The organism is Paenibacillus sp. NRS-1781 (assembly GCF_050467745.1).
Classification (GTDB): domain Bacteria; phylum Bacillota; class Bacilli; order Paenibacillales; family Paenibacillaceae; genus Paenibacillus; species Paenibacillus terrae_A.
Genome location: NZ_JBITPI010000034.1, coordinates 1 through 57,671, shown reverse-complemented (window position 1 = coordinate 57,671; position 57,671 = coordinate 1). Strand labels below are relative to the sequence as shown.

The 57,671-nt window shown below is 46.1% G+C and carries 49 protein-coding genes (1 of these 49 running past the window's edge); 9 read left to right on the top strand and 40 right to left on the bottom strand.

Annotation, left to right across the window (positions count from 1 at the left end; translation table 11 throughout):
• Together uvrA and uvrB are read right to left on the bottom strand one after the other, a co-directional pair.
• Nucleotides 1–2,022 carry the 5' portion of an excinuclease ABC subunit UvrA gene (gene uvrA, locus ACIFO6_RS13150; RefSeq protein WP_430041084.1) on the bottom strand. The gene continues 840 nt to the left of window position 1, outside the view, so 2,022 of the gene's 2,862 nt are visible here — the first part of the coding sequence; the start codon lies at nt 2,020–2,022; its stop codon lies beyond the left edge, outside the window.
• A gap of 169 nt (nt 2,023–2,191) precedes the next feature.
• On the bottom strand, nt 2,192–4,183 hold the full coding sequence (gene uvrB / locus ACIFO6_RS13145; RefSeq protein WP_430041083.1) for an excinuclease ABC subunit UvrB: 1,992 nt from the start codon (nt 4,181–4,183) through the stop codon (nt 2,192–2,194).
• 208 nt (nt 4,184–4,391) lie between these two features.
• Between uvrB and ACIFO6_RS13140 the strand changes: the two genes are divergently transcribed.
• Both ACIFO6_RS13140 and ACIFO6_RS13135 read left to right on the top strand, forming a co-directional pair.
• The gene (locus tag ACIFO6_RS13140; protein ID WP_430041082.1) at nt 4,392–5,219 is read left to right on the top strand and encodes a flagellar motor protein; all 828 of its coding nucleotides are present in this window, start codon (nt 4,392–4,394) and stop codon (nt 5,217–5,219) included.
• Entirely contained in the window at nt 5,203–6,015 is an 813-nt protein-coding gene (locus ACIFO6_RS13135; protein WP_430041081.1) for a flagellar motor protein MotB, read from the top strand. The genes ACIFO6_RS13140 and ACIFO6_RS13135 overlap by 17 nt, the downstream gene beginning before the upstream one ends.
• 232 nt (nt 6,016–6,247) lie before the next feature.
• On the opposite strand, the gene ACIFO6_RS13130 is transcribed toward ACIFO6_RS13135, so the two are convergent.
• Entirely contained in the window at nt 6,248–6,472 is a 225-nt protein-coding gene (locus ACIFO6_RS13130; RefSeq protein ID WP_044646902.1) for an aspartyl-phosphate phosphatase Spo0E family protein, read from the bottom strand.
• Between the two features lie 245 nt (nt 6,473–6,717).
• Nucleotides 6,718–8,136: a DNA-binding protein gene (locus ACIFO6_RS13125; protein ID WP_430041079.1), complete on the bottom strand. Its 1,419-nt coding sequence runs from the start codon at nt 8,134–8,136 to the stop codon at nt 6,718–6,720.
• Nucleotides 8,137–8,393: 257 nt separating this feature from the next.
• On the opposite strand from ACIFO6_RS13125, the gene ACIFO6_RS13120 reads away from it, so the two are divergent.
• Nucleotides 8,394–8,753, top strand: a complete 360-nt coding sequence (locus ACIFO6_RS13120) for a helix-turn-helix domain-containing protein (protein ID WP_430041078.1) — start codon at nt 8,394–8,396, stop codon at nt 8,751–8,753.
• 111 nt (nt 8,754–8,864) lie between these two features.
• Here ACIFO6_RS13120 and ACIFO6_RS13115 read toward each other — a convergent pair whose 3' ends face one another.
• The 5 genes from ACIFO6_RS13115 to ACIFO6_RS13095 form a co-directional block, all read right to left on the bottom strand.
• Nucleotides 8,865–10,262: a helix-turn-helix domain-containing protein gene (locus ACIFO6_RS13115; RefSeq protein ID WP_430041077.1), complete on the bottom strand. Its 1,398-nt coding sequence runs from the start codon at nt 10,260–10,262 to the stop codon at nt 8,865–8,867.
• A gap of 411 nt (nt 10,263–10,673) precedes the next feature.
• Nucleotides 10,674–10,943 (bottom strand): hypothetical protein, encoded by a 270-nt coding sequence (locus ACIFO6_RS13110; protein WP_137060479.1) that lies wholly within the window; start codon nt 10,941–10,943, stop codon nt 10,674–10,676.
• A 67-nt stretch (nt 10,944–11,010) separates the two neighbouring features.
• Complete coding sequence (locus tag ACIFO6_RS13105) at nt 11,011–11,202, bottom strand: hypothetical protein (protein ID WP_430041076.1); 192 nt, start codon at nt 11,200–11,202, stop codon at nt 11,011–11,013.
• A 115-nt stretch (nt 11,203–11,317) separates the two neighbouring features.
• Entirely contained in the window at nt 11,318–11,989 is a 672-nt protein-coding gene (locus ACIFO6_RS13100) for a hypothetical protein (RefSeq protein ID WP_430041075.1), read from the bottom strand.
• Nucleotides 11,990–11,991: 2 nt separating this feature from the next.
• On the bottom strand, nt 11,992–13,200 hold the full coding sequence (locus ACIFO6_RS13095; RefSeq protein WP_430041074.1) for a HEAT repeat domain-containing protein: 1,209 nt from the start codon (nt 13,198–13,200) through the stop codon (nt 11,992–11,994).
• A 122-nt stretch (nt 13,201–13,322) separates the two neighbouring features.
• Between ACIFO6_RS13095 and ACIFO6_RS13090 the strand changes: the two genes are divergently transcribed.
• On the top strand, nt 13,323–13,562 hold the full coding sequence (locus ACIFO6_RS13090) for a hypothetical protein (RefSeq protein WP_430041073.1): 240 nt from the start codon (nt 13,323–13,325) through the stop codon (nt 13,560–13,562).
• A 353-nt stretch (nt 13,563–13,915) separates the two neighbouring features.
• Here ACIFO6_RS13090 and ACIFO6_RS13085 read toward each other — a convergent pair whose 3' ends face one another.
• Nucleotides 13,916–15,214 carry a helix-turn-helix domain-containing protein gene (locus tag ACIFO6_RS13085; RefSeq protein ID WP_430041072.1) on the bottom strand — a complete coding sequence of 433 codons (1,299 nt, stop codon included), beginning with the start codon at nt 15,212–15,214 and terminating at the stop codon, nt 13,916–13,918.
• Between the two features lie 298 nt (nt 15,215–15,512).
• Between ACIFO6_RS13085 and ACIFO6_RS13080 the strand changes: the two genes are divergently transcribed.
• On the top strand, nt 15,513–16,088 hold the full coding sequence (locus ACIFO6_RS13080; protein WP_430041071.1) for an RNA polymerase sigma factor: 576 nt from the start codon (nt 15,513–15,515) through the stop codon (nt 16,086–16,088).
• Entirely contained in the window at nt 16,060–17,205 is a 1,146-nt protein-coding gene (locus tag ACIFO6_RS13075; RefSeq protein ID WP_430041070.1) for a DUF4179 domain-containing protein, read from the top strand. Before ACIFO6_RS13080 ends, ACIFO6_RS13075 begins: the two co-directional genes overlap by 29 nt.
• Before the next feature lie 57 nt (nt 17,206–17,262).
• Here the strand turns inward: ACIFO6_RS13075 and ACIFO6_RS13070 are convergent, their stop codons facing one another.
• The 12 genes from ACIFO6_RS13070 to ftsE form a co-directional block, all read right to left on the bottom strand.
• Nucleotides 17,263–17,625: a hypothetical protein gene (locus ACIFO6_RS13070; protein WP_044646908.1), complete on the bottom strand. Its 363-nt coding sequence runs from the start codon at nt 17,623–17,625 to the stop codon at nt 17,263–17,265.
• Nucleotides 17,626–18,044: 419 nt separating this feature from the next.
• Nucleotides 18,045–22,100, bottom strand: coding sequence for a glycosyl hydrolase (locus ACIFO6_RS13065; RefSeq protein WP_430041069.1), 4,056 nt, complete (start codon nt 22,098–22,100; stop codon nt 18,045–18,047).
• Between the two features lie 229 nt (nt 22,101–22,329).
• Complete coding sequence (locus ACIFO6_RS13060) at nt 22,330–22,443, bottom strand: glycoside hydrolase family 48 protein (RefSeq protein WP_430041099.1); 114 nt, start codon at nt 22,441–22,443, stop codon at nt 22,330–22,332.
• A 228-nt stretch (nt 22,444–22,671) separates the two neighbouring features.
• Nucleotides 22,672–23,055: a hypothetical protein gene (locus ACIFO6_RS13055; RefSeq protein WP_430041068.1), complete on the bottom strand. Its 384-nt coding sequence runs from the start codon at nt 23,053–23,055 to the stop codon at nt 22,672–22,674.
• 212 nt (nt 23,056–23,267) lie between these two features.
• On the bottom strand, nt 23,268–24,479 hold the full coding sequence (locus ACIFO6_RS13050; protein ID WP_430041067.1) for a DUF4179 domain-containing protein: 1,212 nt from the start codon (nt 24,477–24,479) through the stop codon (nt 23,268–23,270).
• Nucleotides 24,466–25,005: an RNA polymerase sigma factor gene (locus ACIFO6_RS13045; protein WP_430041066.1), complete on the bottom strand. Its 540-nt coding sequence runs from the start codon at nt 25,003–25,005 to the stop codon at nt 24,466–24,468. Before ACIFO6_RS13045 ends, ACIFO6_RS13050 begins: the two co-directional genes overlap by 14 nt.
• A 185-nt stretch (nt 25,006–25,190) precedes the next feature.
• A complete protein-coding gene (locus ACIFO6_RS13040) occupies nt 25,191–25,748 on the bottom strand; it encodes a class I SAM-dependent methyltransferase (protein ID WP_430041098.1) in 558 nt (185 codons plus the stop codon).
• A gap of 176 nt (nt 25,749–25,924) precedes the next feature.
• Nucleotides 25,925–27,235 (bottom strand): serine protease, encoded by a 1,311-nt coding sequence (locus ACIFO6_RS13035; RefSeq protein WP_430041065.1) that lies wholly within the window; start codon nt 27,233–27,235, stop codon nt 25,925–25,927.
• Between the two features lie 165 nt (nt 27,236–27,400).
• Nucleotides 27,401–28,867 (bottom strand): S41 family peptidase, encoded by a 1,467-nt coding sequence (locus ACIFO6_RS13030; protein WP_430041064.1) that lies wholly within the window; start codon nt 28,865–28,867, stop codon nt 27,401–27,403.
• Between the two features lie 208 nt (nt 28,868–29,075).
• Complete coding sequence (locus ACIFO6_RS13025) at nt 29,076–30,359, bottom strand: murein hydrolase activator EnvC family protein (RefSeq protein ID WP_430041063.1); 1,284 nt, start codon at nt 30,357–30,359, stop codon at nt 29,076–29,078.
• Nucleotides 30,360–30,442: 83 nt separating this feature from the next.
• Nucleotides 30,443–31,360, bottom strand: a complete 918-nt coding sequence (gene ftsX / locus ACIFO6_RS13020) for a permease-like cell division protein FtsX (RefSeq protein ID WP_430041062.1) — start codon at nt 31,358–31,360, stop codon at nt 30,443–30,445.
• Complete coding sequence (gene ftsE / locus ACIFO6_RS13015; RefSeq protein ID WP_430041061.1) at nt 31,350–32,036, bottom strand: cell division ATP-binding protein FtsE; 687 nt, start codon at nt 32,034–32,036, stop codon at nt 31,350–31,352. The genes ftsX and ftsE overlap by 11 nt, the downstream gene beginning before the upstream one ends.
• Nucleotides 32,037–32,260: 224 nt before the next feature.
• On the opposite strand from ftsE, the gene ACIFO6_RS13010 reads away from it, so the two are divergent.
• Complete coding sequence (locus ACIFO6_RS13010; protein WP_430041060.1) at nt 32,261–33,679, top strand: VanW family protein; 1,419 nt, start codon at nt 32,261–32,263, stop codon at nt 33,677–33,679.
• Nucleotides 33,680–33,774: 95 nt separating this feature from the next.
• Here ACIFO6_RS13010 and ACIFO6_RS13005 read toward each other — a convergent pair whose 3' ends face one another.
• Nucleotides 33,775–34,905 carry an S-layer homology domain-containing protein gene (locus ACIFO6_RS13005; RefSeq protein ID WP_430041059.1) on the bottom strand — a complete coding sequence of 377 codons (1,131 nt, stop codon included), beginning with the start codon at nt 34,903–34,905 and terminating at the stop codon, nt 33,775–33,777.
• A 233-nt stretch (nt 34,906–35,138) separates the two neighbouring features.
• Between ACIFO6_RS13005 and ACIFO6_RS13000 the strand changes: the two genes are divergently transcribed.
• On the top strand, nt 35,139–35,927 hold the full coding sequence (locus ACIFO6_RS13000; RefSeq protein ID WP_430041058.1) for an alpha/beta hydrolase: 789 nt from the start codon (nt 35,139–35,141) through the stop codon (nt 35,925–35,927).
• A 113-nt stretch (nt 35,928–36,040) separates the two neighbouring features.
• Here ACIFO6_RS13000 and ACIFO6_RS12995 read toward each other — a convergent pair whose 3' ends face one another.
• The 14 genes from ACIFO6_RS12995 to prfB form a co-directional block, all read right to left on the bottom strand.
• A complete protein-coding gene (locus ACIFO6_RS12995; RefSeq protein ID WP_430041057.1) occupies nt 36,041–37,672 on the bottom strand; it encodes a hypothetical protein in 1,632 nt (543 codons plus the stop codon).
• Between the two features lie 46 nt (nt 37,673–37,718).
• Nucleotides 37,719–38,138 (bottom strand): GtrA family protein, encoded by a 420-nt coding sequence (locus ACIFO6_RS12990; protein WP_430041056.1) that lies wholly within the window; start codon nt 38,136–38,138, stop codon nt 37,719–37,721.
• Nucleotides 38,101–39,108, bottom strand: coding sequence for a glycosyltransferase family 2 protein (locus tag ACIFO6_RS12985; RefSeq protein ID WP_430041055.1), 1,008 nt, complete (start codon nt 39,106–39,108; stop codon nt 38,101–38,103). The genes ACIFO6_RS12990 and ACIFO6_RS12985 overlap by 38 nt, the downstream gene beginning before the upstream one ends.
• 23 nt (nt 39,109–39,131) lie before the next feature.
• Nucleotides 39,132–41,594 carry a glycosyltransferase family 2 protein gene (locus ACIFO6_RS12980; protein WP_430041054.1) on the bottom strand — a complete coding sequence of 821 codons (2,463 nt, stop codon included), beginning with the start codon at nt 41,592–41,594 and terminating at the stop codon, nt 39,132–39,134.
• On the bottom strand, nt 41,587–41,838 hold the full coding sequence (locus ACIFO6_RS12975; RefSeq protein ID WP_430041053.1) for a hypothetical protein: 252 nt from the start codon (nt 41,836–41,838) through the stop codon (nt 41,587–41,589). The genes ACIFO6_RS12980 and ACIFO6_RS12975 overlap by 8 nt, the downstream gene beginning before the upstream one ends.
• 523 nt (nt 41,839–42,361) lie before the next feature.
• Nucleotides 42,362–43,774: an argininosuccinate lyase gene (argH, locus tag ACIFO6_RS12970; RefSeq protein WP_430041051.1), complete on the bottom strand. Its 1,413-nt coding sequence runs from the start codon at nt 43,772–43,774 to the stop codon at nt 42,362–42,364.
• 89 nt (nt 43,775–43,863) lie between these two features.
• The gene (locus ACIFO6_RS12965; protein ID WP_430041050.1) at nt 43,864–45,099 is read right to left on the bottom strand and encodes an argininosuccinate synthase; all 1,236 of its coding nucleotides are present in this window, start codon (nt 45,097–45,099) and stop codon (nt 43,864–43,866) included.
• Nucleotides 45,100–45,159: 60 nt separating this feature from the next.
• Complete coding sequence (gene argF / locus ACIFO6_RS12960) at nt 45,160–46,116, bottom strand: ornithine carbamoyltransferase (protein WP_430041049.1); 957 nt, start codon at nt 46,114–46,116, stop codon at nt 45,160–45,162.
• Nucleotides 46,117–46,159: 43 nt separating this feature from the next.
• Nucleotides 46,160–47,428 (bottom strand): acetylornithine transaminase, encoded by a 1,269-nt coding sequence (locus ACIFO6_RS12955; protein ID WP_430041048.1) that lies wholly within the window; start codon nt 47,426–47,428, stop codon nt 46,160–46,162.
• Between the two features lie 54 nt (nt 47,429–47,482).
• Complete coding sequence (gene argB, locus ACIFO6_RS12950) at nt 47,483–48,322, bottom strand: acetylglutamate kinase (protein ID WP_430041047.1); 840 nt, start codon at nt 48,320–48,322, stop codon at nt 47,483–47,485.
• 81 nt (nt 48,323–48,403) lie between these two features.
• Entirely contained in the window at nt 48,404–49,630 is a 1,227-nt protein-coding gene (gene argJ, locus ACIFO6_RS12945) for a bifunctional glutamate N-acetyltransferase/amino-acid acetyltransferase ArgJ (protein ID WP_430041046.1), read from the bottom strand.
• Between the two features lie 106 nt (nt 49,631–49,736).
• A complete protein-coding gene (argC, locus tag ACIFO6_RS12940) occupies nt 49,737–50,786 on the bottom strand; it encodes an N-acetyl-gamma-glutamyl-phosphate reductase (RefSeq protein WP_430041045.1) in 1,050 nt (349 codons plus the stop codon).
• A 266-nt stretch (nt 50,787–51,052) separates the two neighbouring features.
• Nucleotides 51,053–51,952, bottom strand: a complete 900-nt coding sequence (locus ACIFO6_RS12935) for a YitT family protein (RefSeq protein ID WP_430041044.1) — start codon at nt 51,950–51,952, stop codon at nt 51,053–51,055.
• Nucleotides 51,953–52,009: 57 nt separating this feature from the next.
• Nucleotides 52,010–53,123 (bottom strand): peptide chain release factor 2 gene (gene prfB / locus ACIFO6_RS12930; protein WP_430041043.1). Its coding sequence is split into 2 segments (ribosomal slippage): nt 52,010–53,050 and nt 53,052–53,123, totalling 1,113 coding nucleotides; the frame shifts between segments, so codons are not numbered across the junction.
• 59 nt (nt 53,124–53,182) lie between these two features.
• On the opposite strand from prfB, the gene ACIFO6_RS12925 reads away from it, so the two are divergent.
• On the top strand, nt 53,183–53,326 hold the full coding sequence (locus tag ACIFO6_RS12925; RefSeq protein WP_430041042.1) for a hypothetical protein: 144 nt from the start codon (nt 53,183–53,185) through the stop codon (nt 53,324–53,326).
• Between the two features lie 118 nt (nt 53,327–53,444).
• Here ACIFO6_RS12925 and secA read toward each other — a convergent pair whose 3' ends face one another.
• The 3 genes from secA to ACIFO6_RS12910 form a co-directional block, all read right to left on the bottom strand.
• Nucleotides 53,445–55,895 (bottom strand): preprotein translocase subunit SecA, encoded by a 2,451-nt coding sequence (secA, locus tag ACIFO6_RS12920; protein ID WP_430041041.1) that lies wholly within the window; start codon nt 55,893–55,895, stop codon nt 53,445–53,447.
• Nucleotides 55,896–56,309: 414 nt separating this feature from the next.
• A complete protein-coding gene (gene hpf / locus ACIFO6_RS12915) occupies nt 56,310–56,864 on the bottom strand; it encodes a ribosome hibernation-promoting factor, HPF/YfiA family (protein WP_137060524.1) in 555 nt (184 codons plus the stop codon).
• A 463-nt stretch (nt 56,865–57,327) separates the two neighbouring features.
• Nucleotides 57,328–57,525: a cold shock domain-containing protein gene (locus tag ACIFO6_RS12910; protein ID WP_013373372.1), complete on the bottom strand. Its 198-nt coding sequence runs from the start codon at nt 57,523–57,525 to the stop codon at nt 57,328–57,330.
• Nucleotides 57,526–57,671: the final 146 nt, after the last annotated feature.

Here is a 57,671-nt window from a genome sequence, read left to right as displayed (position 1 = left end):
AATTTCCTTATGCTGACCCGGACGCACTCTCGCCCGGTTCAGATCACGCGCCAGCGTTTTGTACAGAATTTCGTTGACCAGCGTTGACTTCCCAGAACCGGATACGCCAGTAACAGCCGTGAAAACACCTAACGGGATTTTAACATTCAAATTTTTGAGATTGTTCTCCTTAGCCCCGCGAACCTCCAGCCACTTATCCGTAGGCTTGCGCCGTTCGGTATTGACCGGAATGAACTTGCGTCCACTCAAATATTGCCCGGTCAAGGAATTCGGGTCTTCCATGACTTCCTGCGGAGTCCCCTGTGACATGATCATTCCGCCGTGGATTCCGGCCCCCGGACCGATATCAATAATATAATCGGCCGCCATCATCGTATCTTCGTCATGCTCCACCACAATCAGCGTATTCCCGAGATTCCGCATATGCTCCAATGCACTAATCAGGCGGTCATTATCCCGCTGATGCAACCCAATGCTTGGCTCGTCCAAAATATACAGTACACCCATCAGGCTGGAACCGATCTGTGTCGCCAACCGGATACGTTGTGCCTCACCACCGGATAACGTGCCTGCTGCACGACTTAAGGTGAGGTACTCCAATCCAACATTAACGAGAAATCCCAAACGGCTGTTAATTTCCTTAAAAATAAGATTGGCAATGGACTGTTCCTTCTCACTCAACACCAGCGTTTTGAAAAATTGAGACGCTTCACCAATGGACAAATCAGTTACATAGGCAATGTTACGCTCCTGAATAGTCACCGCCAGAGTTTCTTTCTTCAAACGATGTCCCTTACAGGTGTTACACGGCTTTGCGCTCATAAATCCTTCAATAAATTCACGGATACCGTCAGAAGCTGTGTCACGATAGCGACGCTCCAGATTCGGGATAATTCCCTCGAAGGTCACATAGGCTTCCTTGCGTTGTCCAAAATCATTTTCATAACGGAATCGAATCTTCTGGTCACCCGTTCCATGTAATATGGTGTTCATTTGCTCCGTGGTCAGCTGGCTGACAGGAATGTTCTGTGGAATACTATAATGCTCGCATACAGACTGCAAAAATTGCGGATAATAGGTGGAGGTTCCTCCACTCCACGCCTGAAATGCTCCACCTTCTACACTTTTCTCCGGGTCAGGAATGAGCAGGTCGGGGTCAACCACCATTTTAACGCCCAATCCGTCACAATCCGGGCAAGCACCGAACGGACTGTTAAAAGAAAACATCCGTGGCGACAGCTCGTCTATACTGAAACCACAGATCGGGCAGGCAAAATTAGAACTGAAGCGCAGCTCTTCTTGCCCCATCATGTCCACCAGCAACTGACCTCCTGAAAGATTCAACGCTGTCTCAATAGAGTCGGACAGACGTGCACGCACATCCTCCTTCACTACGATCCGGTCTACAACCACTTCAATGGAATGCTTCTTGTTTTTCTCCAGCTCGATCTTTTCGGACAATTCACGCAGTTCGCCATTGACACGCACCCTTACAAAGCCTTGCTTGGCAATATCCGCGAATAGCGTTTTATGCTCACCTTTGCGTCCCGAAATCAATGGGGCCAAAATTTGCAGCCTTGTCTTTTCAGGGTATTGCAAAATGCGGTCTACCATTTGTTCAACCGTTTGTGATGTAATTTCAATGCCATGCTCAGGACAATGAGGGTGACCAATTCGGGCAAATAGCAACCGCAAATAATCATAAATCTCTGTAACCGTACCGACAGTAGAACGCGGATTACGGCTCGTAGTCTTTTGGTCAATGGAAATTGCAGGAGACAGTCCATCAATGGAATCCACGTCCGGCTTCTCCATTTGGCCCAGGAACTGACGCGCATACGCGGATAAAGACTCCACATAACGCCGCTGTCCTTCTGCATAGATCGTATCGAAAGCCAGTGACGATTTACCTGAGCCACTTAGCCCCGTGAGGACGACAAATTTGTCCCTTGGGATAGTCACGTCAATATTTTTGAGATTATGCGCCCGAGCGCCTTTGATGATGATGCTTTCATTCGCCAAATGTTTCATCTCCTTAGCCATAGTTCACGTCATGCTATACTGCGATGGAATACCCCATACAAGTGATATATCGCAAAGAGAACGACCGCATGGGCCGCCCTCTCTATTTTCAAAAGCAATCATCCATTTCATTTTCAATGTGTTCGCGCTACTAGCTGCCCCTGAAAGCTTAATCAGCCCGCAGCTCCAACAAAGCGTCACGCAACTCGGCAGCCCGCTCGAACTGAAGATTCTTGGCCGCATCCTTCATCTCCGCTTCCAAACGCTGAATCAGCGACTGACGCTCCTTCTTGGAAAGTTTACCCGTCTCGCCAGGAAGGTAATCATTACGTGCCTCGGCCACCTTGGTCGCTTCAATGACATCACGAATCTTTTTACGGATCGTTTGCGGGGTAATGCCATGGTCTTCATTATACTGAATTTGAATCGCACGGCGGCGATCCGTTTCTTTTATCGCTTTATCCATAGAATCCGTAATTTTGTCACCGTACATAATAACACGACCATCACTATTCCGCGCTGCCCGTCCAATGGTTTGGATGAGCGAACGTTCGGAGCGCAGGAAGCCTTCCTTGTCCGCATCCAAAATCGTCACCAGTGATACTTCTGGCAAATCCAGACCTTCCCGCAACAGATTGATCCCAATCAGTACATCAAAGGTACCCAAACGGAGGTCCCGTAAAATCGCCATCCGCTCCAGTGTCTTAATGTCTGAATGCATATACCGGACCTTAATACCCACTTCTTTTAAATAGTCGGTCAGATCCTCAGACATCTTCTTGGTAAGCGTGGTGACCAGTACCCGTTCCTCACGCTCCATACGAAGCCGTATCTCGCTAATGAGATCGTCGATCTGTCCCTTACTTGGACGAACCTCGATGATGGGATCAAGTAGACCTGTAGGTCGGATGATCTGTTGCACAGTCGTTTCGCATTTCTCCAGCTCATAGGGGCCTGGTGTAGCAGATACGTAGACGATCTGACTCACCTTGTCCTCGAACTCTTCAAACTTCAGCGGGCGGTTATCCAGCGCAGATGGCAGACGGAAACCATGGTCCACCAGTACATTCTTACGTGCTTGGTCACCATTATACATCGCCCGAATCTGCGGCAACGTAACATGAGACTCATCAATCACGATCAGCATATCATCCGGAAAATAATCCATCAGCGTATACGGTGTCGCCCCCCGCTCGCGGAATGTCAGTGGACCTGAGTAATTCTCGACGCCGGAACAAAAACCGACCTCTTTCATCATCTCGATATCATAGCGGGTACGTTGCTCCAAACGTTGTGCCTCCAGCAGCTTCCCCTGTTCCTTCAGCTCCACTAACCGCTCTTCAAGCTCACGTTCAATGTTGACCAGTGCTACCTTCATCGTATCCTCATGAGTAACGAAGTGAGATGCAGGGAAAATGGCAATATGATCACGTTCACCGATCAATTCACCCGTAAGCACATTAATCTCGGTGATCCGTTCAATTTCATCCCCGAACAGTTCTACCCGTATAGCGTGTTCCCCATGGGAAGCCGGGAATATTTCAACAACATCCCCCCGTACACGGAAAGTACCCCGCACGAAGTTGATATCGTTCCGCTGATATTGAATATCGACCAGGCGGGACAAAATCTGATTGCGGGGTTTCTCCATGCCGACTCTAAGCGAGAGCAGCAGGCTTGAATATTCTTTCGGGGAACCCAGACCATAAATGCAGGAGACACTCGCTACAATAATAACGTCACGACGCTCAAACAGAGAGCTTGTGGCTGAGTGGCGAAGTTTATCAATCTCCTCGTTGATGCTGGAATCCTTCTCTATATACGTATCGGAAGACGGAATGTATGCTTCCGGTTGGTAGTAATCATAGTAGCTGACAAAATAATCGACTGAGTTATTCGGAAAAAAATCCTTAAACTCACTCGCCAGTTGGGCAGCCAAAGTCTTGTTATGCGCAATAACCAGAGTAGGCCGATTCAATTTGGCAATCGTCTGTGCGATAGTAAACGTCTTACCCGTTCCCGTAGCACCCAACAGTGTTTGATGCTTTTTTCCTTTTGTAATCCCCTCTACCAGTTCAAGAATGGCATGAGGCTGATCGCCTTGAGGCTGGAATTCCGACTGAATTTCAAAAGTCTTATCGCTAACAACGATATCACTCATTGCCCTGCATCACCCTTATCGTCTAAAATGGAAACATCATGTTTCTACAACAGTCGAGCTGAAACGTCTTTACCTGTAAACCTATGTCGATATTTCCCGAGCAATGATACTTGGGAAATATGGTTGGATAGGAATGTTTGTTCCCGTATTATACCTCTTTCTTTCCTTGGATGCAAACGATAAGTCTTGAATAGGAGTGAATTAAATTTTGGATATCACCATCGTATTGGGCATCATCGCCGGAATCATAGCATTAATCGGTGGCTTCTTATGGGAAGGCGGGCAATTTACAGGGCTGCTTCAAGGTACAGCGGCCCTGATTGTGTTTGGCGGGACGCTCGCAGCAGTGGTCATTAGCTACCCCGCCTCTAAACTAAAGACCATACCAGCTGCCCTTCGGATGGCCTTTAGCCGTGAGGACAACCTCTCCGAGCAATATATTGAAGATTTGGTTTCCATGGCAGCCACCTCCCGCCGATCCGGAGTGCTTGCGCTGGAGCGTATTTCCTCAGAACATCCGAATGCATTTCTGCGCGAAGGTCTTCAACTGGTTATTGACGGCACCGAGCAGGAACAAATTAAACAAATTCTGGAACTCGAGTTAGATACCATTGAGCATAAGTACGAAGGATATGCCAAAATATTTGAATCCGCAGGCGGCTATGCCCCTACGATGGGGATTATCGGTACTGTGATGGGCCTGATCCATGTACTCGGCAGCCTGACTGAGCCAACAGCGCTTGGACCGTCTATTGCTGTCGCTTTTATCGCCACACTTTACGGCGTTGCCAGCGCCAATCTGATTTTCCTGCCCATCGCATCCAAAATCAGAGCATGCAGCGAAGGTGAAATGGTCACGATGGATTTACTTCTGCAAGGCATTCTCGCCATTCAAAACGGAGAGAATCCGAAGCTTGTACGCAAAAAACTGGAGTTCTTCATCCGCTCAGAGCAAAATCTGGAGCCTAAGCCGCCTCGTCGCTCACGTTCAGAGGACGCTACTCCAAAGGAGGACTTCCATGAGAGCGCGCGCTAAGCGCCGCCAACGTCAAGGAGGCGGGGACCATCGTGACCGCTGGATGATTACTTACGCCGATCTGATCACACTGCTGCTCATTTTTTTCGTAGTAATGTACGCTATGAGCAGCCTGGATGCGAAAAAATACGATGTCGTTGTTCAATCCCTACAGGATACGTTCCATAAAGGCGATTCTATTTTGGAGCAAGGCTCAGGGATTACGGGGACTGCTGACCGTTACACAAGCAAGAATCCGCCCACAGCCAAGCAACCTTCATCCGATAACAAAGCAGCCGGACCGAGCAAAATGACCGAACGTGAGCAGGCATTTCACAAGCAGGAAAAAGAACTGCAAAATCTGATGGGTGTCATTGAGCAATATATTTCGGATAATAAGTTGCAAGATCAGATTTTCGTATCAGATCAGCCGCGCGGTATTGTCATCACCCTGAACGACCGCTTTTTATTCGATCAGGGCAGGGCTGCACTCAAGCAAGGCTCTGCAAACACGTTATCCAAGCTGGCCAGTCTGTTCCGGGATTTGAAAACGCCGATCAGTATCGAGGGCCATACGGACAATATTCCGTTCACACGCACTTCAAACGCTTCGACCTATAAGGACAACTGGGAGCTTTCCGGGGCGCGGGCGCTTTCCGTGCTTCGATTCTTTCTAGACAGAGAAGGATTATCTCCTACAGGATTTCAATACGCAGGTTATGCCGATACACGACCGGTTGGCGATAATACGACCGAGGCCGGACGACAAAAAAACCGCCGTGTCGAAATTACCGTACTGCGCCAGCTTCAACAGTAAATACCAAAAACCTCCTCAGTCACACTCAACGTGAACCGGGAGGTTTTTGTATACAATGTTATAGTTCTACATGGCTTCCGCTCTGATGACGCAGAACAATAAACCGTACGAACAGCGTTGTATAGAGCGACGTACGAGAGATAAGGGAGGTTATTTTGTTTAAGTCTATATTCCCACTATGTATTAGAAGCCAAGGTGAAGTTAGATAAAGCCTGGTCATGATGCTGGAAAATCAATAAGATAAGGCAAACTCGTGTTGCTTCTCTCGCACTGGTGAAGTTTTGGAGATGCTCTGCTTGTGATAGCTATATTTCCAATCGCTGTACAAATTAAGGAGCCGATCCAACTCCATAGACTTGGTCAACACCTGTCGATCCTTCAATCCCACTTCTTTCGCCAAATCATTTAATTCCTTACGCTTTTCTTCGATGCAATCCTCCAATTCTTTCAATTTCACATCAACAAACCTCCTGTTTGGTATGGTATTTACAGTTAGTTTACAAGCTGATACCTTCCCTACAGGTTAATAATATAATAAAACCCATTTCATCCCTTTAACGGGATAAATCAAAAAGCCAACCCCTTGGGATCGGCCTGGAAAGTACATAGATGTAACAAGCGTCAAACCTTTTAAATAACGCCTAACAACCAACACCATGTGCAAATAAGGTTACCTCGTTCACTAGGTGACTAAGGCTACTACTAAGTCCTATTAACAGCATGAAGAACATTGTTTTTCTGTGCATTGCTTAGTACCTCCTCCATAATATACTGATACTCTGCTTTCTGAATTGGGGTAGCCGCATGTCTGTACTTTTCAAATAAAGCAGTACCTTGCACAAAATTTGGCTTATCATTTATTTTCAAATAAGTCTTCAAGCTCTTCAGTACATAGTTAATTCCTGCTGTATTATTGGAATAGTTAAAATGATATATAGCAATCTGATGAAATAAATTAGCACATATATCTAGACTTGAAGATTGTGGATAGTAACTATCATGTATTGACGAAACATCACCAACACCCTCTATTTCCTGAGAAAACTCAATAAGCGTATTATTTATTGGGAATCCATATTTATTAGCTGATTCTAATATAGTCAACAAACCAGGTATTATTTCTGGGGGATTTTTTTTCAAAAATTCTTCATAAGGATGCAGGCTATCAACATCACCCATAAGAATATGGAGATTAAGTTTGTTAGCCTCAGCCCAAACTTTAAACCTTTGAACCTCTTCTTGACCAACTTCATCCAAGTCTTCAAACCAGCTTAAATTTTCATAGTAACGAATATATTCCATAGCCTCTTCAAAGAATCCTTGCTTTTCCAAAGCAGCACTTTTGATTAGATAGCCCTGACCATAATAAACTACCAAGTGTCGATCTGTGTTAATTGGTTTCTTACCTGATTTATTCTTACCCTTATAAACTTTTAATGAGAGGACAGTAGAAGTAACACTTCTTAATTCATCAGCGTATCTCTCAGCTTCTTTCCATTGATGAAGATAATAATATATATTAGCCATCTTTAATAAACCATCTAATTGAAAGTCTACTGGCAAACGATTCCTAAAAGGTATAAACCTCAAAACTGCCTCTAGGTTCGTTTCTAAATTTTCGCTTACTGAAATTGAAAAAATCTTATAGTGACTGATGGCCAACCTCTCGGAATGTTGGTACTTCTCATTTTCGATTACACATTCATAGAAAGGAACTGCTTCTTGTAGCTTCCCTTCTTCATACAACTCCTCTGCCAAAGCAAAGATCGTTGGAATGTGGTTAAGATCTTCCATTAACCGTGAAAGCACCTTCTCCACGCACCGCAGATTCCCCACCTCAACACAACGAATCAGGAATGGTTTAACCCTTTTCCAATGAGGTCTTCCATCGTAAAAGCATTCATCTACGTATAGGTCATACAACCAGTCCTCTGGATAGTTAAGCGCTTTAGTGATTAAGTCCATTTGTCTTACAGAGATCGGTTTAGGCGGATTTCCATTAAGCATAGCACTAAATATACCACGGTTAAGGCCCGTAGCTTGTCCAAAACTATTAAAAGTGTAACCACCAAGTTTTAATTCTTTCTCAATTTCCGAGCGGATCGTGGTTGCATTTTCCAATAAAAACACCCCCGGTGTATTCAGATGATTTTTTTAAAATCACCATCCTCGACGAACAATTACAATATACTAGAAATTATATGAATAAACTGGATGATGGTCAACCCCTTTTTTTACACCGTTTTAATATATAATGGAATTTAATGTGTGTTTAATAGTCTTTACAAGAACTTAATATTATATTATTTAGGCAATTCAATTACCTCCACGCCTGAAGTCCCTTTGTCTACACTCATATTATAGGAGTGTGGATGTCTATGGAAACAACAAAACTCATAGGAGCGAAAATTCGCCAATTTCGGACGTTGCGTGGTATTACACAAGAACAACTGGCGGAAGCATCCGATTCAACGGGTTCCTATATCGGCAAGTTGGAGCGTGGTGAGGTCAATGTACAGATCAAAACACTAGAGAAAATAGCCGAACCCTTGGGAACAAACGTATTCGCATTTTTTGACTTCAATCCATATGAAGAACTCAAAAGTCAGCCCTGGATATGGGAATGTGTTCATTTACTCTCCCAGCAGAATGAAGCTGATCAAAATAAGGCATATCGGATATTGAAGGAACTGTTCACCTCTTCAGAAAGCGGGCTTACAGCAAGTAACCCCGATTAATCCAGCGAATAACGAAAATAATTAATTTTTTCCCGATTGGTCATGAACATAATATTTCAAAAGGGCTATGTTACTCTACCTTAGTAGTAGGTTACATAGCCCTTTTATGTTCTAAGAAGTCATATGCTTGATGTTATATTCTACTTCTTTAAGCACTTTTTCATATTCTGCCCGTTGCTCCTGTGTCGAATGATCTTTATATTTCTCAAACAACAACGTAATGGACTTGATATAGTAAGCCTTATCGTTTAACTGTGAGGATGCTTTGAGACTATTCAACATACTGTCGATCGCCTCAGAGTAGCTCCCTTTATTAAAATAGTAGCGACTAAGCTCAAGAAAAAAACGGGAATAGGTCACCAGATTGTAATTTGTATGATAATAAGAAATATTTGTACGCAAGTCCCTAAACTCATTAATATTTTCTGCAAAAAGGAGCAGAATATCGTCTATAGAGTGATTGTATTTATTGGCCGATTCCATAATGGTTAGTAGCCCCTGAAGTATCTCTGCAGGATTACTTTTAAGAAGATCGACATAGGCAGGCAAACTAGCCATATTTCCCATTAGAATTTCTAAATTTAAGCGGTTTGCTTCTGCCCACATTTCAAATTTCCTCGCCTCTAAAATTCCCATTTCATCCAGTCCTTCAAAACCAGTCAAATCTGCATAGTAAGGTATGAATTCCATTGCTTCTTCATATAGTCCTTGCTTTTCGCGGGCATTCCCCTGCATTAAATAAGCTTGACCAAAATATACGATTAGATGTCTTTCTGTATTTAGAGGTTTAACTTCACGATTTTTTAATCTAACTTGAATCTGCTGCTGATAAACATTTGTGGCAATTACCTCAAGTTCTTTCGCATATTGCATAGTTGTCTCACAGTCATAAGCTTGAAAGTATACGTTTACCAGCTTTAAAAGAGCGTCCAGTTGATGATTTTCAGGCAAATTTTTACGATAAGGAGCAAATTTTATAGCCAGTTGGCGATTTTTCTCTAAATCTTTGCTTAAAGAGTAAGAAAATAACCTATACTGACTAATTGCTAGCCGCTCTGAATGGTAATATCTTTCGTTCTGTACTACACACTCGTAAAAAGGAACTGATTCCTTTTCCTTTCCTTCTGCGTGTAGTTCCTCTGCAAGCTCAAATATAGTCGGCACATAGGACAAATCCTCTGTCAGCCTCGACAATACCTTTTGAATGAAGTCCTGTCTTCCTAATTCCACACAACGCAACAGAAACGGCTTAATCCGTTTCCAATGCCCTTTTCCTCCATAAAAGCATTCATCTATGTACAACTCATATAGCCAACCGTCAGGATAACCCAATGCCTTGGTAATCAAGTCCATCTGTCGAACGGAGATCGGCTTCGGCGGGTTGCTGTTCAGCATGGCGCTGAATGTGCCACGGTTAATACCGGAGATTTTACTAAAACTGCTAAATGTATAGCCCCTTTGCTTCAATTCTGTCTCTATCTTTGAGCGGATCGTAGGTGTATGTTCCATGCTAATCCTCCTCAATAAGTTTTAGACATATCATCAGTGATACTTTATATGTAAACTCTATCCTAAAGGTAATTCATTTCAATACAGAATCACGTAAATAGTGAAATATATGGTCTATATACTCACTCTAATTTATGATGCCTTAGAAAGAAGTCTTTTTTTAACGATTCCCGTGATAATTGAAAAGTTTAATGAAGTACATAACTTTTAAATCCTTCATCCAATATAAATTGAATCTGTGGATCGGCTATAGTTAGTTGAACAGATAAAAAGAAGTTAAGTAGCATGAAAGCAATAACGAAACGAAGGAGCCAAAAGCTGGAGATAAAAAAAGAATCGGCAGAGGACGCTTCCCTGAAAAAATAAAAACGTTCCTGGGGAAATTGAACTTCCCCAGGAACGCGTATGGAGCTAATTACTTTTTCTTCTGAGATACTTGGATGCTGCTGCTGCAACAATCACAAATACCAATATGGCAAAATAAGGATATGAATCGGAGCTGCCAGCATTGTTAAAAGCTTTGATAAGCGCATACAATGCCACCAATCCAATGAGACCAACAACGAATTGGGCACTTCTTCGTGCTGGCTGCTTTGAACGCTTAAATATGAACAGGACAGCAGCAACGCCCAAAAGAGCATAAACCATAAGAAAAGCAGTGACATAAAAAATTGGGTTCATAATCACCTGCCCCTTCTTTTACAGTATATACAATATTATAGTAAAAGTAAGGTGTTTAGTGCAAATCTTAGTTGGAATTAACCGTGTAATAAGGAGCTGGCAACCAGTGTAGATTGAGCGTAGTACCGCGTGAACCGTTATAGTTGTCCAAGTTTGAAGCAAGCAAGTCTGTTCCTAAAGATACCAACGCAGCTCCGGCACTGGCACTTATGCTGTCATTGGTAAGCAGGCGCAATGTTAGCTCCTTTATGGAATCCATATGAAGAAGCCTTAAATAAAATTGATTGTTTCTATACCGAATGGAGTCAGATAGAATAGTGGAATATCTTCATTGAAATATTATATAGTACTCTATCAGTTTAAATCATGTGATTTTACGAGGTTCTTGGGCGTAATTGAGTCCATCTAGTAGGGTTATTTACGGTTGCCGCTCCACGCTGTTCCCTTGGACTAACTTCAATCCAAGGCTCATCATATCCTAAATTTGCATGGTATTGTACATTTACTTTAGTTGATATATCAAAATCTGTTGGATTCCCTGAGTTTGTTCCAGTACTAGATGGCCCCCAAACATAAACATCATTATATTCATAGGCATACTCGATAACTCCATCGCAACGTATATCTGTGATTTCATCAACATGGACATATGCTGATGAGCGATGATCGTCGTGCATAAGTTGCGCTTGAGCAGTATAAGTAATCTCCGGGTCGGCGCTCATTGCAGCAACCATGCTTATAATATAGCTTCTTTTAGTATCTGTTATAGAAGGATTGGTATAAAATCCGTAAAACGTTTTACCAGATTTAAAGCTATCAAAATCACTCAATACAACTCCACTACCCCAATAACCTTTAATTTCATAAACCACACCACTATTTCCGCGTACGCCACCATGGTCACTTCCAAACGTAAGCCATCCCCCCTCTCTATATCCTGCATCACCTCTATCTGCCGCGTGAGTGTAACTAGTTCCTAGTAAAACTAATAGTGGAAGTAGTATAGCTATCAGTACTTTTTTATTTAGAAGCGAAATATTATGCATTATTATTTCCCCTCCCACTTCTTAGTATTAAACTCATCAACAAGATTCTCCGGTATAATCGCCTCTAAAGCGTGTTCTGCTGCTTTGATAACCTCTGAGTTTTTAGAATTTTTATGGATTTCCTTTATGCGAGGGTATGCTTCTCCATAATTGATAATCTCTGACGCTTTCAAAGCTGTTATGATTTCATCATCAGATTGGCTCTTTAACATGGATGAAATGGTATTCAAATTTCTTAATAAGGAGTATTTACCGACTTCCTCTGCATTTCCCTTAAACTTTCCCTGATGCTGTACAACTAGACTTACTGCTTCCTCACCACCAGAAACACCAAGCGCGTATATTGTACTTCCAAAAACTTGCTCATCCTTAGTTTCATTAAGAATTTTCTTCACAACTTCCGTATAATTTTCTAGCTCTCCGGCTTTTGCAGCGCTTGTAACCAAAGTGCGAAGTAAAGGATCATTCGCGTTCTCACTTTTGCTTAAAGAAGATAAGACCACTTTAAAATCAGGATCGTTTAACCTCCGCATAGCTGTAATTGCCGCGGACCTTACTTGAACAGATTCATTAGAATCATCAAATATTGCTTTCAAATTAATAGACTTTTCTTCAGCACTTAATGCAGCATCTTTTTGTGGCTCCAGTTGCAATAAAGCATATCTTCGAAGATTTTCGTCCTCACTCTTATTTTCTACAACGGTTTTAATCTTTTCGAGACTTCTATTATCCAATTTGTTACCATTAGCCAGTATATCTATAATAAACGCTCTTAATTTTGAATTATACTCTTGGTGAGTTAAGATATCTGAGACTCCAGCAGGCACTTTTCCCTGCCATTGTTTTTTTAAATAGGGTAAAATGGATTCTGCATATTTTTCAAAATTTGGCTCGTCATAAATGGAAAGTTCACCAAGTGTCTCGAATAACTCATTACCATTTAATGTTTTCAAATATTCAGTTTGTTTTCCCCGGCTATCTGAATCACCATACACTGATAAGTTGACTGTTTGAGCGTTATTGAGCGATTTCAATACTTCGACATGATCTAAATCTTTAAGCGACGATATAGTTGGTTTAACAAAGCCTGTTGATTCTTTTGAGGCAGCATTTAACGCTAGAGCAGCAGGAACGACAGAGGAAATTAAGAGAATGGTAGTCCCGATTGTTACAACCGTCTTATTTATTTTCATCACTTGACCTTCTTTCATGTTTAATGAAAATTAACTCATACTATCCAAGAAGTAAGTGTATACTTAGTTGTATTATTTTTTTGCGACTATGACGACTATATGTTATGTTAACTGTAAATATTTGTTTGGAGGTATGGTCAATGAAATCATTTCGCTTTTGGTTGGTTATAATCTCGATTTTAGTAATTATTGTAAACGTTTTGGGCTATGATGACTATAATATACTATTGGCTATCATTAGCCCGTTGGTTTGGATGTATGAATCATTTAGATTTGTGAGAGAAGCAGATATTCCAATAGCCGTTGTTTACCTAACTACACTAGGTTTCTGGTATCTTGTTGGTTTGGTTTTGGATCGTCTAATAAAAAATACAAGATAATTTATTCCAAAATGCGACACTACCTTATGTCCTTTGAGCATGAGGTACACAACAGATCGGCACCTCTATAAAACTATTTCAATACCTACGAACTCCTTTCAAACAAGTGGTTTTAGCTCCTTTGTTAAAATGCAAGTTCCTTTTAGCAAGTTCCTTCTGATAGTCGTCCCTTCATCCACTGAGCCAACTACTTTAAATCATACATGGTTATTCATCTTAAAAGCCTATCCTCCTTCCCACCAGCTCTAAAGAAATTGTAATTCTTGATGTGTTACAAGAATGATAAAAATAAACAAATCATTTCTTTTTTTTACAAAATAATCAATAAAAAAGGCCAATCCTGTAAGATTGGCCTAGTCTAACTGCATATGATTTTGAATACTCTCCATAGAAACTGGTGGCTTAAACCAATTTCTTTGCTTGGATAAAGAAAGATAATCAAGGGTATCCTTTTGCCCTTTTAATATTCTACCACGTCTGTAATGGTAAATGGCAAGCTGATACATGTAACAATAATAATAGGTCATTTGTTTAACATCCTCAGACTCTTGTAACCTCTTTATTCGCTCTGAGTATTTGTCAATGATAGAGTCTACATCAAAATTATACTTATTGGCAGCTTCTAGTATAGTTATGAGTCCGGAACTTACTTCTTCAGGGTGATTTTCGAGGAAAGCAATATACTCAGGAAGGATATCTCTATTACCCAATAGTAAATCTAAAGTATACGAGTTGGCTTTAGCCCACAAACGGAATTGCTCTACATCTGCTTCACCTTCTAAATCAAGCCCTTTAAACCAACTTAAATCTGCATAGCCCTCAAGCTCTGCCTTTGCCTCCTTAATATATCCTTTCTTTTGTAAAGCTGTTGAGACAGAAAGGAATCCATAACCGTAGTAAAATACCAAATGCCTTTCTGCACGTGAGCAATGATCTGCTCTTCTTTTTTCCTTACTTATTTGCCGATCCATATAGATTACGTTAGCCAGCTTCTTTAATTCATGACCATACTTCTCTACCTCATCCCATTTGTGCAAGTAAAAATATATATTTGTGATCTTGTGAATCGCCTCCAACTGATAATGCTCAGGAAGCAGATTACGATATGGTGTAAATTCCATTACAAACTCAAGACTCTTTTCCAAGTCAGACATTGTATAAGCTTTAAACCTTTTATATTGACTTATAGCCAGCCGCTCCGAATGACGATATTTTTCATTTTCGATTACACATTCATAAAAAGGGATCGCTTCCTTTTCTCTGCCTTCGGAATGTAATTTTTCTGCAAACTCAAATATGGTCGGCACATAGGACAAATCCTCTGTCAGCCTCGACAATACCTTTTGGATGAAGTCCTGTCTTCCTAATTCCACACAACGCAATAAAAAGGGCTTAATCCGTTTCCAGTGCCCTTTTCCTTCGTAAAAGCATTCGTCTATGTACAACTCATACAGCCAGTCATCAGGATATCCCAACGCCTTGGTAATCAGATCCATCTGCCGAACGGAGATCGGCTTGGGCGGGTTGCTGTTCAGCATGGTACTGAATGTACCACGGTTAATTCCAGATATTTTACTAAAGCTGCTAAAACTATAGCCTCTTTGCTTCAATTCTGTCTCTATCTTTGAGCGGATCGTAGGTGTATGTTCCATGTCAATCCCCCTCATTGAGTTTCAATCATATGAATAATGTTTCTTTTTATGTAAAATACGTCCTATAAGTAATCTTAAAATAATACAATAGTGTGAAAAAAGAGAAATAAATGGTTTATATACTCACTCTAATTTATGATGCCTTAGAAAGAAGTCTTTTTTTAACGAATCCCGTGATAATTGAAAAATTGAATGAAGTACATGAAGAGAAGCATTAAAAGCAATCTTTAAGTTTTTTTATTTGAATGTCACAAATACATCCCTTTTTCAGTTATATAGGCAGAAAGGAGGGAAGCTAATGGAAAAACTACATGTAAATAAGCAAGATGCAGATATCAACCTTGTAATAGAACAGGTACAAACGGGCGACAAACAAGCATACACACATATCATACGGCGTTATCAACAACAGATCTTTTTATATTGCTACTATTTACTTAAAAATCAGGAAGAAGCGGAAGATGCTGCTCAAGAAATATTCATCAAAGGGCTTGAGTACATCCATCATTTTGTACCTACAGTTTCCTTTTCAGCTTGGCTATACAAAATCGCTCAAAATCACTGTAATGACTTATTAAAAAGAAACACTAGAACGTTTAAATCCTTCATCCAGTATAAATTGAACCTGAAGCAACAACCAATACACGAATATACAGATTTAATTCACGAGTTAATGGATCAGCTAACGTTAGAAGAGCGACAAATCTTATTGTTACGCTCACTGGAGGAATACAGCTATGAAGAGATTGCTACAATTATGGAACTAAAACCATCAACCATCCGAAAAAAATATGAGCGACTCCGTAAAAAACTAATTCACCAAAAGGAAAAGGGAGGAAAAAAGTATGAACATTCCTTTAAAACCGGAAGATAAAGAAATCGAGCATTTACAAAAGCTTATTCGGGATACTCCATTACAAGTGGATTTAATTGATAAAACGATGGAGCGCTATGGGAAAGTAGAAGGAAAACGATATAAGCGTATTACCACTCGACCAAAAAGATTACGCAATGCAATTGTCGGTACTTCTGCTTTGCTTGCGATGTGCTTTACACTTGTCGTTGGTACTGGATTTATTTCTCCAACAATGGCTGCATCCATTAAACAGATTCCAGGAATGGATTCTATATTTCAGTTGGCAGGTGATCTTGGTTTAAAAACGGCAGATGAAAAGGGAATCCTGTCAAAACCAAATCTTAGTGACACCCATGATGGTCTGACTCTCAGCGTACCAGAGGTCATATTCGACGGAACACGAGTATCTATAGCATTAGAGCGAAAAACTTCCGATAAAAGATTTTTAAACACCGAATTACCCTTATTACTTGATGATTTAATACTTTCCATTAATGGCGAAGAAATTAATTCTTCTTATGTACCTACAAACACCAGCAGCTCCATTGACTCATATACGATACCTGGAAAAAATTCGAATTCAACCATTATACAATTTTCAGATTTACGTAATCAAGGAGGAAAACCTTTTCCAGATAAGTTTGATTTAACAATTTCCATGCCTGTCTCCGGCATTAAGCAGCCATTTAAAATAGAAATTCCTGTGGAAAAGAATACTAATAATAACTTAGTTTTTACACCATCCCTTAAGCGAGAGTATAAAAACATTGACTATACTCTAGAAAAAGTTGAGCTCACGCCGATTACAACCAGCATCACAACTCGCATAAAGCTACCTGCTAATTCAAAAATTTCTTCGTCACTTCCTTTGTTCTTGAGTTATGAAATTTACGATGATAAAGGAAAGCAACTAAATTTTATTAGCAACAATGGTTGGAGTGCAACTGATGGCAACGTTCTGATAAATGATTCACGATTTGAACCTTTCCTCTCTCTTCCCAAAGAAATTACTATAAAGGTTTACAAATCTATCTTAAAAAAGGGTGATAGGAGTAAATTCGAACTAGGGAAAGATGGAAATCCAAAAAAGGAGTATTTCCCTGATTTAGAAATTACTTACCCAATTAATCCATAAAAATTAAGTAAGTGAAGGAAGTGAAGCGTACTTCACCTCCTTCACTGCATACAAATACTATCTTTCAACCTTAAAAGTATAAACCCCAAGTTTGTCTCCATTAGATTTATATGCCGCCACTTGAGCTGTTCCGTAACCTATCATTTTAGCCTTATTGCCATGAAGTTCGACAACATCACTTCCGTACAAAATCATCCAATTTGAACCTTCCATTTTATATGTGCTACCTATGCCTAAACGAAGTACGGGACTATCCTGCTTTGTAATGGGTGCTTTTTCTCCTGTTGCAAGTTCAAAAGTTACTGTCACTGTTGCTGGTTTTACATCTGATGCCGTTGAACTTACTGGTGAAGCGGCAGCTACTCCTCCTAATGATAACGCTAGCGCAGAAATTGATAATGCTAAGATGGCTTTTTTCATTTGTCATTTCTCCTCTTTAATAGTCTTCTTTCTAAGCTACTAAATGCCTTGCTTTATGTCTGTGACTACGTTTCTGTTGTTCTCAAGCTATTAGTACTTTACTAATCAAACATTGAACTTCCAAGCTATTATAGACATCAAGATATCAACCTTTTCATTTCCCCACCTCCTTTCTTCTAATTAATTCCATTGTAATTCTTGATGTGTTACAAGAACGATAAAAATAAACAAATCATTTCTTTTTTTACAAAATAATCAATAAAAAAGACCAATCCTGTAAGATTGGCCTAGTCTAATTGCATATGATCTTAAAGACTCTCCATAGAAACTGGTGGCTTAAACCAAGAGAAGAACGTAATGCCCCCTCTCTTGGCAAAAAATCGGTTGATTCACATGTTGCCGTATAACGGACGCTTGTCTTAATTAGCTGTCGGTTCGGTTCCCCAAACAAGTACGCCATTATGATACAACGTAGCTTTTGTATGATCAGCATATGAAGTTTGCGTGCCTTTATACGAGTAATCGTCACTTTCATTATAGTTCGACCAGTCTGTTTTATGAATACGGGTTTGAATTTCGCCCGTGCTTCCTCCAGGTGCTAACACGCCTGCATTCGAGTTGAAGCTGACTTCCAAATAGTAATCAGCACCTGTTACAGATTTATCCATTTTAACCAGCTTGCCATTCAGCTTCGAGCAGCTCAGCGCGGCATAGTCGCAGTTGAATGTCTGCGCGCGGTCGCCGTCGATCGTGTAGTAGTAGCGAATTTTCAACTCGTTGATCGGTACGGAGGTTGTACCTTTGTTTAAAATTTGGAAATGCGGCTTCAATTGATTGTCGTTCACATTGGTATCCGCTGCGCGATACTGGAGCAACAGTCCCTTGGTCGGCTCCTGAGCATCCGCTTTCGGCGCTGCGCTAGCCGTGTTCGAAACCGTTTGTCCTGCATCGTTCTTCGCTACGACTTGGTAGTAGTACGTCGTGTCTGCCGTTACGGCTGTGTCGGTGTAGCTGCTTCCGTATACATCGCTCGCTACTGTGGCGAACGCGCCATTTTCAGCTGTCGAACGCTTCACTTCATAGCTTGCCGTATTCGCCGATGCTGTCCAGCTCAGCTTTACTTTCGCCGTTTCGCCTGCTGCGTTCAGCGTGAAGCTGCCCGGTACTGACGGCTGCTCAGTAATACCATATGTTTTTAAGTTAGTCGGGAGCTTTTCAAGCGTAATGACGTTCGGATGATTATACACTTTTTTCAGATGCTCAAGACTGTTTTGTTTGCCGTCTCTCAAGAAATCCCCATACCATGTAGCGAACCAGCTCCAATGGGCTTGATACGCCTTCATCAGGTCAGGATCCGGGATAGGTCCATTTTCGCTCATGGCAACTAACTTTTTGTCTTTGCCCAATGTAACAAGGTCTTCATATTTTGCAATTTGCGGACTGTAGTCGCCTGCTTGCGGATAAGAATCGAAGCTCAAAATATCCACATAGTCGTCTCCCGGATACCAATCGGGAGCAACAGAGTTCCAGACCCAGATCAGATTGTTCAATTTGTGCACATGAGTCAAACGGTCGTGCATCAAAATATACAATTTCTTAACAGGCTCAGGACCTTTAGCGCCCCACCAGAACCATTTGCCTTCCGCTTCGTGTAAAGGACGGAACAGGACAGGAACTTTCGCATCCTGCAACTTCTTCAATTGCCCTGCAATCACATCGATGTCGCGAATAAGCAATTTATAATCTTCGGACTCTGGATTATTCATCGCATATTCTATATCGAATGTAGTCGAATCGGCATAGAAGCCTCTCCACCATTCTTTTCCCTGCGTATCGATAAGACCTTTCGGCGCGTTCCAGTGCCATGCAAAGGTAACAATGCCCCCTTGCTTATCCCATTCAATCGCCTTTTCCGTCTCTGTGGAACGAAGACCGTGTTCCGCTCTGCTTGGCGAATAGTCAATCAGGTCAAGCGCCGCAATAGCCGGCTTTTTACCTACATTTGCTTGAAGCCAATCAATTTCGGGCATATCCTCTTGACCGGAAAGCATATTCTTCCCGTATTGATCAACCAGGTAGTTCATTAATGCTTTTGCTTCTACCGTCGCATTCGGATTGATGAGCGTTTTGGTTACCGCATGCGGTGGACGGTCAGCAGCTGGCTCCAGCTTGACGTAGTCGATATCGTACCAGCCCCAGCCCGTTTCAAAACCGATCGTATTCGCCCCTGCATTCAACAGAACCTTGCCACCGGAAGCTTCTTTAAAATCAGCCGATTTCCAAAGCACCAGCTCACCAGACGCTTTGCCGTTTAAAGAGAAATTCGTGCGTTTGTCATCATAAGGAGAACGGTAGCCGATTGCAAGATTGTACAAGCCTGCCGCCTCTGCCTGAATCGTCATCGTCAGGGAATCCCCTGCATTGTGGAAATTAGTTACGTAACCAGTACCGGAGAAGCCGGTCCCGCTGGATTCCACAATGGTTCCCTTCAGCGTGCCGTCTTCGGCTTCATAGCGAACCGGGCCGTTTACAGGCGCCTGCGGAACCGCTTTCAAGACATTGGAATTGCTCATTCCTGCATTGGTTTTGGCGGTTACTTTGTAATAGTAAGAAGTGCCGTTCGTTACGTTAGTATCCGTATAAGACGTTTCGATCAAGTTGGAGGCTACAGCAGCAAAAGGACCGTCTGCATACGTTGCACGCTGTACACTGTAACCCACAGCTCCGTTGGAAGCGTCCCAGGACAAATCTACTTTCCCGTCGCCAGCCTCAGCTCTCAGCGCAAAGCTTTCAGGTGGCACAGACGTATCATTGCTGGCAGTCAACACGATGTGATAAGTCGTCAAAGGCGGTACGGTATAGGTAAAGCGGTTGCCTGAAATTTGCGTAATTGGCGCTGCTTCCTTAATTTCCGAGCTATTGTTGTCGAAGCCCCAGACTTTACCGGAACCGTAAGTCGTCTCCCCAGAAAGATCAAATTGGGCGTCGAATGCGCTGTCCATGCTTTTATTCATGACAACGAGGTGCAGTTCTTTGTAGGATGCATCCGTTACGGAAGCATGCACCGAGCTATTGACAATATCTGACGTTTGCGCATTAACGCTGATATCACCGAAAGTAGAGCTTTTTCCGTCATAATTGCGGTAAAGCTTGTAAGCGGCACTAACGTAGCTGTTGGCACCCTCCTTTAACCTCCAGTAGTTTGCCATATAAACATCGTTTTTGCCCAAGATGCCCAGCACATCGGTCATAGCGATCCCACCGGAAATATCATTTTCGCCGCCATAGCTATACTCGGTCAAAGCCAGCTTGGTTCCCGGGTAATACTTATCCACCGACTGCTTCAATCGAGGCAGTAAAGGCAAGAATTCGCTGTTCCCCTGAGCGATCCAGCTATCCTCATTGTAGGTCGGATCCCACAAAGTACGTGGCGCTTGCATTCTCGCTTTCTTCGTTTCGTCGTTGCCCACCTCATTTGTAATTCGTATGCCTCCGCCCATCGCTTCGGGATACCAGTGTACATCGAAAACATCCAGTAATCTTTTGCCTTCGGCTTGCGAGCTGAGGCGCATTTGATCCAGATAATAGTCCACGAACCAGTTGTAGCTGCCTTTTACAGAATTCCAATCAGGTGCAGTTTGAAGATCTTTATAGGCGCCAAAACCGTAAAGAACCGGGCCAAAAATTTCTGCACCCGCGTCAACCGCTTTAACAGCTTTGGATAAACTTACTGACCGGTCTACCAACTCTTTCGCTCCGACCTTTTCACCATGAATGCGCGGATGCGTATGCGACCAGAGAGCGGGTTCATTGTCGAGCGCATATCCTTTCACACCCGTCTTTGTTGCAGCAACGCCGTATTTTTTCACTAAAAAGTTGACAAATTCATCCGCATAAACCCGATTGTCATTCAGATCAGGCTGTAGTTGGAACGACGCATTTTTGGTGTTTACGACCTGATCCCAACGAGCAGAAGGGGCCTTTTCGCTTTCATCCACACTTCCGTTTCCATCCTTGGCCACATAACCAGCCATCGGTAGCGTGACTAAAGTATAAGTGCCAAGCTTCAGCGATTGATCATGAAACGAAGTCGTCACCGCTCCCGGCTTTTCACATTCAGCTTGTGTCAGACCGCCATTATTGCATAAATAGTCATCACTGGATTGCTTCCAATCGCTTCCTGCATTGGACATATTGTTTTCCCAGTTGTATCCGGTTATTCGATTACCACCAAGTCGTCTGACAGTCAGATTCTCATCGCCTGCCAAATCCTGATTCGTACCGTATATATAAGGGCTAATCGGCTTACGATCCTTGGATGTATCAACTTTGATGGTAACGGTCTTTGCCGTTTGACTGTGAACTACAGTTGGAGCCGGTAGAGCCCCCCCTACTATAATCGTGCATGCCATGACGACAGGTAGCCATTTGGAACGCTTGGACAAAATAATACTACTACTATTTTTCGCCTTCATGCCGCTTTCCTCCTTTCAATTTGAAAAGAGCGGCACCCATACGAGTGCCGCTCCGTCAGGCTATAAGGCTCCTGACCCCAAACGAGTTTATCGTTCTGGTACAACGTCATCTTACTCTAATCTGCAAATTAATTTGTTCTCCTCTCCGTCCGAAATCCAAAATTGGCCCGGATCTTCAAGTGTTGCAGCAGCCGTATTCACACCGCACATGATGGGTTTGCCGTTTGCATTATGGTAGTACCGTTACCGGCTTCTTGTTGACAATTGTGTAATAGTACAGCTCTGCTATACATTCTATCGACCAAGCCTGCATATCGAACCATTGGTTGGACCGAAGGTCCATATACATAGATTATTCCAGATACCCATATAGTAGAACATGAATTCGCCACAAGGTTGTTCTAGCTATATAGGTTATCTATTTATATTTAAAACATGGTGGTGTAAGAATGCTGCATTGCCTTCCAATGCTTTTACGAATACTTAAAAGTCATATTGCAGTATATAGCTTTTATCATCTCAAAGTAAAAACCATTCCTCATGAAAAATTTTTGATTTATACCCTTCTCCCCTACCGTACCTTATCCTTTTGAATAAGCTCATAATAGATGCGTGCAGGCTCTGATTCTCCAGTGGATAAAATATATTCTGCCAAGGGGGCGCACAGCTTTTGAAGATAGAAGGAATATAACAGCTCCGCCGTATCAAAATGAATTTTTAATACCTGCTTCATCAATCCATCAAATTTGGGGTAATCCAGTTCTTCCGGGGTAATATCAAACGGGTATTCGGGAAAGGTTTTTTTCTGGATTTCGATGAACTGATCCCTGAGCTTTGGCTGATTGCCTGATCGCGCGGCTGAGAAATTCATCATAAAAAACGATATAAAATCTGTTTCACGATCACTTAATTTATAATACTCACACCAACGCATGAACATCAGCGGTTTTACCATATATAAATCCCCTTTTAACAAAGTTCAGATTAATCGGTAGATCACACAAAATCTAACAGGTTCCAGCATATGTAATATATAGGTTAAGTCACATTTTAAAATATGATTCCTTAAACAAATTTTGCATTTAAACATATCCCTATATCTCCAGAAAGAACTCTCCAGATCTACTTCATCCGAAGAGTTCTCCGTATCTACCTCAAACTCAAACCTTACTTGAGCTTATTTTCTCCAATTGGAATTTTCATTTCCAGTTCAGGCAGGTATGTTCTTTTCCAATTCCCTTGTTCATTGTATACAGGTTTGCCTCCCGGACCGATTACATTAAAATAGGGTTTAATGGTGATGAATTTGGGTGTTTTCTCAAAGGGAGTTACGAGGATTTGGTGAATACCTGTCCTTGTTTTAGTTCCAGGACGTCCTAAATCCCCATTAATCCATTGTTGTTCCTGCCCCTTATCATCCAAAATCGCATAGCTTAGTGTATTCATAGCCAGTCCATACCCGTATGCCTTACTCCCATGCGTAGTCGGGCCTGGGCTTATGTAATGGGTCTTAGTCACGATCATGGTAGACATCGGTGTCATCTCTAATTTTTCCACAACCAAACGGGTAAAATCATTTGATTTTTCCATTCGAGGTGTGAGCACCAAGTTTTTAGAAGGAATCTTTTGCACAGGTAATTCAAGCTTAAAGGGCTGTTTTATTCCTGTAATTTGTATTTCTGCCGTTAGTTTAAATGGGTCAGGAAGTCCTTTGCCTGTCGAGTACATTCTTTCCAAATCACTATAATAAACGATGACGGAACCCGGAGTGCCTCCAGAGTTAGTAATTAGCGAAGGGCCATCAAATTGAAATGGTTTGCCATTGCACCATAATGTGATATCTTCAATTCGATCATGCAGCGTTGTGCCCAAGTCCTCCCGGTTACTTTCCAGCGTCAGAGCCATACGGACACCATCATAAGCAACTTGAGAGATACGGAGTTGGGTTCCGTTATGAGTGCTGCTGGCCGCCACTTTTGTTACAAGTCCTGCTTCTTCGACCTGCTGAAGTCCCAAGTCACCCGCTCGCATAAATGCACTCCCGCCTGCTGTTGGAATTCCCCAGTTACTAGCCAATTGCAAGACACTGTTTACCAATGGAACTTGCCACAACGATTTCGCTATCGTAGGGGAAACAAATGCTGGGGCTATCATTCCACTGCTCATTACTGTAACTAAAGAAGCTGTCAGGGCGATTCTCTTGAATTTGTGGCGACGAGAGGCTGAATCCACAGAATTCGTATTTTGATAGACAAAACCTGTTTCAATCTGGCTATATACCGTTTCCAGCCGTTGACGCACATATGGGGTAATGACATGCTTGTTGCGGGAGCATTCTTTAGCTGTTTTCCACTCATCATCCAGATTAATATCTTCCATGGATCGGTGTTCCCCTTTCTCCTGGATTTGATAACTTGCGCAGCAGGGATTTCCGCGCACGATACAAACGCGTTTTAACCAGACTTTCTGAAATGTCCAATGCTTTTGAAATCTCCTTAATATTCAGATCATAAAAGTATCTCAACATAATAACGATTCGCATCGGCTCCTCCAACTGCTCAACTGCTTCATGCAATTCAATATTTTCATACTCTCCTGGGATACTCATTTGATGGTGTGAAAACTCAGATACCGTACCAGAGCGAGAACGCTTGTTAGCTATTTTATTCGACTCGTTGATTACAATCCGATACATCCAGGTTTTAAAGAGACTTCCATCCCGTAGTGTACCCAAAGACTTGTATGCCCTGAGTATTGCTTCTTGTAGAGCATCAGCACTATCTTGTTCATTTCGCAGGATAGAATGCGCCATTCCATACAGGTCGCTCTCCACTTCTCTGATGATGTTCACAAAAGCTCGTCTATCCCCGCCTTGCGCCTTTTTGACCTCACTCTCGATATTCAAAGGAGTCCTCCTTTCAAGTTGCTTATCTATTAGATCATTTGAAAGGGCAATGCGTTACAATTTTCTTCCTAAACGCTCAACAAAAAAAGACCTTTTCAACATCTTAATGACGCTGACCAGGTCTTCTCATGGAAATCCGTATTTTCACATTCGTATTTATTTTAATCCTCTACATAGCTAACCGATTACAGACTGCACGTGAAAACATAGGCGGGCGGGACGTTGTAATGTACCTTTTTGATCTGGATATTGCCAAAGAAGGTACGAAAGAAATTGTGTTTTACCTTACTATACTGGAACGTAATAAATTTGCCCTCCTGACCCAATACTTCGGCCGTTTGTCCCAAAATCAGGCTGGATAAGGCGGCAGGCAAGCTGGTAAAAGGGAGTCCTGATACGACGTAATCCACTTTCGAGACATGATACTGTTTCATATACCGGGCTACATGCTCGGCCGATCCATGAATGACGTGTACTTGCTCCAAGTGTCCGTACTTGCTTTGCAATGTTTTGTAAAACGATTCATTGGCCTCAATCACTAGCAGTAGCGTATCCGGGCGCTTGTTCTTAATCAGTTCTTGCGTAAACACACCGGTACCTGCGCCATACTCAATGATGCACGATGCCTGGTCAAAGTAGATTGGTGTGGTAATTTGCTTGGCCAACTGTCTTGAGCTTGGTATGACAGCGCCTACGCTGCGTGGATGCCTGATATACTCTCGAATAAAATGAATCGCATTCATCTTTCCCTCTCCCTGCTTGACACACATAATAGGCATTCGGTTCATCCAGATATCGCATTACATATTCATTGTATCTTGATCAGAATAGTCATTTCAAGCAGGCTACAGTCTGAATATAAAAAGAGGACAGTCTTATTCAAATCTAGTCAAATAAAACTGCCCTCTCGCTGTAATTTTTATTTTTCTATCGTGTCCACACTTGGACTCTCCGTCTTGGATGCCTGTCCACCTTTACGCCGTCGTGCGCCCAAGCGCATGGCAACAATCCGGTAGATGGAGGCAGGACGTATGGATACAGCCCAGCTTGCGTCCGCATCCGGTGCAAGCACGACTCCCAACTGATGATGATCGCCATCGTACATACCGCGCTGTACAAACTTGCTCTCACCTTGAAGGTTGCGTACCTCCAGCTTGCAAAAAGCGGAGTTGATCCGCAAGGCTTGATGCAGCTCGTTGCGGCTGTTCACGACGACGCTGTTGACGCGGTAAATAGCCTCACCGGGCAGAATGCCCATCGCCGTCGCCGGACTATCCGGCAGCACAGCCAGTACACGCAACCCTTGCTCCGGATGAACAAACATAGGGCTGAGACGGCTCTCTTCCATGTTGCCGTACCAGATCAGCGCCTCATGGGCGAGGAAGGAGAACAACGCTGCCACTAGCGTCAGCGGACTCCACCACGCCGCCAGCAGGCTCAGCAGGAGCAAGGCTACACTGTAGAGAAGCAGGCGGTTGGACGTTAGCACCGCCTTCTGGCGTGGCAACTGGCCTAACGTCACGCTGCTGAACCCCATAAGAACAGGCAAGGCTGCCAGCATATATCCGGTTCCATCACCAAACAGCGGCGTCCACGGAAGCGCAAAGCCTCCCTGAACAGGAACCAGCAGCAACAACGGAATGGGCCAGAGGTCTTCCATCCGGTAGCCACCGACCAGCCTTCCCCGCTTGCCCTCCACGAACAGTGGGGTTGCGGCCTTTCCTCCCTGCCAGCGAACCAGCAGCGCCTCAGCCACATGCAGCACAGCAACGAGTACCAGCAACGCTGGAATATCCAATCCACGGATGGCTGCCACCGATGTTCCAAGCGCTCCCTCAGGCTGCCAGCCCTCCGCCACGTTCAGAGCAAACTGGGCTACACCCAGCAGGCCCACCGAATAGGCAAGGCACAGGTAACGCACGCGTACCAGCATAAGCAGCAATGTGGTCACCCACAGGCATACGATGGAGGCTGAGGTCAGATGCACACTTACGAACATTCCCAGAGCAGACAGGGCCAGCCCCGCAATTAGACCACTCCAGACTACACGCCACGTTTCCCCCGGCCAATTGTGCAGCCTGGTATGAAAGAGCTTGCGCTCCAGCAGCATTTGCCGACGATAGCCAAGCGCGACAATGAGTATTGAGATATAGTAAAACGGCTGCAAAAGCAGGTACAAGCAAGCATTTAGAACGCTCCATCCCCATTGTAAAGCCCATTCCAAGTTCATTCACACTCCTTATGCCCCTGGCCCGCTGTTTAGCGGATCACGTACATTTCATATCCATTTATTCTATATGAAATTGCCAACGTAGGGAAGACAATCCGGCAGACTGCAAATAAATCCCACAATAAAAGGAGGCTGTTTCCAGCCCCCTTTGTTGTAGCCTTATTATTATTTCGCTGCGCTGGTCTTCATTTCCTTCCGAATCTCTTCAATCCCCTGCTTGAGTTGATTGTCATTTTTCGGATCGCGGATTTTTTCGATCAGCTTGGCTTCCATCGCCGCTGCTGTCTTCGCATCAATCACACCGTTAACCATCAGCTTCGCCTGTTTTTGAAAAGCAAGAACGGAGCTTTCCGTCACTTTATCAAAATAGCCGTCCTCGCGGCCTGGCTTGTAGCCCAAGCCTTGCAGAATGATTTGCGCATTTTTCACATCGCCGCTATTCATATTGTATTTCAACGGCTTTTCCTTGTTGAGTGGCGCTGCTGTGAAGAATTCAGGCTGATCCACCGCAATATTCGGTTTAATTCCTTTTTTGTGAATCCACGTTCCATTTGGCGTCAGCCATTTGGCAATCGTGATTTTGAGCAGACTACCGTCGCCCATTTGCTTGTCATAGCTGGTTTGTACAGTACCTTTACCAAAGGAATTTTCCCCGATCAATACTGCGCCAGCCGATTGCTGGAGAGCGCCTGCCAGGATTTCGGATGCGCTTGCGCTACCTTTATTCATGAGCAGCGTCACCGGATATTTCTTACTTGATCCTTTGGATTTCTCTTCTTCACGCTTCTGATTCTTGTCTTCCACTTGTACAATCGTTTTGCCAGCAGGTACAAATTGCTGTGCGATATCAATCACGACGGAAAGTACGCCGCCCGGGTTATTACGCACGTCGATGACGAGCCCTTTAAGTCCCTGTTTTTCCAGCTTCGCGAGTTCTTCTTTAAAACGCTCTGCTGTATTCAAGGAGAACTGGGTAATCGTGATGACACCTACACCACCGCTTTCCATATGAGCTGTCACGGTTTCCATATCAATACTGTCACGGGTAATGGTGTATTCCAACGAATCAGGAGAACCGTTGCGCTGAATTTTGACCTTGGCCTGACTACCTTTAGGTCCACGTATTTTGGAAACGGCCTTGTTCAAATCCAGACCATCCAGCGTTTCGCCGTTAACAGACAAAATAATGTCCTTGGAACGCAGTCCCGCCTTCTCGGCCGGTGAGCCTTTAATTGGCGTTACTACGACCACTTTTCCGTTTTCTGCCGCTACCTCAGCCCCGATTCCGGTAAAGGAGCCTTCAATGGACTGTTCAAACTGCTGTGCTGTTTCTTTGCCCATATAAGAGGAATATGGGTCGCCGAGCGATTCCATCATACCATTGATGGCTCCGTCCACCAGCTTGGTACGGTCGACGTCCTGATAATATTGCCCCTGGATCAGATCCATCGCTGTCTCGATTTTGCGGATATCACTTCTGGAGGTGGAACTGCTACCTGTCATGCTCGCCAGCAATCCTTCGCCCAGAGCGCTGCTTCCCACTGTCGTCGTTCCAGTATAAGCAAAAGTGAGCAGGCTACCGCCAAGCAGCCCAATCACCATCAAGAGTACCGCTGTACTTTTTTTCAACATCTAATCGTCCACCGCCTTCTATTGATCTTGTATACTATTGCCTTACAACGCATATCCATCCACGCAGTATACGACTAGCTTGTACGGAATATGTTAATTGTATCCTACTCCGTGTTTCAATGCACATGTTCTGCACCGGGTATCAAGCTATGAAGGTAAAGCCCTATCTACAGCCGCATTGGCTACAAATAGGGCTTCCCTTTTTCAACTATAGATAGTTCATCGGATTTACTGGTTTGTTATTCTCGCGCACCTCAAAATGGCAGTGAGGTCCTGTTGAATTGCCCGTCGAACCAACTTCTGCAATTTTTTGACCGCGTTTCACAGTCTGTCCTGTACGTACCACCGTACCGCCATTGCGAATATGTCCGTACAGAGTCCATAATCCGTCTCCGTGATCGATCACGACCGTATTGCCATAGCCACTCCACCATTCCGCAACAATGACAACACCATCTTCTGCTGCATGAATATCGGTTCCCTGTGAAGCCGCCATATCAATGCCTGTATGGCCTTTAAGCTTGCCGGTAATCGGATGTACCCGCATACCAAACGTAGATGAGAGTCGGTAATTGGATACAGGCAAAGCCAACGTGCCCGATCCACCCGTATACGTACTGGCTGCCGCATGACTGGAATTGGAGCCTGCGCCTGAGGATGAAGAAGCATATCGCTTGGCTTCAGCAGCACGTGCAGCCGCTCTAGCACGTGCTGCTTTGGCAGCCTGCTCCGCTCTGAGCTTGTTTTTCTCCTGCACCAGACCCACACGTTTGTTAGCGAGGGCTACCAGCATATCATTTTGCTCTTCACTGATTTCATCCGACTCAGCAATATCATGATCATAATTGGCTATCAGTCTTTGCTTCTCTTGCTCCTTCGAATTCAGCTCAGCTTTGGCGCCCTGTTTGAGGGCATACAGCTTCTTGGCATTTTTATATTCTGTGTCGAGTTGCTTCTTCTTGCTGACTACCAGAGCCTTGTCCTTTTTATGCTCGTCCAGCAGGATTTGGTCCTGCTCCACGATCGTTTTCAGGGAATCGACCCGGCTGAGGAAATCGCTAAAGCTGGCCGAAGACATAAGCACGTCCATATACGAAACAGTTCCGTCCGTATACATCAAGCGCACACGGGTTTCCAGCATCTTTTCACGTGCCTGGATGCGGTCAATGGCTTCAGATAAATCTTTTTTGGTTGCACGCAGATTATCTTCGGTTTGATCAATCTGAACTGCTACACGAGTCAATTGGTCGCTGACGCTGTTAATCTGGTCGAGTACCATTTTCAGGTTTTGCACGGTTTTATTTTTGTAATGTTGGGCATACTGTTTATCTTGAGCTGCCTTTTCCTGCTGTTGCTTGGCAGATTGGGCCTGCTTTTCCAATTGATTCAGTTGCGAATTGATTTCATGCATGCTTTTGGCATATCCGTCAGAAGGCTGGATTAGCAATGCGGCTACCAAGGTAGCGGCCAACACAGATCCTGTTTTTTTCAACTTGCACTCCCCATCCTTTATCGCAAAATAACACCGGCTTCCCCGTTCTAAAGAATACCGACTGTGACATCCACCAATGAATCTTATACTTTCAAGAACTTGCGCATGGACAGGGTACTGCCTACAATCCCGACGAGCATCCCCAAAATGATTAGCAAGGCACTCAATTGAATCCAAACGCCCTGAAGCGGCATAAGCTTCAACATGCTCAGCGCAATATCTCCTTGAACGGCTGTAAGCAAACGCTGATAACCAGCAAACAAAATACCTACGGTAATCATGGAACCCATCAGGCCAATAAGCGCACCTTCAATAAAAAACGGCCATCGTATAAAAAAGTTGGTCGCACCAACCAGTTTCATAATGCCAATCTCTTTGCGTCGTGCCAAAATGGTCACGCGGATCGTATTCGAAATCAGGAACATGGACATAAGCCCCAATCCAGCTACGAATACAAAGCCCACATTACGGATGAGCTTGGTAATGGTGAAGAGCGTTTCTACGGTACCTTTTCCATAACGGACCTTTAAAATCGGTTTCTCTGGGTGTATCGTGTTCAGCTTCTCAATCTTCTCAGCCACAAATGGGACCGTCGTCGGTTCAATGACCTCTACAACGATTTTGTCTGGAAGCGGATTGCTGTCCTTATCAAAACCCTCCAGCAGCTCCTTGCCGCTGTCTCCCAAATCTTTTCGCAGCTCCTCCAAGCCTTGAGCTTTGGTGATAAAGGTGGTTTTGCTAATTTCCGGCATCGCCGCAATTTCCTTTTGTAGCGTTTCACGCATGCTTTGCTCCACATTCAGCTCCAAAAATACGTTAACCTCCACCTGGCCATCCGCTTGGTCAGCCAAGGAATTGACGTTGAGCACCAGCATAATAAACACGCCCAGTATAAGCAGTGACACAACAATCGAGGTGACGGATGCCACGGACATCCAGCCATTGCGGAATATATTTTTGAAACCTTCCCGCACATGACGCAAGAAGGTATTAAAAGTCATATCCGTACTCCCCTCTCACCTGATCCCTTACGATGTTGCCATTTTCGATGGCAATGACGCGTTTACGCATAGAGTTTACGATGTCCTTATTGTGTGTCGCCATAACAATGGTCGTGCCGCGAAAATTAATTTCGTCCAGCAGTTGCATGATCTCCCACGATGTTTCGGGGTCCAAATTACCTGTGGGCTCATCGGCAATGATCACGGACGGATTGTTGACGATAGCCCGTGCGATAGCTACGCGTTGCTGCTCCCCACCAGAAAGCTGGGCAGGCTCACGATTCATTTTCGTTTTCAAGCCAACCAGTTCGAGCACTTCCGGCACCCGCTTGCGAATCAGCTTCTTGGGAGCCTCTATGACTTCCATCGCAAAAGCGACATTCTCATAGGCCGTCAAACGCGGCAAAAGCCGGAAATCCTGAAAAACGACTCCGATGTTACGACGAACGTAGGGAATTTTACGCTGCTTGAGCTTCCCGATATTAAATCCATTAACTGAAATTTGCCCCTTGGTCGGTACTTCTTCTCTATAAATAAGCTTCATAAAAGTCGATTTACCCGCCCCGGACGGGCCGACTACGTATACGAATTCATTACGGTCAATTTTGACCGATACTCCCTGAAGTGCGTGGGTTCCATTAGTATAGGTCTTCCACACATCCTGCATTTCAATCACTCGATCACTTCCCGCTGCTTAATCAGATTACGTATAACTTATTATCCATTCGACATATTCCATGCATTTCCTTTAAAAAGTCCTGTATTTCATCATACCGTTTATCATTGTAACAAATTTGTTACCTGAATAGTACCGAAAGTTTTCTGCTTTTGGCACATATATATAAATATTATGGCACATGAATACGCTGCCAAGCTTACGAGACAGGAGACAGCCGTATTATGAAAAAAATTCATTTATCCTTCATCTGGATATGGACTGTAATTCTGGCGCTAGCCATGTTGTGGGGAGGACTACATTTGTACGCCGACAGGCAAACGCTGCCGAAGGGCGTAACAGTCGGAGGAGTCAATGTGGGAAATATGGATAAAACAGCCGCGCTCCGACTGCTGGATACAAAGCTGAATGATTTGAAGCAATGCCCCCTGATCCTGATGGACAGCGACAGTAGTGCGCAGGATATCAAGCTTACGCTCGGGGAAGCGGGTATCCACTATGAAGCGAAGGCATTCCGCGATGCCGTAAACGCGCTCGTCTCAGAGCATCTTTGGACTCGTGCGCAGACGCGGTTTTCCTTTGGAAAAGAATGGACCATCACACCTTCCCGGCAGGAGTCAGCCTTGCAGGCCAGGTTCGGAGCTAATTGGGAGGAACAGCGTTACGGCAAGCCTGTCAATGCCGTGCGCCAGATCGACGGGGACGATCAGATTCGCTATATTCCCGGCCGCTCTGCCAGGCGTCTGGAATGGTCCAAACTGGGCGTAGCGCTGGATAAGGCGCTGCCCAAGGACTTTACTGCTTCCGGGGAGCCGGTGCGGGTGGAGTTGCCGTTTCGTCAACTAGAGCCGGACATTACGGTGGACGGTCTGCGGAGCGAAGGGATTGAGCGCAAAATTGTCCAGTTTTCCACCAGCCTCAGCAGCAACTCGGAAGGACGTGTGTACAACGTCAATTCGGCGGCAAGCACCGTTGACGGTTTGATTCTCAAGTCGGGCGAGATATTCGATTATGGTCAGATCATTGCCAAGGCTGAACGCACACATGGCTTTCGTGAAGCTCCCGTGATCGTAAACGGGCAGCTGGAACCGGGCATTGGCGGCGGGATTTGTCAGGTATCCAGCACCGTCTATAATGCTGCGCTGCGAGTCGGTCTGAACATTGTTGAGCGCCGCAACCACTCCTTGCCGGTCAGCTACCTACCCAAAGGTCAGGATGCAACTTTTGCTACAGGATCTATCAATTTCCGCTTCAAAAACAATACAGGCAAGCATTTGCTCCTTCGTGCCGCTGTCCAAAACCGGACGCTTACCGTCAAATTTTTCGGCACATTCCCGTCCAATGTGTCCTATGAGCTGGAATCGCGTACGGTTCGTGTATTACCCATCCCAGAGAAAACAATCCGTAATGACTCACTCTCCCCCGGCTTCTATCAGGTGCTTCGGCAGGGCAAGGCAGGATACGTGGTGGAAACGTACCGAATGAAGATCGTAGATGGCAAGACCGTGGAACGCACCCGAATCAGCCGTGATACCTATCGTGCGCAGCAGCGTATTGTGGCTGTTCACAGCGGAAGCACATCGCCTGAGCCGCAAACACGCGAACAGCAGGAGCCTATTGTAGAAGATGGCATAAGTGAATAAAGCATGCATACAAGCATAACAAAAAATCCCCCTTCGACTACCGCCTGGATGGGTATCAGCGGAGTTAAGGGGGGATTTCAAGTGACGGGATGGTTTTACTCGCTGCGTTTGCCTGAAACAGAAATTTCTACAGGCGCACTTTCGCTTCCGTCTGCATCCACTGCTTTGACAACCAGCCTAACAGTGGCTTTTTGAGTAAGCACGCTAATGCTAAACGTACCATCGTCCTTGGCTACTGCACTACCGATTGGAAGATCGTTGGAATAGACGGTTACTGTGGAACCTGCTTTAGCTGTCCCCATAATCGTACCTTCGCCATCATGCACTTCGTTTACTTTAAGTATATCACTGGAAGCTACCGCATCAGTGTTTGTATCTGTCGTTGTACCAGTGCTTGTGTCTGTCGTTGTGGAGCTGTCCGTAGTCGTATCCGTGCTGTCTGTGCTGGTGCTGCTGTCTTGTGTTTCGCTTCCAGAAGTAGACGTGTTACCAGAACTCGAATCCGTAACGTTACTATACGTGGAATCTGTTACCGTGCCGCCAGGAGTCGATGTGAGATTATCAATCGCGCTCAGGTTGTAACCGGAAGCTGCGTCCAGAATAGCAATCGCTTCTGCACGTGTCAGCGACTTCATTGGCTGGAATTTACCATCAGGATAACCGTTGATGATTTTTTGCTCCGCAGCGGCAGCTACACTTATCTTCGCCCATGATCCGATTTTGTTGGAGTCAATGAACTTGGTGACGTCTGCTGCATTACCTGCTGTCAGTCCAATGGCTTTGCCCACAATAGCGGCAGCTTCCTGACGTGTTACTTTCCCATTCGGTTTGAGCTTGTTATCTGCATAGCCGCTTATGTAACCTGCATTCACGGCATTTGTCAGTTCATTGTATGCCCAGTGCGAAGCTGGTACATCTGTGAATGTTCTGCTTCCATTACCGTTTACCTGAACACTGTCCGCATACGTTACGTCCGTAACGGCCGGAGTATCCTGCGTGAACGTACCGAGGCTGCGGTTCAAGAGAACAATAAATTCTGCACGCGTGATGGCCGCATCCGTTTTCACCGCACCGTCTAATTTTCCTGTAGCCGACCAACGTTGTACCTGATCTCCTGCCCAATGACCGCCTGTATTCTGAGGAGCAGCTGCGGCTACACTGAATGCGCTAAGAATAAGACCTGTGCTCAATACACCAGTAATCGTGTTTCTGAACTTATTTCCCATACTCTGAATTCCTCCTTAGGATTGGCTTCACCATTCTTTTTTTAAACACTTTACCAGAAATCAAACCCAAAAAACCCCCAAATTAAAAAAAATCGTCCCATATAACCATAACCCGTCCTTATGTAGCATAAATGGGACTCAGGACTTAATACCTAGTTATTCACTGGGATATGTATATTTAGACAGGCTACGTTATACTGAAGTCACAAATTCCTAGTAAAAGAGGTTTTCCTATGGCTCTTATTCAATGTCAGTTTTATTCAGAAGTCCTTGGCTTGAGCACATCCATGCATGTTATTCTCCCTCAGGAAACCCGTTCGCAGATCGGACTGGAGGGTAAGCAAGGAACCGGACCACACCCAACACTGTATTTGCTGCACGGCCTGTCGGACGATGATTCGATCTGGTTACGCAGAACCTCCATTGAACGCTATGTTGCTTCACTGGGCATTGCTGTTGTAATGCCACAGGTACACCGGAGTTTTTATGCGGATATGGAGCAGGGAGGGGCATATGAAACCTTTATCAGTGAAGAACTGCCAGCTTTGGCACGCTCCTTCTTTCCCTTGTCCGCCAAGCGGGAAGACAATTTTATTGTCGGTCTTTCCATGGGCGGGTACGGCGCCTTCAAACTAGCACTCCAGCATCCAGAGCGCTTTGCGGCCGCTGCCAGTCTCTCGGGGGTAATGGATTTACACGCGGCACGCATCGACCCTATACATAAAGCGATGAGTTCGACGGAATGGAGTCACATTTTCGGTCCAGATGACATACGCGGAACAGATCACGACTTGCTGGAGCTGCTACAACGTCATGCTAGCTTGGGAACTTCACTCCCCCTGCTCTACCAATGCTGTGGTACGGAGGATTTTCTGTATGAGGGAAACCAGACCTTTCGACAAGCGTGCGATACTGCCGGGATTCCACTGACCTACGAAGAGGATCCAGGGACTCATGAATGGGGATACTGGGACGCGAAAATCCAGGATGTACTCGCTTGGTTGCCGCTCAAGAGGCGATAAATAAGTGTTAAAAATACCCGCAGCTTCCCTCGCCGTATCATGGCAAAGTGGCTAAGCTGCGGGTATTCACTATGAAGCTATATGCCAATCAAGATTCAGGGTCTTGCCACACATCAAGGAGCTGTCATCGTAGCCGTAGATGGAGAATCGGATTGTGACTTGGGTAGTACTTTGTACAAGCGCCATTCCCCGTTAAACTCGCGTTCGAGCTGAACCCAGGGTGCTCCTTTTTCATACAAATTCGGATACACCATGTTGATTTTACTCAGTGGCATGCCCGACTTGATCTGGGGTACAAGAATATAATCGACATGACTTTCCTGCGGATAGCTTAATGCCCTATTAAACGTATAATCACTTGTGATCAGGAAGCGCTTCGGGTACTGGCTATACACGATCATGGTGTAGGCTGAGGCCGAATCGGTCATAATGGTTGACTTTGGCAAATGCTCATCTAGCCAGACTGCAATTTTCCGGTCCGTTTCCTGTCTCACATAGTTCACATTCCCTGTTCGTGTGAGGAAGCTGTTCTCATCCGGCGCGATATCCGGGCGAGTCAGTGCATAGGAGAGCAATCCGGCCGTAAGCACCAGACTGACGGACACCAGACCAAAGGCCGCCCGCCGCGCTCTACCCTGGAGCTGACTCAGTTCATACGGCAGCCAGGCGACGGTTATCGGAAACACGTACATAAAATAGCGGAACCATCCATATGAGGATTGCTTCATCATGAGTAAAAATTGTAAACCCGGCACAGACAGGAACAATAGTAAAAGAATCAGCGTTCCCCACCGCAACAACCGACCGCTTAACAGCCGAATGAACAGAATAGCGAACAACGGCACGGAATACCAGAGGGTCTTGGAAGCGATAAATTTCAAGGCAACCAACGGATGATTAAAGATTTCCACGAATTTATCATCATTTAGCAGCTCTGCCGATTGCGCCGTGTTGGAATACTCTGAATTGAGGAAATAAAAGGCATTTCCCATAATGAGATAGTTAAAGAAAATCCACAGCAGACCGGAAAAGACAACAGGCAGCAGGAGCAGCAGCCAAGTCGCCTCGACCTTATGTAGCTTTTCCCGAAAAGGCAGCTCACGTCTGCCCATGTTCCGGTGAAGAAACAGAATGGCTACGACCACGCCGGCTGCCATCGCCACCCCGAGGGGAACTGCCTCATATCGAGTCCAGAACGCCATGGCAAGCGCTAAGCCGGATACGATCAGACTCGCTGTCATGCGGTCCTTGAGCCACAGCGCAAATTCAATCACCGTCATCATAATAAAATATATGTATAGCGAATCGCTCAGCCCGTTGGCACCGAACAATAAAATAAACGGATTCAGCGCATAGAGCAGCGCCAGCATCAAGCTCATTCCCAAGCTAAGCCCTGTTCTGACACCCGCCCGATACAGCAGCACAGCTGTCAAAGCGGCAAAGGTAGTACTCAGGATGACAGCCGCCAATCCGTAGGATGCTAATGCCGGAAATAACGGATACAGCAATAATATCACCATTTCCAAAAGACTGGGCAACGGATTCCAGATGAATCCGATGGCACCCAAATGCGGATCACGGCTATACAGCACATAAAATGCATTGGCTACGCGACTGAGCGCATCCGTATGCATGTATCCCAGAACATAACTGAAATAAATGCCTGCGGACAGCTCCAGCGCAATTATAAACACAAACAGACCTATAACCATCCATCTGTTTGCAGACCATTTGCGAAAGGACATTCCCCTCGTTCCCCCTCAAACTTGTTGCGGTGTTTTTTTCTCAAAATCATGAAGTCTTTTTCTGACGCTGTTGTGGAACGGAGAATATCCAATAGCGATTCCAGATATAATTATGAACGGGCACGATGATGGTGGTCAGTACCTCACCGATCAGATACGACCAGCCGATCCAATGAATGGTTGCGTACATCAGACCTGCATTCAAGAGCAGGCCACAGGAGCAGACCAACAAATATTTAAGAAACTGGGTGCGGCTCCCCTCCCCGGTAGGCTCGAATGTCCAGTTCCGGTTCAGCACATATGATACAAGCAGCGTGACTACGAATCCGATCGTAGTAGCCGTTACCGCAGGCACCCTGAACAGCTCCACCAGCAGTACAAGTACACCGACATGGATACCTGTACCCAGCAGCCCCACAATGCCATATTTAATGATTGGATACTTTAGATATGAACGTCTGATCATGTTGATTAAACTCCCTATCCACCCACAATCGGTCAGCGCTCGCTCGTTTGTCTGCAATCAGATAACGAGGTCTGGCTTTGACTTCGTGATATATGGCGGCGATATATTCTCCTACCACTCCGATGGACAGCATCAATACACTGCCGATAATCAAGAGCAGTAAAATAACAGTTGTAAAACCGGTCACAGCGGTACCCGTTAATTTGTGCGCCAAGGTTTGAATTCCCAATATAACTGAAATCAGCATAAAAATGAGTCCCATCAAGCTTACTACCCGCAACGGCACGGTTGAAAACGAAACTATGGCTTCCGCTGCCAGCCGAACCAGTCCCAACGGACTCCAGCGACTGGGGCCCTCTTCCCGAGGAGCCACCCGGAACGAAATCTGGGTTTTGCGGAAACCAAGCCAGGCCGTCATCCCGCGAAAAAACGGAATCCGTTCAGGCATCGCCATCCAGGCGTCCACCACCCGGCGATCCAGCAGCTTATAATCCGAAGCATCTTTGAGGTTAAAGCCTGTCAAACGATTCAAGGTCGCGTAGAACAATGAAGCCCCAAGCTTTTTGCCCATCGACTCTTCTCCCCGGAATTCCTTCACACATTCGACCAGATCATAGCCCTCTTCCTGCCATAAATGTACCATTTCCCCAATCATCTCAGGAGGATGCTGCAAATCTCCGTCCATAACGATGATGGCATCGCCTGAGGCGTTTTCCAAACCTGCGCACAACGCCAGCTCCTTGCCGAAGTTCCGGCTAAGTCGAAGTGCAAGCAGAGAAGGCATACGGCGGGACAATTCGGATAGCTTAAGCCACGTATCGTCTCTGGAACCGTCATCTATGACAATCAGTTCATAGCGTGAAGTGACCACAGACAGCACCCCATCAATCACCTTGAGTGAACGCTCCAGATGTGAGCTTTCATTATACATGGGAATGACAACAGATAAAAAAGGTGTTTTTGTCTCCATTCTTGCCCCTTCTTTCTTCATATTCAGGAGGACTGCGCCGGGGCTTCATCCAGGTCATGCATATCGGTCAGACCATGCGTCGTCTTCTCCCAATAGAACGGCTTGGTAATGAGCTGCCAGGCCGCCTTCACCGCAGCAATACTCATAAGTACCCAATACAGCGGAGAGAGAAGCCCGTATTTGACCATGGAATATGAAAATGTACGTTCACCGCGCTCTTCCAGTTCACCGATGACCCAATACATTCCGGCCACGTTACTGAATACGAACAAAAAGTTACCGATATAAAATTCCGCGCTGGCCAGGTAATACACATATCCAGGGAACAGCTTGGGAATAAAGGCCATTTCCCAACCAAACCATAAAATCAGCAATCCCCAAAAAATCGGATTCAGCAAAGGCAGCATCGGTGTCGCCAAAATCATGACCTGAAAGCCGAAAAAGCCTTTCCAGCCCACCTCACGTACCAGCTTGACCGGATTGCGCATATGAACCAGCCATGTCTGCATGTATCCCTTGATCCAGCGTGACCGCTGACGAATCCAGTTCCCTACGCGACTGTTCGCTTCCTCCCATGTACGGGAATCGACAATGGCGGTTTTGTAACCGCCTTTATACAGACGTATACCCAGATCGGCATCCTCGGTTACATTGTAGGGGTCCCACGCATTGATATCTTTGAGCACGGATATCCGAAAATGATTGGATGTTCCGCCCAAAGGAATAGGCGTATCCAACTGCATAATACCCGGCAGCAGCAGTTCGAACCACATGCTGTATTCCTGCGTGAACCAGCGGGTCAGCAAATTTTGCGTACTGTTAAAATAGTTGAGCTTCGCTTGAATACACGCATAATGCTCAGGGAGCGAGTTGAACGCCGCAATGACCTTTTTAAGCTGGTCGGAGTCTGGACGATCCTCGGCATCATAAATAACTACAAATTCGCCGCGCGCCCGAATAAGTCCGTAGTTGCACGCCTTCGGCTTGGTTTTTGGCAAGCCGTCAGGGACGACCAGTGTCGTGTAATAGGCGGGCAGCTTCATTTCACGAAGCAACTCAATCGTCTCCACATCGTCCTCTTCAATCAACAGCCGCACATCCAGCTTGGATTTTGGATAATCAAGCTGCTCCAAATTCCGCAACAGCATCGGAAGCACGCCCGCCTCCTTGTACATCGGTACGAGAATCGTATAGATCGGCAGCTTTTTCTCATCCATGGCGTCGACCTCTTCCTTCGTGAAGCGAAGCTGCGCCCCACGCCGAGAACCGAGGTAAATAATACCGAATTTGAAGAGCGTCATAGCAAAATAAAACAACTGAATCAGCATATTGATAATCAGCACCGTATTCCAGCTGTTCCAGAAAAGACCAAGCACTGTAATTACGCCCATTGCCGCGAACACCCAGAGCTGTCCCTTCGTAAAGGTCGTACGCGCCGAATTATGCGGCTCTTTTTCCAACAATCCGGTCGTGCTCTCCTGCATCATTTCCTCACCGTAGATCTTACCCCAGAGCTGCTCCATCTCTTCCTTGGTCGCCAGCACCTGCTCCACCGGCATGCCGAGAATGTCCTCCAGCTTCAAGCGTCGCTCTTCCGGCAACGGATCACTGACCGCCACAATATAGCGGTTCATATATTCATGAATGACGACCACGCCGTAAGCCATGGCCACCTGCTCGGGTAACTTATAGGCTGCATTCAGTGCCAGTTCTTCACCAATACGACCGATCCGGTTCTGTGTAGCAATCGCGCGGTACAAATCCGCAGGCTCCAGCATTTGCAATGAAAGCAAAATATCGCCGAGCAGCCCACCGCTCTTCGCCTGGAACTCCAGTGCGCGCTCTAGCTGCTCAGGTGAAATATAGCCGGAACGTACCAGCATGTCGCCCAGTCGCTCTTTGGATTCATCGCCGTCCACCTGCCCCTGCAACTGCTCCGCGGTAATGAAGCCCATTTCTACCAAAATGTCGCCTAGCCTGCCACCGTAACGTTTTTGGTTTCGGATGGCGTCGGTAAGCTGGTCGCGGGTAATGATGCCGTTGTCCACCAATTGATCTCCAAGGCGGGCCTTGCCGTTCCGTCCGTTCTGTATTCCCGTGGCGGCCTCTCCGCCTGCGGAACCAGGAGCGCTGGAGACTACTCCCAAGGCGGCTCCAGCCGCAGCCTGTTCCTGTTGGCCGCTAAGATATTGGACCTGCGCCTCCTGCGCTTGTCCAGCCTGCACACTTTCATCCAGCAATTGCTCCACCGCTGCTGCCATATCCGCTGCGCTCTGTAATGCCTGGATACGCAGTTCTGTATCCTGAAGCCGCCGCTCCAGTTCCTCAATATGAAAATCCAGCTTATACAGCACTGGGGCCTGCTCCGTCCGCTGGGCCTCCAACTGCTGCTCCAGCCGAGCGATCTGCTGACGCTCTTCTTTTATTCTTCTCTTGGTTTGGGGAATTGAAACTCCCCCAATCCTCCACTTCAGCCTGTCACCCATGGATTCCCGCCCCTTCAATCCAACGCCGCTCTTCTGCGAGCGCATCCACAAGCAGCTGCTTCAACTCCGTATCCCGTTGCTTCTTCCGTTCCAGCGCCGCGTGGAAAAGCTCCCGTTCCTCGCGCAGCAACTTCTCCGCCTGTATCCGCTCCTTGTGCAACAAAGACACCAGCTGATCGGCGTCAGAAGCGAGATAACCGATCCATGCGCTCTTTAACTGCCGCGCCGTTCTTTTGCTTCTCATAATACCTCCCTGAACCGTCCGGACTCTGCCTCTTGATCTGTCCCTTCATCTATGGTCTTACGTCTTCCTGAAAACAGGACATTCTCTTATTCTCATTTAAACCCTTCGTTTACACATTAATGCAAGTCTTCTGGTCAAGAGGGACCTGTAAAAACCTTACATTTATTCATTCGATACCAGTTCTGTTCTGATGAATTGGTAATGCAATTAAAAACTTAGTGCTATTCTACCATACTCGTAGTAGGAGTAGGTATACAATAATGTGAATTCTAGAAACTTTCACACTAATGCATACATAGGTATATAGAACTATTTTATAATTCTAGTGGTTGCACCTGCCCAGGAAATCTTACGCAATCTATCATTGTTCAGATCACCATTAAAGCAAATCCCCTCCGAATACTTTAAAAAGCACAAAAAGCACCGCGAACGGTGCCCTTGCTATTTTGATATCCTGCTTATGTGCTAAACTATTAAATTCTACACAGCGTCCCGCTGCTGTGCAAGAATTCTTTTAGCCTCATTAGTTACTCCGTTTGTGCCCTTCAAACCATGTAGACGTGCTGCTCAGAAGCTGTTCACTGCGTCCGATGGCTGCCTGTACCTGTCCGGTTGCAGTTCCGCCGTATACATTCCGGGCGTTAACCACCGCTTCCGGTTGAAGCACCTCATAGATACGGTTGTCGAACAAGTCGGAAAACTGCTGGAATTCCTCCAGTGTCAGATCAAGCAAATACTTGCCATGCTGGATGCAATACAGCACGGTTTTGCCGATAACCTCATGCGCCTGACGGAACGGAAGTCCCTTGCCGACGAGGAAATCCGCAATATCTGTCGCATTCGAGAAGTCCTGATTGACCGCTTGACGCATGCGATCCTTGTTCACCTTCATCGTTGCGATCATCGGCGCGAACAACTGCAAAGCCCCTTCCAGCGTAGCGACAGTATCGAACATGCCTTCCTTGTCCTCCTGCATATCCTTGTTGTACGCCAGCGGCAAGGATTTCAGTACGGTCAGCAGTCCAACGAGATTGCCATAGACGCGTCCGGTTTTACCGCGTACCAGCTCAGGTACATCCGGGTTTTTCTTCTGCGGCATAATGCTGCTGCCTGTGCAAAAAGCATCATCCAGCTCCACGAAGCCAAACTCCGTGCTGCTCCACAGCACCAGCTCTTCGCTTAGACGCGACAAATGCGTCATGATCAGCGAAGCACCAGCCAAAAACTCTACGATAAAGTCCCGGTCGCTAACGGCGTCCAGACTATTTTCATACACGCCATCAAAACCCAACTGCTCGGCTACAAAATGACGGTCTATCGGAAAAGTGGTTCCGGCCAAAGCGCCAGCGCCGAGCGGCAATACATTAATGCGCTTGTAGCTGTCTTTGAGTCGGTCAATATCGCGCTCCAGCATAGACACATAAGCCAGCAAATGATGCGCGAACAAAATAGGCTGCGCCCGCTGCAAGTGCGTATATCCGGGTACAATCGTATCCAGATTATCCTTCGCCTGTCCGATTAGTGCAGCTTGCACATCATGCAGCATACCAACCAGCGCCACCACACGTCCTCGCAAATACAAGTGCATATCCGTTGCCACCTGATCATTACGGCTGCGTCCGGTGTGCAGCTTCCCACCAACCGGACCAATCGCTTCGATCAGATTTTTTTCGATATTCATATGAATATCCTCGTCCGAAACCGAAAATTCAATCTCCCCACGGCGGATACGCTCCAATACCGTGTGTAGCCCTTCCCTGATCGTATCCGCATCGGCCTGCGGAATAATCCCGCATTTGCCCAGCATGGCTACATGAGCCAAGCTGCCCTGAATATCTTCTTCCGCCAACACCTGATCAAACTCGATGGAAGCCGTGTATTCCTCTACCAGCTTGTTGGTCTGCTTCGTAAAACGTCCGCCCCATAGCTTACTCATTTTTGCAAGATCCCCTCTCTGCAATACAAGCCGCCCTCGTCGCTTGGACAAGGACGGCCCACATCCCGTACATTTTTAGGTTAACTCATTTATTTGTTGTTTTTGGCTACTCCCGCATTGACCTTCAAGCGCAGGGCATTCAAGCGGATAAAGCCAGTTGCATCCCCTTGGTCGTAGGCTTGTGTCGGATCGGCTTCCATCGTCGCAATATCCGGGTTGTACAAGCTGACCGGACTTTTGACACCTGCGCCAATAATATTGCCTTTGTACAGCTTCACGCGCACGGTACCACTGACATTCTTTTGGCTCTCATGAACCAGTACCTGCAAAGCCACACGCTCCGGCGCGAACCAGAAACCGTTGTAGACCAGCGTAGCATATCGGGTAATCAGACTGTCGCGCAGATTCATAACCTCGCGATCCATCGTGATGGACTCCATTTTGCGATGAGCTGTGAACAGGATCGTACCGCCCGGCGTCTCATACACTCCACGGCTCTTCATGCCGACAAAACGGTTTTCCACCATGTCCACACGTCCAATGCCATGCTTGCCACCCAGCTCATTCAGCTTTTCCATAACCTGCAACGGGTTTAGCTGCTCTCCGTTCAAAGCGACACAGTTTCCTGCTTCAAACTCCAGCTCCAAATATTCCGCTTCATCAGGAGCATCCTCAGGTGCATTGCTGAGCAAGAACATTTCTTTATTTTCAGGAGCGCTCGGATCAAACCAAGGGTCCTCCAGCACGCCGCTTTCATAACTAATATGCAGCAGATTACGGTCCATGGAGTATGGCTTGGCCGCAGAAGCGGTTACCGGAATATCGTGTTTCTCCGCATAGGCAATCATTTCTGCCCGGCCCGGGAACTGATTGCGGAACTCTTCCAGCCGCCAAGGTGCGATCACCTTGATATCGGGCGTCAACGCCGCCGCGTTCAGCTCGAAGCGCACCTGATCGTTGCCTTTGCCTGTCGCGCCGTGAGCGATAGCTGTTGCGCCCTCTGCAATCGCAATATCCACCATCCGTTTAGCGATCAATGGACGTGCAATACTCGTTCCTAGCAAATATTGTCCTTCATACAAAGCACCCGCCTGAAACATCGGATAAATAAAATCCTTGGCGAATTCATCACGCAGATCATCAATATACACTTTGGAGGCTCCAGTTGCGAGCGCTTTTTCCTCCAAACCGTCCAGTTCTTCCTTCTGTCCGATATCTGCGGTAAACGCTATGATTTCAGCGTCGTAGGTTTCTTTAAGCCATTTCAAAATGACCGACGTATCCAGACCGCCGGAATATGCGAGTACGATTTTTTCTTTTGCCATGATTGAAAGTCCTCCCCGAATGCTTCTAGCCACTATCTTTCACCATAAAACATAACTTCTTTATCCCATTAAAGCAACCATCAATGCTTTTTGTGCATGCAGACGGTTCTCAGCCTCATCAAAGATCACTGAATTCGGTCCGTCGATTACACCTGCGCTCACTTCTTCGCCACGATGCGCAGGTAGACAGTGCAGGAACAGATAATCTGGCTTCGCCAGCTTAACCAGCTCCTCATTCACCTGAAAGTCGGCAAAAGCAAGCTCCCGTTCCTTCTGCTCTTCCTCAAAGCCCATGCTCGCCCATACATCCGTGTAAATTGCATCTGCATCCTTTACTGCTTCTTGCGGACTTTGGGTAATTACAATCTCACTGCCGGTTTGCTTGGCAATCTCACGAGAAGCTGCCACAACACTTGGATCAGGCTCATATCCAGCAGGACTTGCAAGCGATACATGCACACCAAGTTTCGCTCCACCAATCAACAGGGAATGCGCCATATTGTTGCCGTCCCCGATGTAGGCCAATTTAAGCCCTTTAAGCTTGCCCTTTTGCTCATACAAGGTCTGATAATCAGCCAACACCTGACACGGATGCGCCAAATCGCTCAAGCCGTTGATCACAGGAACAGATGCATAACGCGCCAACTCTACAACATTATCGTGCCCGAAGGTACGGATCATAATGCCATCCAGATAGCGAGACATCACCTGTGCCATATCGCTAATAGGCTCACCACGTCCTAATTGAATATCGTTTTTACTGAGAAAAAGGGCATGCCCACCCAATTGAAACATGCCGACTTCAAAAGATACCCGCGTACGTGTCGAGGACTTTTCAAAAATCAGTCCGATCGTTTTCCCCTTCAGCGGCTGATAGGTTTCTCCATTTTTGTGCTTGCGCTTGATTTCGATGGCGAGATCAATTAAATATTGAATTTCTTCGGTTGAGTAGTCGTCCAACTCAAGGAAGTCCCGCCCCTTCAAGTTAACTTGCTGCAATGCCCCGCCCTGGCTCATGCTATCGTCTCCTTTTACACTCTAATCTAGGCAGTTTAACCGCCTAAGCAATATGCTCCTGAATCACTTCGGTAACAAGTGCTACAGCCTGATCTATCTCGTCCTTCGTTACATACAGGTTAGGCAACAGACGAACCACGTTCGGCCCTGCGGTAATGAACAGAATACCCTTTTTTTGTCCTGCCAAAACAAGCTCCGCCACAGGCTCAGCACACTCGATGCCGACCATCAGACCTTTTCCACGGATATCCTTCACAAAAGGAATCTCTCCAAGCGACTTTTGCAGACTTTGGAACAAATACTCGCCCAGCTCAGCCGCACGCTCTGGAAGTTTTTCGTCAATCATCGTTTCAATGGTCGCCTGAACCGCTGCCATAGCAAGCGGAGTACCGCCAAAGGTAGAGCCGTGACTGCCTGCCGTGAACGCTTCGCGCAAATATCCTTTGCCCAGCATCGCACCAACGGAAAAACCACTGCCCAACCCCTTCGCCAACGTAAAGATATCCGGCTCTATGCCGTAGTGCTCAAAGGAAAACAGCTTGCCTGTACGGCCCATGCCCGTCTGTACCTCATCAATGATCAAAAGCAAACCATGCTCATCGCACAGCTTTGTAATCACGTCTACAAAAGCAGGTTCGACCGGATACATTCCGCCTTCTGCCTGCACCATTTCCAGCATGATTGCAGCCGTATTCTCGCTGATTGCCGCTTCGAGCGCAGCCTGATCGTGGAGAGGAACGCTTTTGAACCCGGCTGGAAGCGGCAAAAAGCCTTCTTTTACTTTATCCTGACCCGTAGCGGTCAAGGTTGCCAGCGTCCGTCCGTGGAAGGATTGCGTGAACGTAATGATCTCATAGCGCCCGGTCTGCTTCACCTTCTGGTGATAACGACGCGCCAGCTTGATCGCAGCCTCATTCGCTTCTGCGCCGCTGTTGCAGAAGAACACGGCATCTGCACTGCTATTGGCAGTCAGCAAAGCGGCGGCCCGTTCCTGCCCAGGAATATGAAACAGATTGGATACATGCCATAGCTCATCAATCTGCTTTTTCAAGCGTTCAGCTACAGCCTGTGGCGCATGTCCAAGATTGGTAACCGCAATACCTGACATGAAATCCAGATAACGCTTGCCCTGATCATCCCACAGCCAGCTTCCTTGTCCTTTGACCAGTGTGAGCGGGTATCTTGCGTAGGTTGGAAAAAGAGAGCTGTCTGTCTGCACAGCTGCGGATGCCTTTTCGGTTTGTACTCCGGTAACGGCTCCGTTCGTATCTGGCGTTTCAACGCTCACCAGCGTGTTCGGTTCCTTACTCATTATGTTCACGCTCCTTTTTCGTTTGGTTATATAGTTTTCGTTATATGTTTGCAATTACTGCATGCGCACGATGCGCGTTCCAAGGACTTCCCCACCCAGTACACGGCTTAATACCTGTGGTTCGCTGCCGTTCACAATGACAACTTCCTTCACCTTGCCGTGGATGCAGGCAATAGCCGCTCTCACCTTAGGGATCATGCCGCCGTATATTTCACCTGTGCTGATCATATCCTCAATCTCCTGTACGGTGATCGAGTCCAGCACCTTCTTTTCTCCACCGATCTTCTTCAATATGCCCGGTACATCCGTAACGACGATCATCCGGCTAACACCCATATGGGATGCCACCGCACCCGCCGCTGTATCTGCGTTAATATTGTAGCGCTGACCGGATCTATCAATCCCGATAGGCGCAATAACGGGCATATAGTTCATATCCAGCACACCTGTAATAATCGAAGCTTGAACAGACGTTACTTCTCCGACCCAGCCGACCTCTGCGGCATTCGACACAGGCTTTGCTTCGATTAAAAAGCCATCACTGCCCGATAAACCCAGTGCTCGACCCCCATGCATTCCGATCCTGCGTACAATCTGCTTGTTAATGCTGCCCGCCAGCACCATTTCCACGACATCCAGCACAGGCTCGGTCGTTTTGCGCAACCCGTTGATAAATGTCGTTTCGATGCCCAGCTTCGCCAAATTGTCGGAGATCGCAGGGCCGCCACCATGTACAATAACAGGTTGCAGGCCTTCCGACTGCAAGCGGGCCAGATCGTCAAAGAAGGAATCAGGCAACGCAGCCAGCGTACTTCCTCCGCATTTCATCACAAAATTACGACGTACCAATCCCGTATGATTGGCTTGATCCGCGTTTTCCACTGCCGATTGCATATAATCTCTCCTTTTTCTCCACTGCACAGTCCGTGCCATTTTACAATAATGCCAGCATTCCATCCGTGCTTATTCCGTTATCTATGTCCGATATGCAGCGTTAATCCGCACGTAATCGTAGGTTAAGTCACAGCCCCAAGCTGTGGCGGTTCCGTTCCCGTGATGCAAATCCACAATAATCCGCACCGTATCTCCCCGAAGGTAGGAGAGCGCCTCATTTTCATCAAAAGCGACTGGGCTGGACGCGCTCAGCACAACAATATCACCCAAGCGGATGTCTACCGTATCCGGGTTGACCGGCTCTCCGGCCCGTCCGACAGCTGCAATAATCCGGCCCCAGTTCGCATCAGCACCAAAAACAGCCGACTTCACCAGACTGGACCCGATCACCGTCTTCGCGATCGCTTGAGCAGATGCATCGCTGACCGCGCCGCTCACGCACACCTCTACCAGCTTCGTAGCGCCTTCCCCATCGCGGGCAATTGCCTTCGCCAGCTCACGACAGATATAGGTGAACGCTTCGGTAAAAGCAGCCCAATCGGGATGTCCTTCGTGCAGCTCACGGTTACCTGCCAGCCCGCTTGCCATCGCGATCAGCATATCGTTCGTGCTCGTATCGCCATCTACTGTAATCATATTAAAGCTGGTATCCGTTGCCTGCTTCAATAGCTGATGAAGTGCAGTCTGCCCAATCGCAGCATCACAGGTCATAAAAGCCAGCATCGTCGCCATGTTCGGATGAATCATGCCCGAGCCCTTCGCCGCCCCGGCGATGTGTACGGTCACGCCATCCACTTCAACCGCCACGCATGCTTCCTTCTTAACCAAGTCCGTCGTCAGAATGGCTTGGGTAAATTGCTCCGCTCCATCGCTTTCCCCGTTCACACGGCCAGGTAATGCAGATATGCCGCCAAGCACACGGTCCATTTTCAAATGCTCACCAATCATGCCCGTCGATGCAACGGCTACATTACTCTCCGCAACACCCAGCTCACGAGCAGCAGCCGAGCGCATAGCGTAAGCATCCTGCTCTCCTTGCTGTCCGGTGCAGGCATTGGCGTTCCCACTGTTCACCACGACCGCTTGCAGCCGACCATCCACGAGGCTCTCGCGAGTCACTTTGAGCGGTGCAGCCTGAAATACATTGGTGGTGTATACCGCAGCAGCCGTCGCCTCTACCTCGCAGCGAATCGCGCCGATATCGTTGCGGTCCGCATTTTTAAGCCCGCAGTGCAACCCTCCGGCTGTAAAGCCGCGCGGGGTTACGATATTGCCCCCGTTTACTACTGTAAACCCTACTTTGCCCATAATTGTGTGCCCTCGTCTGCAACGCTTTCTATAAGTAACGGTTCTATTTGCGAATCCATTCCCGTCTGCTTATGTTTCCCGTTCCATGTTGCGACTGCTTGCTGCTTTACGGATATACCGGTATGAAGCCCAGTCCGAGGTTCTCCTCCCATCCCATCATCAAGTTTAAGTTCTGAATCGCCTGTCCGGCAGCACCCTTCACGACGTTATCAATGACCGAAATAATCGTAAGACGCCCGGTCCGTGCATCTGCTGCAAAACCGATATCGCAGTAATTGGAGCCAAATACTTCCTTCGTCGCTGGCCATACACCTTCTCCGCGCACACGGACAAAAGGATGGTCTTTATAATAATCCCGGTATAGCCCGATGAGATCCTGGTCTGAGTATGCACCCTTCAACGTGACATAAATCGTACTCATAATTCCTCGGGTCATCGGAACCAGTTGTGTCGTAAACGTAATCGTAACGTCCTCACCCGCAATATCGCCCAAAACCTGTTCGATTTCAGGGATATGCTGGTGCTTGTTAATCTTGTAGGCTTTAAAATTCTCATTCATCTCCGCATAATGCGAAACGAGACTTGCTCCCCGGCCGGAGCCGGATACTCCGGATTTGGCATCTACAATTAGCGTCCGATGGTCGATCCAATCTGCCTTCAACGCAGGGATAATTCCCAGCAATGTTGCCGTTGGATAGCAGCCCGGATTAGAAATAAAAGAGACGCCAGCAAGCCTTTCTGCATATACCTCGCTAAGTCCGTATACGGCTTGCTTGAGATATTCAGGTGAAGCCGCAGGCTTTTTATACCATGCTTCGTACGTTTCCCCGCTTCGCAGTCTGAAATCCCCGGAGAGGTCAATGACCTTCAATCCGGCGTCGAGAAGCTGCGGCACCAGCTTGGTGCTGACACCAGAAGGTGTAGCTGTGAAAACCAGATCAGCCTTGGCAGCCATCTCTTGAACATCGACACCGTCCAAATCCTGAACCACAATGTCCGTCAGATGTGGAAACCCGTCACTGATCGGGACACCCGCGCTGGACGAAGAAATAACAGATACGATCTCTACCTGCGGATGATGAACTAAAAAACGAATGAGCTCCACCCCGCCATACCCGGTGGAACCGACAATTGCCACTTTTAGCTTGCTGCTCACAGACCTTCCTCCATTCCGTTCCTATGAAATATGTATTATTATACGATCTTATTCATATAAATACAACATGCTCATGTAAGTTTATCACCCAAATTTGAAATGATTGTCTATGTATTGGTATTCATTTAGATATCTCATTTGCTGCACTTGATGTCGAGGCTCCTATCAGAACCTGTATACATACAAAAAAGGAAAACCACGTTTTGCAAAAACGGATTTCCCCCTATTTAGTAGCTATAATCAACCTTTCGGCAAGCCACTTTGTTTCAGCCTTCCTTCTTAAAACCCTCACCCAATACCTCACGCGTGTTACTAATAATCACAAAAGCATCCGGATCTACCAAGCGAACAAGCGTTTTGAGACGGGTCACCTCATTTTGGCCTACCACAACCATTAGTACAGGACGTTCTTCGTTCGTATAACCGCCCCGTCCTGCCAGCTCCGTCAATCCGCGATCCAGGTCCTGTAAAATAGCCTGTGTGATCTTCTCCTTCTGATTGGATATGATATAGGCCACTTTGGAGTAGCTTAACCCCATTTCCACAGTATCAATGACCTTGCCAGTTACAAACAAACCAATTAGTGCATACAGCGCCCGCTCCGGCGATAGAGCAAAGCCAGCCAGTGTGATGACTGTACCGTCCATAAGCATGACGCAGAGTGATAGGCTGAGGCCGGTATATTTTTGAATGATCTGCGCCAAAATAGCCAGCCCACCCGTCGAGCCTCTGCCCCGGAATACAGTGCCCAATCCCAACCCTACTCCGATTCCACCATACAGCGAAGCCAGCAACGGATTCGTTGTCGGAACTGCCCAATCCTTAGTTAGATAAACGAATAAAGGTAACATGATACTTCCCAGCAGGGAACGCAAACCGTATTTCTTTCCTAACAGCAGCACCCCAGCTATAAATAACGGAATATTCATTCCCCACTGCGTATAAGCTGGTTCCAGACCAAACAGATCCTGGCCCAAAATAGATAAACCCGACACACCCCCGGATGCAATTCGGTTAGGAAGCAGGAACATATTGAAGGTCAGCGCCGTAATGAAGGAGCCGAGCACAATGAGCAGAACATCCATCACATTGCGAGCGGGGCCGCTGGCGGCAATCAGAGGCCTACGGCGTCTTCGCCGAGCAGCGGGGAGATTCATTTGGGACATCTTTCGTATTCTCCTTTAATTTAAAAATACCGTGTACACAAAAATTCATACAGGCTATTATTCTGCGTCCAGCTTGATCTGACTGCGTAGGTAACCGTCGATGAACGGGTCCAGATCGCCATCCATGACAGCCCCTACATTGCCTGTTTCCACACTGGTACGATGATCCTTCACCATACTGTATGGGTGGAACACGTAAGAACGAATTTGGCTGCCCCATGCAATATCGGACTGTTCCCCACGGATTTCGTCCAATTGTTGACGCTGCTCTTCAATTTTGCGCTCATAGAGCTTGGAACGAAGCATCGTCATAGCCTGCTCACGGTTCTTGATCTGGGAGCGCTCATTCTGACAAGTTACCACAATGCCGGAAGGAAGATGCGTAATCCGAACTGCTGAATCGGTCGTGTTAATATGCTGACCGCCTGCGCCGCTGGCGCGGTACGTATCAATTTTAAGATCCTCTGTCCGGATTTCAACGTCCACATCATCCGCAATTTCCGGCACGACATCACAGGATACGAACGACGTATGCCGACGACCCGAGGAATCAAATGGAGAAATGCGAACAAGCCGATGCACGCCTTTTTCTGCTTTGAGGTAGCCGTAAGCATTATAGCCCTTGATTAACAGTGTTACACTTTTGATCCCTGCTTCATCACCCGCCAGGTAATCCAGCGTTTCTACCTTAAAGCCGCGTTTTTCTGCCCAGCGTGTATACATCCGTAGCAGCATTTGACCCCAGTCCTGCGACTCGGTTCCGCCTGCCCCCGGATGCAGCTCCAAAATGGCATTAAGCTTGTCATATGGCTGATTTAAAAGCAATTGCAGTTCGAACTCCTCAAGCTTGCTCAGCAAGGATCTGATACTGTTCTCAATTTCTCCAGCCAGTGTTTCGTCGCCTTCCTCATCGGCCAGCTCAGCCATCATCCCCGCATCCTCATACTCCTGACGGAGCTGTTCATAGCTGTCTACCGAAGACTTAACCGCGTTCATTTCCGCGATCACAGCTTGGGCTTTATCGTTATCATCCCAAAAATTAGGCGCAGCCATCTTTTCCTCAAAGTTTGCGATCATTTCCTGTTTGAGATCTAAGTCAAAGAGACCCCCTAAGGTTTGTTAGTTTCTTGCCTATTTCTCTTAAATCATGTTTAACATTTGGATCAATCATTATGTCATTCTCCTTTTGGCGATGGGTTAAGGGTTTAAAAGTGTTATGAGTACGGCTGGGTGAGGAGACGCTACGCGAAGGATTTGATCTTACGAACGCTGGCGCTTCTCCAGATTCAAATTCTTCGCTTCGCTGCTGACCGCCGTAAAGTCAAACGACTTTTAAATAACCGGCTCTGGTATGTGAGCCGGGTCAAGAGCTGAAGTTCAGCTTGCTCCCCTGTATGGCACAAAATGGCCGACGGTCAGTTGGATAAACTGCCGCCTGCCATTATATGCATTACAGGAAATGAATGCTTCCCTAAATCCGTCCTTCAATCCGTTATTTTCTGCGCGGACGCGAAGGAGTAGATTTCTTTTTAGGAGCAGCAGGTTCGCCACTCGTCGAGATTTTGTCTTCGTCGATGACAGCCTGACGCTCTTGGTTGGATTCAATTTGCGCCTTCATGATGTAAGTCGCTACTTCCTCCTGGATGCTGGCGATCATGGCATGGAACATTTCAAAACCTTCAAACTGGTATTCACGCAATGGATCGGTACCACCATAAGCACGCAAGTGAATACCTTGACGCAGCTGATCCATAGCATCAATATGATCCATCCATTTGCTATCCACTGCACGCAGTACGATAACTTTCTCGAACTCACGTACCATGTCTTCGCCAATCGTCTCTTCACGTCTGTGGTATCTTTCGGTGACTTTCTCGAAGATCAGTTCAACGATCTCTTCTTTTTCTTTACCCCACAGGTCATCACGACTAATTGCATTTTCATCTAGCAGATTGTTATTCACATATTCCGCTACTTCTTCAAGCTCCCAGTTTTCAGGGATGTCATCACTGCAATGAGCTTCCACCACACGCTCAATGACAGGCTTGATCATGTCGAACACAACTTCTTTAATGTTCTCCGATTCCAGCACTTCACGACGCTGCTTGTAAATAATAGTACGCTGCTGGTTCATCACGTCATCATACTGGAGAACGACTTTGCGCTGATCAAAGTTGTTGCCCTCAACGCGTTTTTGCGCCGATTCGATAGCACGTGTAATCATCCGACTCTCGATTGGTTGGTCTTCCTCGAAGCCCAAGCGCTCCATCATATTGAGTACGTTGTCCGCACCAAAACGCTTCATCAACTCATCACCCAGCGATAAGTAAAACTGTGTAGACCCCGGATCACCTTGGCGTCCTGCACGGCCACGAAGCTGATTATCAATACGGCGAGATTCGTGACGCTCTGTACCGATGATGTGTAAACCACCAATACCCGATACGCCATCGCCCAACACGATGTCTGTACCCCGCCCTGCCATGTTCGTGGCAATGGTTACTGAACCCGCTTCACCTGCTCGGGAAATGATTTCAGCTTCCTCGGCATGATACTTGGCGTTAAGCACTTTATGCCGGACGCCTTTGCGTTTCAGCATTTCGGACAGAAGCTCCGAATTTTCAATAGAAATCGTACCTACCAATATCGGCTGGTTGTTTTTGTGGCGCTCCACAATCTCATCCACTACCGCATGGAATTTACCTTTTACGCTCTTGTATACTACGTCAGGCATATCCACACGCTGATTTGCCCGGTTCGTAGGGATCTGGAGAACCTCCAGGCCATATATTTTTTTAAATTCTTCTTCTTCTGTTTTAGCTGTACCCGTCATACCCGCCAATTTGCGATACATACGGAAATAGTTTTGGAAAGTAATCGTCGCCAGCGTCATGCTCTCGTTCTGTACAACGATGTTTTCCTTCGCTTCAATCGCCTGATGCAAACCATCGCTGTAGCGACGTCCGGCCATTAGACGGCCTGTGAACTCATCGACAATCAGAACTTCGCCGTCAGCTACGACATAATCCACATCCAGACGCATAATAGCGTTAGCCTTCAGGGCCTGCACGATGTGGTGATTGATTGTAACACTTTCCTGATCGTACAGGTTCTCCAGTCCGAAGAAATTCTCAGCCTTGGATACACCATTCTCGGTCAAAGCAACCGACTTCACCTTGATATCCAAGGTGTAATCTTCTTCAACATTCAGACTCTTCACAAAACGGTCAGCCGCAAAATACAGCTCCGTGGATTTCTGAGCTTGTCCAGAGATAATCAGCGGCGTACGAGCTTCATCGACGAGAATTGAATCCACTTCATCAATGATACAGAAATACAACGGACGTTGTACCATCTGTTCTTTGTAAAGCACCATGTTGTCACGCAGGTAGTCGAATCCAAACTCATTGTTCGTTCCGTATGTGATGTCACAAGCATATGCCGCTTGCTTTTCTCCATGACCCAGACCGGCCAAATTCAGCCCAACCGACATGCCCAGGAAGTTATAGATTTGTCCCATTTCTCCACTGTCACGTTGCGCCAAATAGTCATTGACCGTAACCACGTGCACGCCTTTACCCAACAGTGCATTCAAATAAACCGGCAGTGTTCCCACCAGTGTTTTACCTTCGCCAGTTTTCATTTCGGCAATTCTACCTTCATGCAGCGCAATACCACCAAGCATCTGAACGTCATAATGACGTTTGCCCAATACCCGCTTGGACGCCTCACGAACGGTTGCGAAAGCATCCGGCAAAATCTCTTCCGCCGTAGTTCCCTGCTCAATCCGGGCTTTAAACTCCGCCGTTTTCGCTTGCAGCTCCTCATCCGATAGCTTCTCGAAATCCGGCTCAAATTTATTGATCAGCTCAACCGTCTTCATTAAACGCTTGACGTCACGTTCGTTTGTATCTCCAAAAATTTTCTTTACAATTCCTAACATGGTTTACCCCTTTCACGCAAAACAATTAATAGAATCAATTTCACAATAAGAAAGGGTCCATGATGAAATTGATCCCGATATGTTTGACAGGCCCGGCTATACCAGCCCATCGTGCGATGTTCTTTGCATAAATTGTAACAGTTTGTAGGACATGCCGCAACACAAGCCGCTCCCTGATTTGCATCCGGTTAAAGATACCAAAACAATTGACGCATGAAATACATAATTAGTTACGTTTATTTGCATTAAAATTACATTTCATTTTCAGAAAAACATATAAAAGAGCCCTATCCCGCCAGGTTCGCAAGGATAAGGCTCGTCGTTATTTTCATTCTTCCCAATCTCCAATGAAGCATGCTTTCAATCGGGAACCCTCTATTCATTTTCAAACAAGATAAGTTCCTGTCTTACAGATTATTCCCGTTCGATCAGGCCGTATTTACCATCATTGCGCTTGTAAACCACGCTGACTTCTTCGTTATCAATATTGGCAAATACAAAGAAATTATGTCCAACCATGTTCATTTGAAGAATAGCCTCTTCCACATCCATCGGTTTCAATAAGAAACGCTTGGTGCGGACGACTTCCAGCTCATCCAATTCTGCATCTTCAGCAACAGCCACGCCACCTGCCGTATCTTCAACAAAAAGGGTTTTCAAGCTGCCTTCCTGACGAAATTTACGGTTCAGCTTAGTTTTATGCTTGCGAATCTGCCGCTCAAGCTTGTCTACCACGGCATCAATAGACGCATACATATCGTCGCTTTCGTCTTCGGCACGGAGTACAAGCCCCGGCAAAGGAATGGTTACTTCTACAGTGTGCAAATCTCTGGTTGTGCTTAACGTTACACTTCCGTCAGACGTCGGGGGTGCATCGAAATACTTCTCAAGTCTGCTGAATTTCTTATCAACGTATTCCTTCAAAGCGTCGGTAACCTCGATCTGTTGACCTCGTACTGTTAAGTTCATAGGGCACGCCTCCTTTGCTCCTCCAGTATAACACATATGTTAACGCCAAGTAAAAAAAGCACCCGACATTTCGGAGGTATTTTACAAAATTCTGTTTTTTTCGATAAAACGCTTCCTCCAACACCCTTTTTATGGAAATAATGTTTTAAAGAGGCATTCATACACATGTGAATAATAAGCACATATAAAAAAAAGTTGCTCTGCTGCATCGTGACATTTATGAATTCCCGGCTTTACGCTCAGCTACCTTAACGAAAAAGGACGGGTGGCCCTTTCACACTGAATCGGATACAGTTCTGCCGAAAAATTTCCTTTTTCTGTGAACGGGTCACTCGTGTAAAGGGCCCTTTTATATACCTAGAAAACATAAAAAAGCCCTGGAATACATTCCAGGGCAGTTGCTAGCGCGTTATCCATTGCTAACCATCTTACCAATTATGTAGGTCGGCTATGCCGGGGATGATTATAATTTGGTTACGTTAGCGGCTTGTGGTCCACGTGCGCCTTCGACAATGTCGAACTCCACGTCTTGTCCTTCTTCAAGTGTTTTGAAACCTTCTGTTTGAATTGCGGAAAAATGAACGAATACGTCGCCGCCATCAGCAGTTTCAATGAAACCATAACCTTTTTCTGCGTTAAACCATTTAACTTTACCTTGCATGCACTAACATTCCCTTCGTCATCAAATGAAGTGAAGCTCTCGCCCACATTTCCGACTATACCATCCAAAGTTATCCATTGTCAATTGGAATTGATAATGTTTTCATGTATAGTTATTCCATATAGCACGTCTGTTGATTAACCATA

What these genes read in the sequence shown, in the direction of transcription:
- ACIFO6_RS12965 (WP_430041050.1), bottom strand. Translation starts at nt 45,099, where the DNA reads ATGGCAAAAGAAAAAATCGTACTCGCATATTCCGGCGGTCTGGATACG.
- ACIFO6_RS13110 (WP_137060479.1), bottom strand. Translation starts at nt 10,943, where the DNA reads ATGAACCCAATTTTTTATGTCACTGCTTTTCTTATGGTTTATGCTCTT.
- ACIFO6_RS13090 (WP_430041073.1), top strand. Translation starts at nt 13,323, where the DNA reads ATGAAATCATTTCGCTTTTGGTTGGTTATAATCTCGATTTTAGTAATT.
- ACIFO6_RS13105 (WP_430041076.1), bottom strand. Translation starts at nt 11,202, where the DNA reads ATGGATTCCATAAAGGAGCTAACATTGCGCCTGCTTACCAATGACAGC.
- hpf (WP_137060524.1), bottom strand. Translation starts at nt 56,864, where the DNA reads ATGAACTTAACAGTACGAGGTCAACAGATCGAGGTTACCGACGCTTTG.
- ACIFO6_RS13080 (WP_430041071.1), top strand. Translation starts at nt 15,513, where the DNA reads ATGGAAAAACTACATGTAAATAAGCAAGATGCAGATATCAACCTTGTA.
- ACIFO6_RS13100 (WP_430041075.1), bottom strand. Translation starts at nt 11,989, where the DNA reads ATGCATAATATTTCGCTTCTAAATAAAAAAGTACTGATAGCTATACTA.
- ACIFO6_RS12980 (WP_430041054.1), bottom strand. Translation starts at nt 41,594, where the DNA reads ATGGGTGACAGGCTGAAGTGGAGGATTGGGGGAGTTTCAATTCCCCAA.
- ACIFO6_RS13120 (WP_430041078.1), top strand. Translation starts at nt 8,394, where the DNA reads ATGGAAACAACAAAACTCATAGGAGCGAAAATTCGCCAATTTCGGACG.
- ACIFO6_RS13075 (WP_430041070.1), top strand. Translation starts at nt 16,060, where the DNA reads ATGAACATTCCTTTAAAACCGGAAGATAAAGAAATCGAGCATTTACAA.
- ACIFO6_RS13060 (WP_430041099.1), bottom strand. Translation starts at nt 22,443, where the DNA reads ATGGACCTTCGGTCCAACCAATGGTTCGATATGCAGGCTTGGTCGATA.
- ACIFO6_RS13000 (WP_430041058.1), top strand. Translation starts at nt 35,139, where the DNA reads ATGGCTCTTATTCAATGTCAGTTTTATTCAGAAGTCCTTGGCTTGAGC.
- ACIFO6_RS12985 (WP_430041055.1), bottom strand. Translation starts at nt 39,108, where the DNA reads ATGGAGACAAAAACACCTTTTTTATCTGTTGTCATTCCCATGTATAAT.
- ACIFO6_RS13005 (WP_430041059.1), bottom strand. Translation starts at nt 34,905, where the DNA reads ATGGGAAATAAGTTCAGAAACACGATTACTGGTGTATTGAGCACAGGT.
- secA (WP_430041041.1), bottom strand. Translation starts at nt 55,895, where the DNA reads ATGTTAGGAATTGTAAAGAAAATTTTTGGAGATACAAACGAACGTGAC.
- ACIFO6_RS13010 (WP_430041060.1), top strand. Translation starts at nt 32,261, where the DNA reads ATGAAAAAAATTCATTTATCCTTCATCTGGATATGGACTGTAATTCTG.
- argH (WP_430041051.1), bottom strand. Translation starts at nt 43,774, where the DNA reads ATGAGTAAGCTATGGGGCGGACGTTTTACGAAGCAGACCAACAAGCTG.
- ACIFO6_RS13035 (WP_430041065.1), bottom strand. Translation starts at nt 27,235, where the DNA reads ATGAACTTGGAATGGGCTTTACAATGGGGATGGAGCGTTCTAAATGCT.
- ACIFO6_RS13070 (WP_044646908.1), bottom strand. Translation starts at nt 17,625, where the DNA reads ATGAAAAAAGCCATCTTAGCATTATCAATTTCTGCGCTAGCGTTATCA.
- ACIFO6_RS12955 (WP_430041048.1), bottom strand. Translation starts at nt 47,428, where the DNA reads ATGAGTAAGGAACCGAACACGCTGGTGAGCGTTGAAACGCCAGATACG.
- uvrB (WP_430041083.1), bottom strand. Translation starts at nt 4,183, where the DNA reads ATGAGTGATATCGTTGTTAGCGATAAGACTTTTGAAATTCAGTCGGAA.
- ACIFO6_RS13135 (WP_430041081.1), top strand. Translation starts at nt 5,203, where the DNA reads ATGAGAGCGCGCGCTAAGCGCCGCCAACGTCAAGGAGGCGGGGACCAT.
- ACIFO6_RS13055 (WP_430041068.1), bottom strand. Translation starts at nt 23,055, where the DNA reads ATGGTAAAACCGCTGATGTTCATGCGTTGGTGTGAGTATTATAAATTA.
- ACIFO6_RS13095 (WP_430041074.1), bottom strand. Translation starts at nt 13,200, where the DNA reads ATGAAAGAAGGTCAAGTGATGAAAATAAATAAGACGGTTGTAACAATC.
- ACIFO6_RS13065 (WP_430041069.1), bottom strand. Translation starts at nt 22,100, where the DNA reads ATGAAGGCGAAAAATAGTAGTAGTATTATTTTGTCCAAGCGTTCCAAA.
- ACIFO6_RS12990 (WP_430041056.1), bottom strand. Translation starts at nt 38,138, where the DNA reads ATGATCAGACGTTCATATCTAAAGTATCCAATCATTAAATATGGCATT.
- ftsX (WP_430041062.1), bottom strand. Translation starts at nt 31,360, where the DNA reads ATGACTTTTAATACCTTCTTGCGTCATGTGCGGGAAGGTTTCAAAAAT.
- argF (WP_430041049.1), bottom strand. Translation starts at nt 46,116, where the DNA reads ATGAGCCAGGGCGGGGCATTGCAGCAAGTTAACTTGAAGGGGCGGGAC.
- ACIFO6_RS12995 (WP_430041057.1), bottom strand. Translation starts at nt 37,672, where the DNA reads ATGTCCTTTCGCAAATGGTCTGCAAACAGATGGATGGTTATAGGTCTG.
- ACIFO6_RS12910 (WP_013373372.1), bottom strand. Translation starts at nt 57,525, where the DNA reads ATGCAAGGTAAAGTTAAATGGTTTAACGCAGAAAAAGGTTATGGTTTC.
- ACIFO6_RS13050 (WP_430041067.1), bottom strand. Translation starts at nt 24,479, where the DNA reads ATGGAAGATATTAATCTGGATGATGAGTGGAAAACAGCTAAAGAATGC.
- ACIFO6_RS13030 (WP_430041064.1), bottom strand. Translation starts at nt 28,867, where the DNA reads ATGTTGAAAAAAAGTACAGCGGTACTCTTGATGGTGATTGGGCTGCTT.
- ACIFO6_RS12935 (WP_430041044.1), bottom strand. Translation starts at nt 51,952, where the DNA reads ATGTCCCAAATGAATCTCCCCGCTGCTCGGCGAAGACGCCGTAGGCCT.
- ACIFO6_RS13085 (WP_430041072.1), bottom strand. Translation starts at nt 15,214, where the DNA reads ATGGAACATACACCTACGATCCGCTCAAAGATAGAGACAGAATTGAAG.
- ACIFO6_RS13040 (WP_430041098.1), bottom strand. Translation starts at nt 25,748, where the DNA reads ATGAATGCGATTCATTTTATTCGAGAGTATATCAGGCATCCACGCAGC.
- argB (WP_430041047.1), bottom strand. Translation starts at nt 48,322, where the DNA reads ATGCAATCGGCAGTGGAAAACGCGGATCAAGCCAATCATACGGGATTG.
- ACIFO6_RS13115 (WP_430041077.1), bottom strand. Translation starts at nt 10,262, where the DNA reads ATGGAACATACACCTACGATCCGCTCAAAGATAGAGACAGAATTGAAG.
- argJ (WP_430041046.1), bottom strand. Translation starts at nt 49,630, where the DNA reads ATGGGCAAAGTAGGGTTTACAGTAGTAAACGGGGGCAATATCGTAACC.
- ACIFO6_RS12975 (WP_430041053.1), bottom strand. Translation starts at nt 41,838, where the DNA reads ATGAGAAGCAAAAGAACGGCGCGGCAGTTAAAGAGCGCATGGATCGGT.